Source organism: Klebsiella sp. (assembly GCF_027492335.1).
Taxonomy (GTDB): Bacteria; Pseudomonadota; Gammaproteobacteria; order Enterobacterales; family Enterobacteriaceae; genus Klebsiella; species Klebsiella huaxiensis.
This window is the reverse complement of record NZ_JAPUEW010000079.1, coordinates 1-56,786: the sequence shown is the minus strand read 5'-3', so window position 1 is coordinate 56,786 and position 56,786 is coordinate 1. Positions and strand designations below refer to the sequence as shown.

Annotated in this window: 57 protein-coding genes (1 of these 57 running past the window's edge); 41 read left to right on the top strand and 16 right to left on the bottom strand. The window is 53.1% G+C overall.

What is annotated here, in order from left to right; all coding sequences use genetic code 11:
• Together yrfG and QVF11_RS23555 are read right to left on the bottom strand one after the other, a co-directional pair.
• Positions 1-460: the 5' portion of a GMP/IMP nucleotidase gene (yrfG, locus tag QVF11_RS23560; RefSeq protein ID WP_112214778.1), read on the bottom strand. The gene continues 224 nt to the left of window position 1, outside the view; the window shows 460 of its 684 coding nt (coding positions 1-460); the start codon lies at positions 458-460; its stop codon lies off the left edge, out of view.
• A gap of 61 nt (positions 461-521) precedes the next feature.
• On the bottom strand, positions 522-2,651 hold the full coding sequence (locus QVF11_RS23555) for an intracellular growth attenuator family protein (protein WP_142513326.1): 2,130 nt from the start codon (positions 2,649-2,651) through the stop codon (positions 522-524).
• Positions 2,652-2,981: 330 nt separating this feature from the next.
• Between QVF11_RS23555 and nudE the strand changes: the two genes are divergently transcribed.
• Positions 2,982-3,542 (top strand): ADP compounds hydrolase NudE, encoded by a 561-nt coding sequence (nudE, locus tag QVF11_RS23550; RefSeq protein WP_110275067.1) that lies wholly within the window; start codon positions 2,982-2,984, stop codon positions 3,540-3,542.
• A gap of 56 nt (positions 3,543-3,598) precedes the next feature.
• Here the strand turns inward: nudE and mrcA are convergent, their stop codons facing one another.
• Complete coding sequence (mrcA, locus tag QVF11_RS23545) at positions 3,599-6,157, bottom strand: peptidoglycan glycosyltransferase/peptidoglycan DD-transpeptidase MrcA (protein ID WP_287859649.1); 2,559 nt, start codon at positions 6,155-6,157, stop codon at positions 3,599-3,601.
• A gap of 117 nt (positions 6,158-6,274) precedes the next feature.
• Here mrcA and QVF11_RS23540 point away from each other — a divergent pair, with 117 nt between their 5' ends.
• The 20 genes from QVF11_RS23540 (at position 6,275) to QVF11_RS23445 (ending at position 23,823) form a co-directional block, all read left to right on the top strand.
• Positions 6,275-7,060, top strand: coding sequence for a type IV pilus biogenesis protein PilM (locus tag QVF11_RS23540; protein WP_287859647.1), 786 nt, complete (start codon positions 6,275-6,277; stop codon positions 7,058-7,060).
• Between the two features lie 2 nt (positions 7,061-7,062).
• The gene (locus QVF11_RS23535) at positions 7,063-7,602 is read left to right on the top strand and encodes a PilN domain-containing protein (protein ID WP_112214774.1); all 540 of its coding nucleotides are present in this window, start codon (positions 7,063-7,065) and stop codon (positions 7,600-7,602) included.
• The gene (locus tag QVF11_RS23530) at positions 7,586-8,023 is read left to right on the top strand and encodes a HofO family protein (protein ID WP_287859643.1); all 438 of its coding nucleotides are present in this window, start codon (positions 7,586-7,588) and stop codon (positions 8,021-8,023) included. The genes QVF11_RS23535 and QVF11_RS23530 overlap by 17 nt, the downstream gene beginning before the upstream one ends.
• Complete coding sequence (locus tag QVF11_RS23525) at positions 8,013-8,420, top strand: HofP DNA utilization family protein (RefSeq protein WP_142513322.1); 408 nt, start codon at positions 8,013-8,015, stop codon at positions 8,418-8,420. Before QVF11_RS23530 ends, QVF11_RS23525 begins: the two co-directional genes overlap by 11 nt.
• On the top strand, positions 8,329-9,570 hold the full coding sequence (gene hofQ, locus QVF11_RS23520; RefSeq protein ID WP_287859641.1) for a DNA uptake porin HofQ: 1,242 nt from the start codon (positions 8,329-8,331) through the stop codon (positions 9,568-9,570). The genes QVF11_RS23525 and hofQ overlap by 92 nt, the downstream gene beginning before the upstream one ends.
• Before the next feature lie 270 nt (positions 9,571-9,840).
• A complete protein-coding gene (gene aroK, locus QVF11_RS23515; RefSeq protein ID WP_004106441.1) occupies positions 9,841-10,362 on the top strand; it encodes a shikimate kinase AroK in 522 nt (173 codons plus the stop codon).
• A 54-nt stretch (positions 10,363-10,416) separates the two neighbouring features.
• On the top strand, positions 10,417-11,511 hold the full coding sequence (gene aroB, locus QVF11_RS23510) for a 3-dehydroquinate synthase (protein WP_112214770.1): 1,095 nt from the start codon (positions 10,417-10,419) through the stop codon (positions 11,509-11,511).
• Between the two features lie 84 nt (positions 11,512-11,595).
• Positions 11,596-12,906: a cell division protein DamX gene (damX, locus tag QVF11_RS23505; RefSeq protein WP_287859636.1), complete on the top strand. Its 1,311-nt coding sequence runs from the start codon at positions 11,596-11,598 to the stop codon at positions 12,904-12,906.
• A gap of 78 nt (positions 12,907-12,984) precedes the next feature.
• Positions 12,985-13,812 (top strand): adenine-specific DNA-methyltransferase, encoded by an 828-nt coding sequence (gene dam / locus QVF11_RS23500; protein ID WP_112214768.1) that lies wholly within the window; start codon positions 12,985-12,987, stop codon positions 13,810-13,812.
• A 17-nt stretch (positions 13,813-13,829) separates the two neighbouring features.
• Positions 13,830-14,507: a ribulose-phosphate 3-epimerase gene (gene rpe, locus QVF11_RS23495; RefSeq protein ID WP_110274962.1), complete on the top strand. Its 678-nt coding sequence runs from the start codon at positions 13,830-13,832 to the stop codon at positions 14,505-14,507.
• Positions 14,500-15,249 (top strand): phosphoglycolate phosphatase, encoded by a 750-nt coding sequence (gene gph / locus QVF11_RS23490; protein WP_287859632.1) that lies wholly within the window; start codon positions 14,500-14,502, stop codon positions 15,247-15,249. Before rpe ends, gph begins: the two co-directional genes overlap by 8 nt.
• 3 nt (positions 15,250-15,252) lie before the next feature.
• Entirely contained in the window at positions 15,253-16,257 is a 1,005-nt protein-coding gene (gene trpS, locus QVF11_RS23485; RefSeq protein WP_287859629.1) for a tryptophan--tRNA ligase, read from the top strand.
• A gap of 150 nt (positions 16,258-16,407) precedes the next feature.
• Positions 16,408-17,313 carry a GntR family transcriptional regulator YhfZ gene (gene yhfZ / locus QVF11_RS23480; protein ID WP_287859627.1) on the top strand — a complete coding sequence of 302 codons (906 nt, stop codon included), beginning with the start codon at positions 16,408-16,410 and terminating at the stop codon, positions 17,311-17,313.
• Positions 17,314-17,329: 16 nt separating this feature from the next.
• Positions 17,330-17,692, top strand: coding sequence for a PRD domain-containing protein (locus QVF11_RS23475; RefSeq protein WP_142513317.1), 363 nt, complete (start codon positions 17,330-17,332; stop codon positions 17,690-17,692).
• 83 nt (positions 17,693-17,775) lie between these two features.
• The gene (locus QVF11_RS23470; protein ID WP_287859625.1) at positions 17,776-18,939 is read left to right on the top strand and encodes a YhfX family PLP-dependent enzyme; all 1,164 of its coding nucleotides are present in this window, start codon (positions 17,776-17,778) and stop codon (positions 18,937-18,939) included.
• Entirely contained in the window at positions 18,939-20,162 is a 1,224-nt protein-coding gene (locus QVF11_RS23465; protein ID WP_142513315.1) for a phosphopentomutase, read from the top strand. The genes QVF11_RS23470 and QVF11_RS23465 overlap by 1 nt, the downstream gene beginning before the upstream one ends.
• The gene (locus QVF11_RS23460) at positions 20,159-21,037 is read left to right on the top strand and encodes a phosphotriesterase-related protein (RefSeq protein ID WP_287859622.1); all 879 of its coding nucleotides are present in this window, start codon (positions 20,159-20,161) and stop codon (positions 21,035-21,037) included. Before QVF11_RS23465 ends, QVF11_RS23460 begins: the two co-directional genes overlap by 4 nt.
• Before the next feature lie 10 nt (positions 21,038-21,047).
• Positions 21,048-21,401 carry a DUF2620 domain-containing protein gene (locus tag QVF11_RS23455; RefSeq protein WP_110274970.1) on the top strand — a complete coding sequence of 118 codons (354 nt, stop codon included), beginning with the start codon at positions 21,048-21,050 and terminating at the stop codon, positions 21,399-21,401.
• A gap of 12 nt (positions 21,402-21,413) precedes the next feature.
• Positions 21,414-22,718 carry a YhfT family protein gene (locus tag QVF11_RS23450; protein WP_287859619.1) on the top strand — a complete coding sequence of 435 codons (1,305 nt, stop codon included), beginning with the start codon at positions 21,414-21,416 and terminating at the stop codon, positions 22,716-22,718.
• 16 nt (positions 22,719-22,734) lie between these two features.
• Positions 22,735-23,823: an aminotransferase class I/II-fold pyridoxal phosphate-dependent enzyme gene (locus QVF11_RS23445; RefSeq protein WP_287859617.1), complete on the top strand. Its 1,089-nt coding sequence runs from the start codon at positions 22,735-22,737 to the stop codon at positions 23,821-23,823.
• 39 nt (positions 23,824-23,862) lie between these two features.
• On the opposite strand, the gene cysG is transcribed toward QVF11_RS23445, so the two are convergent.
• From cysG to nirB, 4 genes are all read right to left on the bottom strand, one after another.
• Positions 23,863-25,236 (bottom strand): siroheme synthase CysG, encoded by a 1,374-nt coding sequence (gene cysG, locus QVF11_RS23440; RefSeq protein ID WP_112214758.1) that lies wholly within the window; start codon positions 25,234-25,236, stop codon positions 23,863-23,865.
• Between the two features lie 11 nt (positions 25,237-25,247).
• Entirely contained in the window at positions 25,248-26,057 is an 810-nt protein-coding gene (nirC, locus tag QVF11_RS23435) for a nitrite transporter NirC (protein WP_287859614.1), read from the bottom strand.
• 68 nt (positions 26,058-26,125) lie between these two features.
• Positions 26,126-26,452: a nitrite reductase small subunit NirD gene (nirD, locus tag QVF11_RS23430; protein WP_112214756.1), complete on the bottom strand. Its 327-nt coding sequence runs from the start codon at positions 26,450-26,452 to the stop codon at positions 26,126-26,128.
• On the bottom strand, positions 26,449-28,992 hold the full coding sequence (gene nirB, locus QVF11_RS23425; protein ID WP_287859611.1) for an NADPH-nitrite reductase large subunit: 2,544 nt from the start codon (positions 28,990-28,992) through the stop codon (positions 26,449-26,451). Before nirB ends, nirD begins: the two co-directional genes overlap by 4 nt.
• A 241-nt stretch (positions 28,993-29,233) precedes the next feature.
• Here nirB and QVF11_RS23420 point away from each other — a divergent pair, with 241 nt between their 5' ends.
• Positions 29,234-30,556, top strand: coding sequence for a cytosine deaminase (locus tag QVF11_RS23420; protein ID WP_287859608.1), 1,323 nt, complete (start codon positions 29,234-29,236; stop codon positions 30,554-30,556).
• 5 nt (positions 30,557-30,561) lie between these two features.
• On the opposite strand, the gene tsgA is transcribed toward QVF11_RS23420, so the two are convergent.
• Positions 30,562-31,737: an MFS transporter TsgA gene (gene tsgA, locus QVF11_RS23415; protein WP_142513309.1), complete on the bottom strand. Its 1,176-nt coding sequence runs from the start codon at positions 31,735-31,737 to the stop codon at positions 30,562-30,564.
• A gap of 277 nt (positions 31,738-32,014) precedes the next feature.
• Here tsgA and ppiA point away from each other — a divergent pair, with 277 nt between their 5' ends.
• From ppiA to argD, 3 genes are all read left to right on the top strand, one after another.
• Positions 32,015-32,584: a peptidylprolyl isomerase A gene (gene ppiA, locus QVF11_RS23410; RefSeq protein ID WP_142513308.1), complete on the top strand. Its 570-nt coding sequence runs from the start codon at positions 32,015-32,017 to the stop codon at positions 32,582-32,584.
• Positions 32,585-32,699: 115 nt separating this feature from the next.
• A complete protein-coding gene (gene pabA / locus QVF11_RS23405) occupies positions 32,700-33,263 on the top strand; it encodes an aminodeoxychorismate synthase component 2 (RefSeq protein WP_112214750.1) in 564 nt (187 codons plus the stop codon).
• Positions 33,264-33,353: 90 nt separating this feature from the next.
• Positions 33,354-34,574, top strand: a complete 1,221-nt coding sequence (gene argD / locus QVF11_RS23400; protein ID WP_142513307.1) for a bifunctional acetylornithine/succinyldiaminopimelate transaminase — start codon at positions 33,354-33,356, stop codon at positions 34,572-34,574.
• Here the strand turns inward: argD and QVF11_RS23395 are convergent.
• The gene (locus QVF11_RS23395; protein WP_112214748.1) at positions 34,564-36,642 is read right to left on the bottom strand and encodes a YccS/YhfK family putative transporter; all 2,079 of its coding nucleotides are present in this window, start codon (positions 36,640-36,642) and stop codon (positions 34,564-34,566) included. The two genes, argD and QVF11_RS23395, sit on opposite strands and share 11 nt — an antisense overlap.
• Before the next feature lie 51 nt (positions 36,643-36,693).
• Positions 36,694-37,326: a cAMP-activated global transcriptional regulator CRP gene (gene crp, locus QVF11_RS23390; protein WP_000242758.1), complete on the bottom strand. Its 633-nt coding sequence runs from the start codon at positions 37,324-37,326 to the stop codon at positions 36,694-36,696.
• Positions 37,327-37,630: 304 nt separating this feature from the next.
• On the opposite strand from crp, the gene QVF11_RS23385 reads away from it, so the two are divergent.
• A complete protein-coding gene (locus tag QVF11_RS23385) occupies positions 37,631-38,035 on the top strand; it encodes an OsmC family protein (protein ID WP_004106401.1) in 405 nt (134 codons plus the stop codon).
• A 55-nt stretch (positions 38,036-38,090) separates the two neighbouring features.
• Here the strand turns inward: QVF11_RS23385 and QVF11_RS23380 are convergent, their stop codons facing one another.
• From QVF11_RS23380 to QVF11_RS23365, 4 genes are all read right to left on the bottom strand, one after another.
• On the bottom strand, positions 38,091-38,960 hold the full coding sequence (locus QVF11_RS23380) for a phosphoribulokinase (protein WP_110274982.1): 870 nt from the start codon (positions 38,958-38,960) through the stop codon (positions 38,091-38,093).
• 36 nt (positions 38,961-38,996) lie between these two features.
• On the bottom strand, positions 38,997-39,215 hold the full coding sequence (locus QVF11_RS23375) for a YheU family protein (protein WP_110274983.1): 219 nt from the start codon (positions 39,213-39,215) through the stop codon (positions 38,997-38,999).
• Positions 39,212-40,210: a hydrolase gene (locus tag QVF11_RS23370; RefSeq protein ID WP_167492847.1), complete on the bottom strand. Its 999-nt coding sequence runs from the start codon at positions 40,208-40,210 to the stop codon at positions 39,212-39,214. Before QVF11_RS23370 ends, QVF11_RS23375 begins: the two co-directional genes overlap by 4 nt.
• Positions 40,211-40,314: 104 nt before the next feature.
• Positions 40,315-41,034 (bottom strand): NUDIX domain-containing protein, encoded by a 720-nt coding sequence (locus QVF11_RS23365; RefSeq protein WP_112214746.1) that lies wholly within the window; start codon positions 41,032-41,034, stop codon positions 40,315-40,317.
• A gap of 189 nt (positions 41,035-41,223) precedes the next feature.
• Between QVF11_RS23365 and prs the strand changes: the two genes are divergently transcribed.
• Together prs and QVF11_RS23355 are read left to right on the top strand one after the other, a co-directional pair.
• Positions 41,224-42,084: a ribose-phosphate diphosphokinase gene (gene prs, locus QVF11_RS23360; protein ID WP_287859584.1), complete on the top strand. Its 861-nt coding sequence runs from the start codon at positions 41,224-41,226 to the stop codon at positions 42,082-42,084.
• Between the two features lie 13 nt (positions 42,085-42,097).
• The gene (locus QVF11_RS23355; RefSeq protein WP_287859582.1) at positions 42,098-43,588 is read left to right on the top strand and encodes a nicotinate phosphoribosyltransferase; all 1,491 of its coding nucleotides are present in this window, start codon (positions 42,098-42,100) and stop codon (positions 43,586-43,588) included.
• 64 nt (positions 43,589-43,652) lie between these two features.
• Here QVF11_RS23355 and QVF11_RS23350 read toward each other — a convergent pair whose 3' ends face one another.
• Positions 43,653-45,557: an ABC transporter ATP-binding protein gene (locus QVF11_RS23350; protein WP_112214743.1), complete on the bottom strand. Its 1,905-nt coding sequence runs from the start codon at positions 45,555-45,557 to the stop codon at positions 43,653-43,655.
• 175 nt (positions 45,558-45,732) lie between these two features.
• On the opposite strand from QVF11_RS23350, the gene kefG reads away from it, so the two are divergent.
• The 4 genes from kefG (at position 45,733) to slyD (ending at position 48,980) form a co-directional block, all read left to right on the top strand.
• Positions 45,733-46,293 (top strand): glutathione-regulated potassium-efflux system ancillary protein KefG, encoded by a 561-nt coding sequence (gene kefG / locus QVF11_RS23345; protein ID WP_287859579.1) that lies wholly within the window; start codon positions 45,733-45,735, stop codon positions 46,291-46,293.
• Positions 46,280-48,085, top strand: a complete 1,806-nt coding sequence (kefB, locus tag QVF11_RS23340; RefSeq protein WP_287859576.1) for a glutathione-regulated potassium-efflux system protein KefB — start codon at positions 46,280-46,282, stop codon at positions 48,083-48,085. The genes kefG and kefB overlap by 14 nt, the downstream gene beginning before the upstream one ends.
• A gap of 12 nt (positions 48,086-48,097) precedes the next feature.
• The gene (locus tag QVF11_RS23335) at positions 48,098-48,298 is read left to right on the top strand and encodes a YheV family putative zinc ribbon protein (RefSeq protein ID WP_110274993.1); all 201 of its coding nucleotides are present in this window, start codon (positions 48,098-48,100) and stop codon (positions 48,296-48,298) included.
• 94 nt (positions 48,299-48,392) lie between these two features.
• Entirely contained in the window at positions 48,393-48,980 is a 588-nt protein-coding gene (slyD, locus tag QVF11_RS23330; RefSeq protein WP_110274995.1) for a peptidylprolyl isomerase, read from the top strand.
• A 59-nt stretch (positions 48,981-49,039) separates the two neighbouring features.
• Here the strand turns inward: slyD and QVF11_RS23325 are convergent, their stop codons facing one another.
• Positions 49,040-49,258, bottom strand: a complete 219-nt coding sequence (locus QVF11_RS23325) for a protein SlyX (protein WP_112214740.1) — start codon at positions 49,256-49,258, stop codon at positions 49,040-49,042.
• Between the two features lie 222 nt (positions 49,259-49,480).
• On the opposite strand from QVF11_RS23325, the gene fkpA reads away from it, so the two are divergent.
• From fkpA to tuf, 9 genes are all read left to right on the top strand, one after another.
• Positions 49,481-50,299, top strand: a complete 819-nt coding sequence (fkpA, locus tag QVF11_RS23320) for an FKBP-type peptidyl-prolyl cis-trans isomerase (protein WP_110274999.1) — start codon at positions 49,481-49,483, stop codon at positions 50,297-50,299.
• Positions 50,300-50,464: 165 nt separating this feature from the next.
• Positions 50,465-51,187: a helix-turn-helix transcriptional regulator gene (locus QVF11_RS23315; protein ID WP_110275001.1), complete on the top strand. Its 723-nt coding sequence runs from the start codon at positions 50,465-50,467 to the stop codon at positions 51,185-51,187.
• On the top strand, positions 51,187-51,573 hold the full coding sequence (gene tusD / locus QVF11_RS23310; protein WP_112214739.1) for a sulfurtransferase complex subunit TusD: 387 nt from the start codon (positions 51,187-51,189) through the stop codon (positions 51,571-51,573). The genes QVF11_RS23315 and tusD overlap by 1 nt, the downstream gene beginning before the upstream one ends.
• Complete coding sequence (tusC, locus tag QVF11_RS23305; protein WP_112214738.1) at positions 51,573-51,932, top strand: sulfurtransferase complex subunit TusC; 360 nt, start codon at positions 51,573-51,575, stop codon at positions 51,930-51,932. Before tusD ends, tusC begins: the two co-directional genes overlap by 1 nt.
• A 7-nt stretch (positions 51,933-51,939) precedes the next feature.
• Positions 51,940-52,227 carry a sulfurtransferase complex subunit TusB gene (gene tusB / locus QVF11_RS23300; protein ID WP_112214737.1) on the top strand — a complete coding sequence of 96 codons (288 nt, stop codon included), beginning with the start codon at positions 51,940-51,942 and terminating at the stop codon, positions 52,225-52,227.
• 124 nt (positions 52,228-52,351) lie between these two features.
• Positions 52,352-52,726 carry a 30S ribosomal protein S12 gene (gene rpsL / locus QVF11_RS23295; protein ID WP_110275007.1) on the top strand — a complete coding sequence of 125 codons (375 nt, stop codon included), beginning with the start codon at positions 52,352-52,354 and terminating at the stop codon, positions 52,724-52,726.
• Positions 52,727-52,821: 95 nt separating this feature from the next.
• A complete protein-coding gene (gene rpsG, locus QVF11_RS23290) occupies positions 52,822-53,292 on the top strand; it encodes a 30S ribosomal protein S7 (protein ID WP_004106370.1) in 471 nt (156 codons plus the stop codon).
• Between the two features lie 96 nt (positions 53,293-53,388).
• Positions 53,389-55,503: an elongation factor G gene (gene fusA / locus QVF11_RS23285; RefSeq protein ID WP_112214736.1), complete on the top strand. Its 2,115-nt coding sequence runs from the start codon at positions 53,389-53,391 to the stop codon at positions 55,501-55,503.
• 70 nt (positions 55,504-55,573) lie between these two features.
• Positions 55,574-56,758: an elongation factor Tu gene (gene tuf / locus QVF11_RS23280; protein WP_004097636.1), complete on the top strand. Its 1,185-nt coding sequence runs from the start codon at positions 55,574-55,576 to the stop codon at positions 56,756-56,758.
• Positions 56,759-56,786 lie beyond the last annotated feature (28 nt).

Genomic DNA, 56,786 nt, shown 5'->3' with positions numbered 1-56,786 from the left:
ACCGCTGATCTTCTTTCGGATAACCAAATGTGTGGGTGGAAAGTAATAAATCAAGGTGCGCATCCAGCCCGGTGTGCTTCAGCTTTACCGCCAGATTATGTGGATGGGCGTTAGTCAGCAAAATACGGCGTTTGCCGCTGGCTTTAAGCGCATCAAGGAACGGAACGGTATCATCACGCAGTGCGGCTCGTGGCCCCTGCTCGCTGGTCATCGCACAAATATCCAAACCCAGGCGCTCGCTCCAGTAGTCCAGGCAGTACCAGTTTAGCGTATGTTGCACAGCGTGATATTCCTGGTACATCGCCTCTCTGGCTTCCTGCAGGTTGAGGCCTTGCGTCGCCCCCCAGGTTTCCGGAACCAGTTTTTGCCAGAAATAGTTGTCGAAGGCGAGGTCGAGCAGCGTGCCGTCCATATCCAGCAGAACGGTATCAACCTCCTGCCAGGCGATATCAAAGTGCATGGTAAGTCTCCAACGAGGGGGGAATTGCGCGACAGGGTATCACACCGCGTCGCGCAGAGAATTAATCTTGCGGGTCTGGAGAGGAAAGTAGAACCGGATTCAGGCAGCTTTCGTAATACTTCTGGATCTCTTCCTGACGCTGACGGTGACGCTGGTAGCGACGAATTGCCTGGATACCGTGATACCCCATACAGCCCAGCATCACCAGCAGCAGTAAAGTTGTTCCCAGATAACGCCACAGACCGGTGCGGTCGGGAATACGGTGCAGGTTGATATGCTGCGTGCCGTTGGCATCGGTATAAAGATTTGTGACGATTCCTTCCGCATGAAACGATGTATGCATCAGCATTCCCGCCAGTCGCTGCAGTTCGTTCCACTGTTGGTGAGCGGGGTAATCGTATAGTCCGGTCGTCGGCCATGGCTGATTCACCAGGTCGCTGCCTTCATCGCTGGCAATTAAAAAACCACCAGGGGCCGGACTGTTTAGCGCTTGGGCCGCACGTGACGTTTCACGGCTGACAAACGGCGCGGTGGAGGTGGTGACCAGATTCTCCAGTGATTCTGCGCTTACCGGGCGTAGCAGCACGTTGACGCCATCCAGCTTGCCCGTATTGGCGCGTTTGGTCAGAGTTTCCCAGTTGCGCGTGTTGCCAAGGTTAACCAGCGCATTTTTCAGGCGAACGCAGTCGTCTTTCGCTGAACACAGGTCACTTGTTTTTATGACGATATCGCCAAAGTCGTCGAGCAGTACCATCCCGGATTTCTGAATAGCGGAACGCAGCGCCGGGCTAACGCGAGATTCATCATTCGACTCGGGATGGAGCTGGCGTTGAACGGTTTGCATCAGTGCGCTGGCCTTACTGACGATGTCGGATTCCGGCAGCGGCAGGGGAGGCGCATCATTCCAGATGATTTGCGAACAGTCGAAGGGCATAAACGGCGAGTTCTCTTTTGCCGTCCAGGTTCCTGGCGTGTGGATATTACACATGCCGGTTCCTTTCAGGCGCAGCGTATCGCCGATGCGGACCTGCGACTTATCCAGTTGGGCAACCGTTGTGGCTTCGATAGTTTGCGCACCTTTCAGCCACGACAGGGTGAACTTAAAGGGCATATTCAGCGGCACGCTTGCCCACAGCATCACTACCACCAGCAGCGCTCCTGCGGCAATAATCGCACTACGTAGCCAGTACTGAAGCGGGAAGTTTTTAACTTCATCATGCAGCGACAGGAAACGCCCCTGGCGAACGACGTGACGGCTGAGGTAGATGTCTACATCCGTTTGTTGGCCGAGATCCTGCGTAATCCACGGTTGCCAGTGGCGCGGATAGATCAGGTCGATAATACCGAGGGAGATATTGTTGATATGTTCCTGGTTATTTTCGCCAAATAATCCCCAGCGCTTGGGCATGCCGCGCAGGCAGTGAATTTCTCGTAGCGACATTTTGCGCGGCGGAGCGTAGATACCCCAGACACCAGCGAGTAGCAACAGTAAACCACCGCCTAATAGCCACGGGGAAAACACATCGGGGCTTATCAGGCTGCAATAAAACAGCAGGAAAGCAGCAACGATCAGAACGGCTTCACGAAGGCCGTCGGGGCGGCTGAGCGCATGTTCTTCCGATGTTTCCGGACGAATGCTTAGCAGTTCAATCTGCTCGCTCTCTTCCCCACGAATCGATGCCTGGGTTGCGGAGGTGCGTTCGAGAGCAAACCCGAGAGATTCTTGCGGATAGTCGCTTAGCGTTTGGCCATTAAGGGCAATGACCAGGGGCAGGCTATCGGTTGGAATTAATTCAACGCTGTTTTCATCATTGATATGTTGTTCCCAGAACGGAGGAAGATGAATTTCCACTGAATCAAGGAAGTAGCGCCATTTATTCAGGTCGTCAGTGTTGATGCCATAGCGAGTAATTGCGCGAGTAACGGTAAAAACGGTGTCACTCTGTTCGTTCAACGCGATATTTACCGGTGCAATACTGGCACCTGAGGCTGGCAATTGCTGATTGCGGCTGAGGCCTTCGAGGTATTTTTCTACGGCGCTACGCTCTTCATCAGAAAGCTTGCGCGTCGCGGCGTCACTGAAGGCATGCAACAGAGGAAGGCGGCGGCGTCTGGCATGCGATCGATACCACCAGCCTATAAGCAACGCGCAGATTAGCAGAGCTGTCAAAAAAATCAGAAAGGTGCCCATGCCCATCCCATCATAGTTATTCTTTTCTTACTGGTATCGTTGGTTGCCATTCACACTTAAGTAAACCAGGTGTACGCAATCGGCATCTGTCATGTAAAAACGGGAAAAATCATTGTGTAGCACAGCAGCATACAACCTTATCAAAAACGTTAAAATCCAGGAATCGGTAAATTCTCAAATACCATTCAACCTATTGACTTTTTGGTCTTTGTATCAATTACATCTAAAACTATAAAGTTGCAACTATGTAAATTAGTGGCGAATTGAATTGCCGAAACCGTGCTGCGTGTCGCACAATGACCTCTGTAATCACAGCATAGACCGATGACAATGAGCAAATCATTACAAAAACCCACCATTCTCAATGTTGAAACGGTAGCGCGTTCGCGACTTTTTAACGTTGAAAGCGTGGACCTTGAGTTCAGCAACGGCGTTCGCCGGGTGTATGAACGGATGCGGCCCTCTACTCGTGAAGCCGTGATGATTGTGCCGATTGTCGATGACCATATTATATTGATTCGCGAGTACGCTGTTGGGACCGAGTCCTATGAATTAGGCTTTTCGAAAGGCCTGATTGACCCGGGTGAAAGCGTGCTCGAGGCTGCCAACCGTGAGCTGAAAGAAGAGGTCGGTTTTGGCGCGCAAAAGCTGACGTTTTTGAAAAAGTTGAGCATGGCCCCATCTTATTTCTCCAGCAAGATGAATATTCTGGTGGCGGAAGACCTTTATCCGGAATCACTACCGGGTGATGAGCCAGAGCCGCTACCGCAGGTTCGCTGGCCGCTATCGCAGCTAATGGCGCTGCTTGATGAAGAGGACTTTCATGAGGCTCGTAACGTCAGTGCGCTGTTCCTGTTGCGCGAATGGTTGCAGGAGCAGGGCCGACTGTAGCCAGTCGCGAAATAAAGTATTAAGCAAAGAAAAAGCGCCCGCAGGCGCTTTTTTTGTCAGAACAGTTCGTGGGTTTCGCCGCCGCCATCGGTGATGGTGGTGCCGACTTCATGAACCGCCTGCTGGGTGGGCTGGGTGCCTTCGATAAAGTACTCAGCGCGGCTGTTACCTCCGCTGGCCAACTGGCCGGTGCTGCGGTCGATATTCACCGTGATGATGCCCGGCGGCGGCGTTAACGGCTCCTCCGGTACGCCTTCCAGAACCTTTTTCATAAAATCATCCCAGGCCGGCTGGGCGCTTTTGGCTCCACCCTCGTAGCCAGAAATCTGATCTTTGATTGCGCCTGAGGCGGTTGTACGACCCAGATCGCGGCGGTGGTCATCAAAGCCAATCCATACCGACGTCACCACGCCAGGGCCATAGCCGGAGAACCACGCATCTTTCGAGCTGTTGGTGGTCCCTGTCTTACCGCCGATATCGTGACGTTGCAGGTCGCGACCCGCACGCCAGCCGGTACCCATCCAGCCGGGTTCGCCGAAAATATTGGTGTTAAGGGCGCTCTTGATCAGGAAGGCCAACGGCGTATTGATCACGTGCGGCGCATACTCAGGAGCGCCACTCTGCGCGACCAGTGACTGGTTGGCCTGCTCAAGCTGTGGCTGCGGCGGAACGCTGGCGTTTTGCGGTTCCTGGGAGGTGGCAACGTCCTCGACGTCTTTATTTTCCAGCACGTCTGATTTTGGCGTATCACCGTAAATCACTGGCGAATTGCACTGCGGGCAGGCAATTTTCGGTCGTTCTTCGAAAATGACGCCGCCCTGATCGTTCTCAATTTTACTGATGAAATACGGGCTAACCAGGAAACCTCCGTTCGCCATCACCGAATAACCGCGAGCGACCTGTAACGGTGTGAAAGACGCTGAACCCAGCGCCAGTGATTCGGTTCGCACGATGTTCTGTGCCGGGAAGCCGAAGCGCTGGAGGTACTCTGAGGCGTAGTCCACGCCCATGGCACGCATGGCGCGAACCATGACGACGTTCTTCGATTGACCCAGCCCCTGGCGTAAACGGATAGGACCAGCATATTGCGGAGGTGAGTTTTTCGGCCGCCAGTCAGAGCCAGAACCCGCATCCCAACGGGAAATAGGCACATCATTAAGCATGCTCGCCAGCGTTAAGCCTTTATCCATCGCTGCAGTATAGAGGAACGGCTTAATGTTAGAACCGACCTGGCGTAAGGCCTGAGTCGCACGGTTGAACTTACTTTGGTTGAAATCAAAACCACCGACCAGCGCAATAATCGCGCCGTTTTGCGGGTTGATGGATACCAGCGCCGAGTTCACATCCGGTACCTGAGACAGCCACCAGTCGCTGCCGACCTGGCGGACCCAAATTTGTTGCCCGGTTTGCAGGACATCGGTCACTTTGCGCGGTGTAGCGCCTTGCTGAGTATCAGAAACAAACCGACGCGCCCAGCGAACCCCTGACATATTCAGCGATACCGACGTTCCGTTGCTCAACAGAGCAACGGCCTCCTGCGGATTTGCCGAAGTGATTACCGCCGGGGAGAGAGGGCCAGAGCCCGGTATCTTTTTCAGCGCAGCAATGATTTTCTGGTTATCCCATGGCGTTTCACCCACTTTCCACAATACGCTGGCCGGGCCGCGATAGCCGTGGCGCATATCGTAATCCAGAACGTTGTTACGTACCGCCTGTTGGGCAGACTGCTGGTTTTTCCGGGTGATGGTGGTGTAGACACGATAACCATCTTCATAAGCCAGTTCGCCATAGCGATTGACCATTTCCTGACGCACCATTTCGCTGAGGTAGGGGGCTGAGAAGGCGATTTCCGGCGCATGATAGCGTGCGTCGATAGCCTGGCTGCGCGCCTGATCGTACTGCGACTGCGTGATGTAGCCTTCACTCAGCATACGCGACAGAACGACGTTACGGCGGGCGGTGGCGCGGTCCATGGAGTAGAGCGGGTTAAAGGTTGAAGGAGCTTTCGGCAAGCCCGCAATCACTGCCATCTCGCTCAGAGTGAGCTGATCGACGGATTTACCAAAATAAACCTGCGCGGCTGCGCCGACGCCATAGGCGCGGTAGCCGAGATAGATTTTATTCAGGTACAGCTCAAGAATTTCGTCTTTATTGAGCAACTGTTCGATGCGGATTGCGAGAAAGACCTCTTTGACCTTACGTATCAGCGTCTTTTCTGGACTCAGGAAGAAGTTACGCGCCAGCTGCTGAGTGATGGTGCTGGCACCCTGTGAGGCGTGACCGGAGAACATGGCGACGCTGGCGGCGCGGAAAATACCGACCGGATCAACGCCATGATGCTCATAAAATCGGCTGTCTTCAGTGGCGATAAACGCTTTTATTAGCTCAGGTGGTATTTGCTGCAAGGTGACAGGGATACGGCGTTTCTCGCCATATTGCGCAATCAGCTCGCCATCCGCACTGTAAACCTGCATCGGGATTTGCAGACGCACATCCTTCAGGGTCGCGACGTCAGGAAGCTGCGGCTCTATATATTTATAGAGACCAAAAATCGAGCCTGCTCCCAGCAGTACGCAACAGACTGCAAGGATGAAAAGATACTTTACGAACTTCACCGGAGATTTCTCATTTAGTTTTACTTGGGCAGTTTATAAACAAACGCGCAGTAGTATAAAGGCAAGCCTGGTGCATTGATATAGCGAACCATATTGGCGGATAAGGAGATCGTAGGCATGGCTTTTAGAAACTGGCGCATAGGAATGCATATTCAGCAGGACCGTATTGCCATCGTAGCGCTGTTGTTTGAACGCTCCCGCTGGGCACTGCGGCGCTGGTGGATTATTCCCCTGACGCCCGGCACCGTGCGTCAGGGAGTGGTTGTCGACGTTGAGGCGCTGGCCCGACAGTTGCAAAGCTGGCGGCGCGAGCTGCCAATGCAGCATCAGGTTTGTATTGCGCTCCCGGCGGCGCGCACGTTGCAAAAGCGTTTGCCGCGTCCTCAGGTCTCGTTAAGAGAAAGCGAACAGGCAACATGGATCAGCAGCGCGATGGCGCAGCAGTTGGAAATGCCAGCTTCCTCATTATGTGTTGATTATTCGGCTACCGGAACGGGTGATGGCTGGCAGGTAACGGCGGCGCAGCGCTTAGACGTTGACGCGCTGCGTCGCCTTGCGGAGCGACTCAAGTTAAGCGTCGCCGGAATTGTTCCGGATGCCAGCGTACTCAGCGCCTTTTTTCCCTGGCTACCGGCTGAAACTCATGGACTGGCATGGCGAGATGAATCGACCTGGCTGTGGGCTACCGCAGATAACTGGGGATGGAATTTATGCAGCGAAACCCCTTCTTTTCTCCGGCTGGTTTCACAGGTTAACGCCGGTGAGTTTCGCCTCTGTACTTCCGAATCGTTCGACGGGCAAAGCTTTGATGCCTGGAGCGTAATACATCGTCTGCAGCCTCCGCTTCCGCCCTGTGGCGATAGCTTTACGGTTGCGCTGGGCCTTGCGTTGGGTGCGCGTTAACGATGAGCCAGATTGTTAACTTTCTTCCCTGGCGTGAAACCCGTCGACGGCAGCGTCTGCGTTCGGGAGGATTATTACTCGTCGGGTTCCTGCTTGTTCTGCTTATGGCGTGGTTCGCATCACGAATGAACAGCCGGGTCAGTCACTCGCTTGAGGCGGAGAGAGCGAGTGCCGAAAGCCAGCTTTATAACGCGTTCCAGCAGCGTGAGCGTGTTATGCGTCAACGATTACAGCAGTACAAACGGCTCCGTCAGCGCCAGCAGCGCCGAGAGATAACCGCAGCATGGCAGCCAAGATTGCTGGAGGTCGCTGCCCGCTTACCGGAGCAGGCCTGGCTCACCCGTCTGGAATATCGACAAAATGCGCTCACGCTTGGCGGGCTGACGTTAAACCTGAAAGCATTAACAACCCTGGAAAAAGCGCTGGAAGGCATTAGCGGCTTTCATCCGGCCAAAGCGGGTGAAACCCATCGAGATAGCGAAGGGCGCTGGTTGTTTAGCTTTTCTATGGCGGGAGAGCGCACAGATGCGGGTGAACACTGAGAGCTGGCTAACGGACGGCAAAATTCTGTTCGTGCTGTCCATCGTTTTAGCTCTCATCGTAGGGGCTTTTATGTGGCTACAAACCTCGCCGCCAAAAATACACTCTGGCGGCTCGCTGCGAATACAAGAACAATGGCGAAAACTGTTGCCGCTACAGGCTGCGCTGAACAGTACCAGAACGGACGAAGCGAAAACCGAAACCTTTACGCCGCTTGATCTGCCAGTCGTCGGAGCGGTACTTGTATCCTGGCGGCCAGTTGGGCGGGGTGGTGAGATGCTGCTGGAGGTTAACTGGCAATCGGTACCCGCGCTGTTTTCCTGGCTGGCACGTTGCGGGATGCAGGCTACGGCATTTTCACTGCACCCGGAAAAGCAGACCCTGCAGCTGACCCTGCAGCTGGAGGCGCAAGATGCAGAGTAAGTGGTGGAGTTTACTTTTGCTGCCGCTCCCGCTGATGGCTGGAGGACGCGATCCATTCCAGCCTGCGGTTGATGGCTGTCGAACGGCACAATTGAGCCAATGGCGCTACGGTGGAGCTATCAGCGATCCGCAATTGCATATTGGCATTTTGCAGGACAGCGCCGGGAAGTGGCGTCGAGTAAGAGTGGATGAAACGTTGCCGACAAACTGGCGAATCACGCTCCTGACGGCGCAGAGAATTGAAATAACTACGGGACCAGGATGTGAACCCGCCCAGTGGGCCTGGCAGCGTGAAGGAATAAAAAATGATGCGATGGATAAGCCTGCTGTTTCTGCTGTTGCCACTGATGGTAATGGCGGCAAAAAAAGATCAACCCGTGTCGCTGGTCGTCGATGACGCACCGGTAGCTCAAGTATTACAAACTCTGGCGGAACTTAAACAGAAAAACCTGGTAGTGGCACCGGGCGTCAGCGGTACGGTATCGCTACATCTAAAAAATGTCCCCTGGCAACAAGCGCTGCGTTCCGTAATCGATAGTGCCGGGCTGACGTTAACCCAACAAGGTACGGTGCTGTATGTTCACACCCTTGCCTGGCAAAATGCGCGACAGGTGCAGCTTGAAGCGGAAAGAGATAAACGTTTACAGAATCTCCCTCTACAGGATCACAGTGTGGCCTTGCGTTATGCTGATGCGGGGGATCTCGCTAAAGCCGGAGAGAAATTGCTGAGCGCTCGCGGACATCTCACCGTCGATACACGAACCAATCGTCTGCTAATTCGTGATGATGTCCAGCATATCCCTGTCTTGAAAGCATGGGCGCTGGAGATGGACTTGCCTGTCGGTCAGGTAGAGCTGGCGGCGCATATTGTCTCAATGAGCGAAACCAGCCTGCGCGAGCTGGGGGTGAAGTGGAACCTGGCCGAAGCCAGCAGTCCGCCAGGATCGGGTAAATTCACCACCTTAAGCAGCAACCTGGCGGTCGGCGATGCCAGTACGCGAGTGGGATTCAATATCGGGCGTATTAACGGGCGGCTATTAGAACTGGAGCTTTCCGCTCTTGAGAAAAAGCAGCAGGTACAAATTATCGCCAGTCCACGACTGCTGGCTTCACATATGCAGCCCGCTAGCATCAAACAGGGGAGTGAGATTCCTTATCAGGTTTCTAGTGGTGAAAGCGGTGCAACTTCCGTTGAGTTTAAAGAGGCAGTGTTGGGGATGGAGGTTACGCCGACGGTGCTACAGCAAAATCGGGTGCGTTTAAAACTCAGAATTAGCGAAAACACGCCAGGACAAATTCTTAAACAGGAAAATGGCGAAGCGCTGGCTATCGATAAACAGGAAATTGAAACACAGGTCGAAGTGAAAAGCGGTGAGACCCTGGCCTTGGGAGGAATTTTTTCGCAAAAAAATAAATCTTCTCGCGATGGTATTCCCCTACTTAGCGACATCCCATGGCTTGGGCAATTATTTCGCCGTGACGGCAAAGATAACGAACGACGTGAACTGGTTGTCTTCATTACTCCACGTATACTGGCAGTGAATTAAGCGGTTTTTTCATGCTAAACACATTTCAGGTGTTTGACGTGAGGACGGATTTAGCATACAAGGGGTACCGATTTGAGAGTCGGGTACGACATCAATCCTCCCTTATATTGTCCGGTGATTTATTCTGTTGCCAAACCAGCCGGAGTATTGAGATAATTTTCAGTCTGACTCTCGCTCTATTGCATATGAGGTTTCAGTTCATGTCCTGCTGCGTTGGATCTTTGCGAAGCGGGTTTATCATTAACGAATAGTCTTAGTAGTACCAAAAAAATGGCAGAGAAACGCAATATCTTTCTGGTTGGGCCTATGGGTGCCGGCAAAAGCACTATTGGGCGCCAGTTAGCCCAACAGCTCAACATGGAATTTTACGATTCTGATCAAGAAATTGAGAAACGCACTGGCGCTGATGTGGGTTGGGTCTTTGATGTAGAAGGCGAAGACGGCTTCCGCGATCGTGAAGAAAAAATCATCAATGAGTTGACGGAAAAACAGGGAATTGTGCTGGCGACTGGCGGCGGCTCTGTAAAATCCCGTGAAACGCGTAACCGTCTCTCCGCCCGCGGCGTGGTGGTCTACCTGGAAACAACTATCGAAAAGCAGCTTGCCCGTACACAGCGCGATAAAAAGCGTCCTTTATTACAAGTTGATGCGCCGCCTCGCGAAGTTCTTGAAGCGTTGGCAGATGAACGCAATCCGCTGTATGAAGAGATTGCTGATGTCACTATCCGCACCGACGATCAAAGCGCAAAAGTGGTAGCAAACCAGATTATTCATATGCTGGAAAGCAACTGATTCTGGCTTAATAAAGTGCGTCAGAGTAAAAGCAACTGAGGTGGACGTCGCGTTATGGAGAGGCTTACTGTAACCCTCGGGGAACGTAGTTACCCGATTACCATCGCGGCTGGTTTGTTTAACGATCCAGCTTCCTTCCAGCCACTGCAATCAGGCGACCAGGTTATGCTGGTCACCAATGAAACGCTGGCGCCGCTTTATCTGGATACCGTTCGTTCCGTACTGGAGCAAGCGGGAGTAAAAGTCGACAGCGTGATTCTTCCCGACGGTGAGCAGTATAAAAGCCTGGCGGTGATGGATACTGTTTTTACCGCTCTGTTGCAAAAACCACACGGCCGCGACACGACGTTAGTGGCGCTCGGCGGTGGGGTGATCGGTGATTTAACTGGATTTGCCGCGGCCAGCTATCAGCGTGGCGTGCGATTTATCCAGGTCCCTACTACGCTGTTGTCGCAGGTTGATTCCTCCGTTGGCGGCAAAACGGCTGTAAACCATCCTCTCGGTAAAAATATGATTGGCGCCTTCTGGCAGCCAGTTTCTGTCGTTGTCGATCTCAACTGTCTCAAGACACTACCGACGCGCGAACTGTCCTCCGGTCTGGCTGAAGTCATAAAGTACGGCATTATCCTCGATGGCGAATTCTTCGATTGGCTGGAAAACAACATTGATGCGCTGATGGCGCTGGATGAAAAAGCGATGGCGTACTGTATCCGTCGTTGTTGTGAGCTGAAAGCTGAAGTAGTCGCGGCCGACGAGCGCGAAACCGGGTTACGTGCTTTACTCAATCTTGGACATACTTTTGGTCATGCGATCGAAGCTGAAATGGGCTACGGTAACTGGCTGCATGGTGAAGCTGTGGCTGCCGGTATGGTGATGGCGGCGCATGTGTCCGAGCGTTTAGGGCAGTTCAGTGCACAGGATACGCAGCGAGTTATTCGTTTGTTGCAGCGTGCTGGTTTACCGGTGCATGGGCCGCTGGAGATGGCGGCAGACGCCTATTTGCCTCACATGATGCGTGATAAAAAGGTACTGGCTGGCGAGATGCGGCTGGTGCTACCGCTCGCAATAGGGAAAAGCGAGATACGTGGCGGAGTGCCGCATGATGTTGTTCTTGACGCAATTGCTGATACCCAGCAGGCGCAACAATAAGAAGGTCTGGCCGCGTTCGCGCGGCGTTATCATTTCAGGTGACATGCAATAGTCGTGAGCATAAGCCTTTTAGTGGGGTGTTAAATGGATGAATTAAAACCAGAAGACGATATGAAAGCCGATCGCAACGATCGTCGTGCTGGTCGTTCCCGTCAGTCTTCTGAGCGCGATGCCGATCCGCAAATCAATTTTGATGATGTCGATCTTGATGATGCTGACGATGGTCGCCCGACGCGCGGTAGCAAAGCACGCCGTGAGCGCGATGAAGAACAATATGAAGAACAATATGAAGATGACGTAGAGTCTGACGAAGACGATGCCGAAGAGCGTCAGGTTGAACGTCGTCCGCGTAAACGTAAGAAGGCGCCGGCCAAACCTGCTTCCCGTCAGTACATCATGATGGGTGTAGGGATCCTCGTCCTTCTCCTGCTGATTGTTGGCGTCGGATCTGCGCTGAAATCACCTTCCTCTTCATCTGGTGAGCAAACGGCTTCCGGTGAGAAGAGCGTTAGCTTATCCGGCGATCAGGATAATAATGCCCAGCCGACAGCTCAGGATTCATCAGCGACGAATAATTCACAGCCGCAGGATGTCTCTTTGCCGCCAATTGCCTCTAACCCGACTCAGGGTCAAGCAACTGCTGAGCCGCAGGGACAGCAACGTGTTGAAGTTCAGGGTGACCTGAACAATGCGCTGACTCAGCAGCAGGGCCAGATTGATAGTGCCGTGGCGAATTCCACTCTGCCAACTGAACCAGCTACCGTTGCTCCGCTTCGTAATGGTGCTGCCCCGCGCCAGGCGACAACGGAACGTCAGACGGCGGCGACACCGACACCGCGTCCAGCTGAGCGTAAGCATACGGTTATCGAACCAAAACCGCAGGCCACCGCGAAAACGACTGCCGAGCCTAAACCGACTCCAGTCCAGCCGAAGCGTGTAGAAAGCGTTGCGACTACGGCTCCGGCGAAAGCGACACCAGCTCAGCCGACGAAACCTGTTGCAACTGCACAGACTAAACCTGCGCAGCCAACGGCTACTACTACCACGCCTGCCGCGACTGCTACGGCAACCGCAGCTCCGGCAGCGACTGCTGCTGCGAGTAAAAGCACTGGTGATGTTGGCTCTATGAAGTCCGCGCCATCTGGGCACTACACGTTGCAGCTCAGCAGCTCCTCTAACTACAACAACCTCAACAGTTGGGCGAAGAAAGAGAAGTTGGAAAAATATGTTGTCTATGAGACTACGCGTAACGGCCAACCCTGGTATGTTCTGGTGAGCGGTATTTATGCTTCGAAAGATGAAGCTAAACGCGCTGTTGCGACTCTGCCGGCAGATGTACAGGCGAAAAACCCGTGGGCAAAACCGCTGCATCAGGTCCAGTCTGACCTGAAATAATGCTGCTGTGTAGTCTGAAGCGCTGGATGCTGTCGGAGCTTTCTCCACAGCCGGAGAATGTGTAATTAGTTAGGCAGCATGAAAAAGAATCGCGCTTTTCTGAAATGGGCAGGGGGGAAATACCCCCTGCTTGATGATATTAAAAAGCATTTGCCGCAGGGCGATTGCTTGATTGAGCCCTTTGTGGGCGCCGGGTCGGTATTTCTTAATACCGACTTTTCTCGTTATATCCTTGCTGATATCAATAGTGATTTGATTAGTCTGTATAACATAGTCAAACTGCAAACCGATGAGTACGTTACGGCGGCGCGTGAGATGTTCACGCCAGAAAATAACGCCGCTGAACGTTACTACCAGTTCCGTGATGAGTTCAACCAAAGCCAGGAACCGCTGCGTCGCGCGGTGCTGTTCCTTTATCTGAACCGTCATGGCTACAATGGTCTGTGTCGTTACAACCTGCGCGGTGAGTTTAATGTGCCGTTTGGCCGCTATAAAAAGCCCTACTTTCCAGAGGCCGAGTTGCACCACTTCGCTGAGAAAGCACAGCATGCAGAGTTTCATTGTGAATCTTATGAAGACTGTATGAAGCGAGCTGATAACAGCTCTGTTGTTTATTGCGATCCACCCTATGCGCCGCTGTCGTCAACGGCGAATTTTACGGCCTATCATACGAATAGCTTTAGCCAGGAACAGCAGGAGTTGCTGGCAAAAAAGGCGGAATCGCTGGTGAAAAAGCGTATTCCTGTGCTTATCTCAAACCATCGCACGCCGCTCACTCAGGAGTGGTATAAAAATGCCGCTGAGATGCATATTGTGAAGGTTCGACGCAGCATCAGCAGTAACGGTGGTACACGTAAGAAGGTGGACGAGCTTCTGGCTCTGTACCGTCCGCCCAAGACCAAATAAATTTCAAGGAGATGCGGATGAAGCAGTATTTGATTGCCCCTTCGATTCTGTCGGCTGATTTTGCCCGTTTGGGTGAAGATACCGCCAACGTGTTGGCCGCAGGTGCAGATGTTGTGCACTTTGACGTAATGGACAACCACTATGTGCCGAATCTGACCATCGGTCCAATGGTACTGAAATCGCTGCGAAATTACGGTATCACCGCGCCGATTGATGTGCATTTGATGGTCAAGCCTGTTGACCGCATCATCCCTGATTTTGCTGCTGCGGGCGCTAGCATCATTACTTTCCACCCGGAAGCTTCTGAGCACGTCGATCGTACTTTACAACTCATTAAAGAGAATGGCTGTAAAGCCGGACTGGTGTTTAACCCAGCCACGTCCCTGAGCTATCTCGATTACGTAATGGATAAACTGGACGTCATTCTGCTGATGTCGGTGAACCCAGGCTTTGGCGGCCAGTCTTTTATACCGCACACCCTTGATAAACTGCGTGAAGTCCGTCGTCGCATTGATGAATCTGGCTACGATATTCGTCTGGAAGTTGATGGCGGCGTGAAAGTGAACAATATTGCTGAGATTGCCGCGGCCGGTGCGGATATGTTTGTTGCCGGGTCGGCGATTTTCGATCAGCCGGACTATAAAAAAGTGGTTGATCAAATGCGCAGCGAATTAGCGAAGGTTAGCCATGGATAAGTTGCAAACCATTCGCGGCGTAGCGTTTGACCTTGACGGCACGCTGGTGGACAGCGCGCCGGGTCTGACTGCTGCCGTCGATAACGCACTTTATGCCCTGGAGCTGCCGATGGCCGGGGAAGCACGTGTCATCACCTGGATTGGCAACGGAGCTGATGTTCTGATGGAGCGTGCTCTGACCTGGGCTCGCCAGGAACGCGCAACGCTGCGCGCCTCGCAGGGCAAACCTTCTGTTGATCATGACGATATCCCCCAGGCTGAGCAGTTGACGGTTTTGCGTAAGCTGTTCGATCGCTACTATGCAGAAGTGGCCGAAGAGGGGAGCTTTTTGTTCCCGGCGGTTGCCGATACGCTCGGCGCGCTGCACACAAAGGGCCTGCCGTTAGCGCTGGTAACCAACAAGCCAACGCCGTTTGTCGCGCCTATTCTGGATGCGCTGGACATCGGCAAATATTTTACCGTCGTGATTGGCGGTGATGATGTAAAAAACAAGAAACCACACCCGGATCCGCTGCTTCTGGTCGCGAAAAAACTGGGGCTGACGCCTGCTGAGCTGCTGTTCGTTGGTGACTCACGCAATGATATCCAGGCTGCGAAAGCCGCAGGCTGCTACTCAATCGGTCTGACATATGGCTACAACTATGGCGAGTCCATTTCGCTGAGTGAGCCGGATTATATCTTTGACCAATTTAATGAACTCTTGCCCGCTTTCGGGCTACCGTACAGTGAAACTCAGGAATAGAAAATGACTAAGCCCATCGTTTTTAGTGGCGCACAGCCCTCAGGTGAATTGACCATTGGCAACTACATGGGTGCGCTGCGTCAATGGGTAAACATGCAGGACGATTACCACTGCATTTACTGCATCGTTGACCAGCATGCGATTACCGTCCGCCAGGATCCACAACAGCTGCGTAAGGCGACGCTGGATACGCTCGCGCTATACCTGGCCTGTGGTATTGACCCGAAGAAAAGCACCATTTTTGTTCAGTCCCACGTGCCAGAGCATGCGCAACTGGGCTGGGCGCTGAACTGCTACACCTATTTCGGCGAACTGAGCCGTATGACTCAGTTCAAAGACAAGTCATCACGCTACGCCGAAAACATTAACGCCGGCCTGTTTGACTACCCGGTGTTGATGGCTGCCGACATCCTGCTGTATCAGACCAATCAGGTTCCGGTCGGTGAAGACCAGAAACAGCATCTGGAACTGAGCCGCGATATTGCCCAGCGCTTCAACGCTATTTATGGCGATGTGTTTAAAGTCCCTAAGCCGTTTATTCCGAAATCTGGCGCACGCGTGATGTCGCTGCTGGAGCCGACCAAAAAGATGTCCAAGTCAGACGATAACCGTAACAACGTGATCGGCCTGCTGGAAGACCCGAAATCGGTAGTGAAGAAGATCAAACGTGCGGTGACTGATTCCGACGAGCCACCAGTTGTGCGCTACGACATCCAGGACAAAGCGGGTGTTTCCAACCTGCTGGATATCCTCTCTGGCGTGACGGGGCAGAGCATCCCTGAGCTGGAGCAGCACTTTGAAGGCAAAATGTACGGCCACCTGAAAGGCGAAGTCGCCGATGCGGTATCCGGTATGCTGACCGAACTGCAGGAACGCTATAACCGTTTTCGCGGCGATGAAGCTTTCCTGAATCAGGTGATGAAAGAGGGGGCGGAGAAAGCCAGCGCTCGCGCTTCTGTTACCCTGAAAGCGGTCTACGAAGCGATTGGTTTCGTCGCTAAGCCTTAATCTATCTGATGGTTGCCGTCATATTCAAAGCCGGGTGCAATGCATCCGGCTTTTTAATTTGTGATAGCTGTCGTGATTTGATTATTTGCTCCTTGTTAATTATCTTCAGTTTAGTGAAGATATAAATATTCAATTTAGTGAAGATTATAGATGCGTCGGACATTCATTAAAAAAGAGGGCATGGCACTAACGACCCTGGCTCGTTATTTGCTGGGCGAGCAGTGCGGTAATCGCCTGAAAACGATTGATGAGTTAGCGGGTGAATGCGGCTCTTCCGTTGGGCTGACTCAGGCGGCGCTAAAAACGCTGGAGTCTTCCGGGGCCATTCGTATTGAACGCCGCGGGCGCAACGGAAGTTACTTGGTTGAGATGGATAACAAGGCCCTATTGGCGCATATCGATATCACCAACGTCGTTTGCGCAATGCCTCTGCCCTATACGCGATTGTATGAGGGGCTGGCGAGTGGACTGAAAGCGCAGTTTGAAGGTATTCCTTTTTACTATGCGCATATGCGTGGCGCGGACATTCGTGTGGAGTGCTTACTTAACGGCGTTTACGACATGGCGGTGGTTTCGCGCCTCGCGGCAGAAAGTTATTTAACGCAGAGCGGGCTGCGGATGGTAATGGCCCTTGGGCCGCACACCTATGTCGGTGAGCACCAGCTGATTTGCCGGAAAGGTGAAATTGCCAGCGTTCGGCGGATTGGTCTGGATAACCGCTCGCCGGACCAGAAAATCATGACCGAAATTTATTTTGCCGATCGCGATGTGGAACGCGTTTATCTCTCTTACCACGAGAGCCTGAGCCGTATTGCAAAGGGTGAGATTGATGCCGTTATCTGGAACGTCGCGGCTGGTGATGAGCTGACGATGCTGGGGTTGGAAGCCCTGCCGCTAAGGGGCGATCCGCGTTTTTTGCTGGCGACGGAGGCTGTGGTGCTGGCGAGGAGCGATGACTACCCGATTCAGCATCTGCTGCGTGCGGTTGTAGATAAACAGGCGCTATTAGCTCATCAACAACGGGTGGTGAGTGGAGAGCAAGAGCCAAGCTATTAACATTAAGGCAGTGACTATGGAAAACAGGCTCAACTTGCTGTGTGAGGCAGGGATTATCGACCAGGATATTTGTCGCGGAATGATGCAGGTCGTCCACCAACTGGACGAGAAGTGGCATCTTCCCGTCTTTAGCGAGCAGGGGGAAATCGCAATTACTCATATGGCAAATGCGCTGATGCGCAGCCGCCGCGGTGAGGTTATTGAGCCGTTGGATGAGGAGTTTATGGCGGAGATAACCAGTTCGGCGCATTGGGATGAGATTCATCAATTGCATCAGGCGCTGTTACAGGAATTTGACGTCACTCTACATGCTAATGAAACAGGCTATTTGCTGGCTAACTGGTATGGGTTGTGGGGAGCGGCGCAGCAGGCCGTGTGAAGAATATTGGGAATTGGCGCTATGCGACTTAAATATTCAAAAAAATGAATATTTAAAAAAGGAATAAAAGCAGAGGCAACTAAATGTTTATTAAAGCATTACAACGGCAGAACCCGGCGCTGATTGCGGCGGCGCTTCGCTTCTGGCAGCAAGGGCGTATCGCCCCGGATAGCTGGGTTATTGATGTCGATCAGGTGCTGGAAAATGGCAAGCTGCTGCTGAAGACCGCGCAGCAATATGGAATCAGCCTGTACTTGATGACCAAGCAGATTGGTCGAAATCCGTGGCTGGCAGAAAAGCTGTTGGCGCTGGGGTATCAGGGCATTGTTGTTGTGGATTACAAAGAGAGTCGGGTGATGCGCCGTGCCGGTTTGCCTGTTTCCCATCAGGGCCATCTGGTGCAGATTCCTTCCGCGCAGGTGGCGGGAGCGGTGGAGCAGGGCACCGAAGTGATCACCCTGTTCTCTCTGGAGAAAGCGCGTGAAGTCTCGGCGGCAGCGGAAGCAAGCGGTCGGACGCAGGCGGTCATGCTTAAGGTTTATGGCGAGAGCGATTTCCTCTATCCGGGACAGGAGAGCGGATTCGCGTTGGCTGAACTGGACAACGTGGTGGCTCATCTTCAAAGCCTGCCGGGCATTGAACTGACCGGGCTCACCCACTTCCCTTGCCTGCTGTGGGATGACGAACAGGAAAAAATTCTGCCCACGCCGAATTTGCGCTCTCTGCTCGCCGCGAGAGACAAGCTCGAAAGTCTCGGCGTGACGGTTCAGCAACTGAATGCGCCTTCGGCAACCAGTTGCAGTTCTCTGCCGCTACTGGCGGAGTTTGGCGTCACCCACGCTGAGCCGGGGCATGCGCTGACCGGTACCATCCCCGCCAACCAGCAGGGAGATCAACCGGAGCGTGTTGCCATGCTGTGGCTGAGTGAAATTTCCCACCATTTTGCTGGGCAAAGCTATTGCTACGGCGGCGGCTATTATCGGCGTGGTCATGCTAAGCATGCGCTGGTATTCACTCCGGCCAGCGAAAACGCCCAACTGACGCAGCTTAACGCGGTAGATGACAGCAGCATTGATTACTACCTGCCGCTGGAAGGTGAGTTCCCGATCGGCAGCGCAGCAATCTTCTGTTTCCGCACACAGATTTTCGTTACCCGTAGCGACGTGGTGTTGGTTGCGGGTATGCAAAGCGGTAACCCTGAAATCGTTGCTCGCTACGACAGCCTTGGCAACGTACTGGAGGACTAATGGCGCGATTTGTGGTGTTGGTGATAGACAGCTTTGGCGTCGGCGCAATGGCCGATGTTCCCGAAGTGAGGCCGCAGGATATCGGTGCGAATACCTGTGGACATATCTTGCAGCGTTTTCCCGCGCTGCGTCTGCCGACGCTGGAAAAACTGGGCCTGATAAACGCCCTCGGTTTTGCCCCAGGTGTGATGCAGCCTTCTGAAGATGCCGTATGGGGAACCGCAGAACTTGAGCATGAGGGTGGCGATACCTTTATGGGACATCAGGAGATTTTAGGGACTAAACCCCGGACTCCACTACGGATGCCGTTTAATGATGTCATCGATAAAGTTGAAGCCGCGCTGCTTGCCGCCGGACATCAAACAGAGCGCCACGGCAAAGGTCCGTTTTGGCTATTGGTGGACGGTGCGGTGGCGGTTGGCGATAACCTCGAAGCCGATTTGGGGCAGGTTTACAACATTACCGGCAACCTGAGTGAAAAAAGCTTTGCTGAGGTGAAGGCCATCGGCCGGACGGTACGTGAACAGGCCTCAGTGGGACGCGTTATTGCCTTTGGCGGTATCACCAGTACGCAGAACATCTTTGATGCTGTGGAAGAAAAAGAGGGCGGCTATATCGGCATCAACGCGCCGCGCTCGGGAGCCTATAAGCAGGGATTTCAGGTTGTGCATATGGGCTACGGCGTCGATGAACAGGTGCAGGTTCCTGCCCAGCTGTTTGCGGTTGACGTACCGACGGTACTCGTTGGCAAGGTCGCTGATATCGTTAGCAATCCCCATGGCATCAGCTGGGAAAATCTGGTCGATAGCCAGCAGATTATGGAGATCACCCGGGCGGAGTTTAACCGCCGGGAGACGGCATTTATCTGCACCAATATCCAGGAAACCGATCTGGCGGGTCATGCTGAAGATGTGAAGCGCTATGTCGACAGGCTGGAACTGGTCGATGAGCAGCTAGCCCTGCTGATGGCGGATATGCGCCCGGATGATTGCCTGGTGGTGATGGCCGACCACGGTAACGATCCGACGATAGGCCATAGCAAACATACGCGTGAGAAGGTACCTCTGCTGGTGTGGTCACCAGGACAATCCTCTGCGCAGCTCGGGACCCGGCGCACCTTGTCGGATGTCGGGGCCACCGTTTGCGACTTTTTCGGTGCACATGCCCCGGAGAATGGACACTCTTTCCTTTCGCTTTTACTGCCCGCAAGGAATACACAATGATGATTGATAGCTCTGGTTATACCTATGCACATGAGCATTTGCACATCGATTTGTCCGGCTTTAAAGGCAACATCGATTGCCGCTTGGATCAATACGAACTGATTCGTAACGAGATGCGCGATTTAATGCACCTCGGCGTGCGCAATATTGTTGAGATGACCAATCGCTACATGGGGCGCAACCCGTCCTTTATGTTGGATCTGATGCGCGATACCGGCATCAACGTGATTGCCTGCACCGGCTATTATCAGCACGCTTTCTTTCCTGAGCACGTTGCTACCCGTTCAGCACAGGAACTGGCGCAGGAGATGATCGATGAGATCGAAATTGGTATTGACGGTACGCTGCTCAAAGCCGGGATTATTGCCGAAATCGGCTCCAGTGAAGGGGTCATTACCGATCTGGAGGCCAAAGTGTTTAGCGCCGCGGCGCTGGCGCATAACGCGACCGGACGACCTATCTCAACGCACACCTCGTTCAGCACCATGGGGCTGGAACAGCTTGCACTGCTGAAACAGCACGGCGTCGATCTCTCCCGCGTGGTTATTGGCCATTGCGACCTGAAAGATAACCTTGATGATATTTTGCGCATGATCGATCTCGGTGCTTACGTTCAGTTCGACACAATTGGCAAAAACAATTATTACCCCGACGCAAAACGCATCGCTATGCTGCTCGCCCTGCGTGAAAGGGGGCGTTTGGATCACGTCATGCTGTCGATGGATATCACCCGCCGTTCCCACTTAAAGGCCAATGGTGGCAACGGTTACGACTATCTGTTGACTACCTTTGTCCCTCAGCTTTACCAGGCCGGTTTCAGCCAGGCCGATGTGGATCTGATGTTACGTACTAACCCTACTCAATTTTTCCTGTAAGGACATAGAGATGAAAAAGATTGGTGTTGCTGGCTTACAGCGCGAGCTGATTAAAAAAACGATTGAAAATACGGCGCCGGGGTGTTTCGAGGTGTTCATCTACAACGACATGGAAGCGGCTATGAAGGTGAAAAACGGCCAGCTGGATTACTACATTGGCGCGTGTAACACCGGTGCTGGCGCGGCACTTTCCATTGCGATCGCCATTATCGGGTTCAACAAAAGTTGCACTATTGCTAAGCCGGGCATTAAGGCGAAAGAGGATCAGATTGCAAAAATGGTGGCGGAAGGAAGAGTCGCGTTTGGCCTTTCTGTTGAACATATTGAGCATGCGATCCCGTTACTGATCAACCATTTAAAATAAAAAGGCACTGTTATGGCGCTTTATATTCAACTCATTGTGGTGGCTTGTCTGACGGGGATGACGTCGTTACTGGCGCACCGGTCAGCTGCGGTTTTTCATGATGGTATTCGCCCGATCCTTCCGCAGTTGATTGAAGGCAACATGCATCGTCGGGAAGCGGGAAGTATCGCATTTGGTTTAAGTATTGGCTTTGTCGCCTCGGTTGGGATCTCGTTCACGTTGAAAACCGGGCTGCTGAATGCCTGGCTGCTGTTTCTGCCTACGGACATCCTTGGTGTACTGGCAGCGAATAGTCTTTTGGCTTTCGGCCTGGGGGCGGTTTGGGGGATTCTGATCCTTACCTGCCTGCTGCCGGTTAATCATCTGCTGACGGCGCTACCGGTTGATGTATTGGGGTCGCTGGGCGAATTGAGTTCGCCGGTAGTATCCGCTTTTGCACTGTTCCCATTGGTGGCCATTTTCTACCAGTTCGGTTGGAAAAGCAGCCTGCTGGCGGCTGTTGTTGTTCTGATTACGCGCGTACTGATCGTCCGCTACTTCCCGCATCTCAACCCTGAGTCGATTGAGATTTTCGTTGGTATGGTGATGCTGTTGGGGATTGCGATTACTCAGGATCTGCGTAATCGCGGCAGCGAGGATCACGACGCCAGCGGGATGTCGGTGTTTGAAGAGCGCACGTCGCGGATTATCAAAAACCTGCCGTATATCGCTATTGTGGGCGCACTGATCGCGGCGGTCGCCAGCATGAAAATTTTTGCCGGTAGCGAAGTGTCCATCTTTACTCTGGAAAAAGCGTATTCGGCGGGCGTGACGCCGGAGCAGTCGCAAACGCTGATTCATCAGGCGGCGCTGGCAGAGTTTATGCGTGGTTTGGGCTTCGTACCGATGATCGCCACCACCGCGCTGGCTACCGGGGTTTATGCGGTAGCCGGTTTTACCTTCGTCTATGCGGTAGGCTATCTGGCGCCGAATCCGTGGATTGCTGCGCTGCTGGGAGCGATTGTGATTTCAGCTGAAGTTCTGCTGCTGCGTTCCATTGGTAAATGGCTGGGTCGTTTCCCCTCCGTGCGCAATGCGTCAGATAACATCCGTAATGCGATGAATATGCTGATGGAGATGGCGCTGCTGGTCGGTTCTATTTTTGCCGCTATCAAAATGGCGGGCTATACCGGCTTCACCATCACCGCTGCGCTCTATTTCCTCAATGAATCGCTGGGTCGTCCGGTGCAGAAGATGGCCGCGCCGGTTGTGGCGGTGATGATTACCGGTATTGTGCTCAATATTCTGTTCTGGCTCGGATTATTTATTCCGGCATAACGCGGGGAGTGAGTGAATGAAGACCTTTCCGCTGGAAAGTCTGTCGCTGGTTGAAGCCCAACATAAGCAGTTCGCGCTAGTGGATGCTATCTGTTGCCATTTTCCTGGGGCCGATTTCCTGCGCGGCGGTGACTTTGGTCTGGCGTCGGGGCTGAATCAGCCCCGCGTCACGCAGCGCGTCGAAGCAGTGCTGGCTGATGCGTTCCATGCCGAGGCCGCCGTGTTGGTGCAGGGAGCAGGGACCGGGGCGATTCGTGCGGCGATAGCGGCATTAGTGAAGCCCGGCGGTACGCTGTTAATCCATGATGCGCCGGTCTATCCGACGACCTCGGTGATTATTGAGCAGATGGGACTAAAGCCAATTCGCGTGGACTTTAACGATCTGGCGGCGCTCTCAGAGACGGTGGCTCAGCATCGACCCGATGCGGCGCTGGTGCAGCATACGCGCCAGCGCCCTGAAGATAGCTATCAGTTGGCAGAGGTGCTCTCTGTGCTTAATGAGCAGCATGTTCCGACGCTGACCGACGATAACTACGCGGTGATGAAGGTGGCGAATATCGGCTGCGAATGCGGTGCGACGCTGGCGACATTTTCCTGCTTTAAGCTGTTTGGTCCGGAAGGCGTTGGTGCGGTAGTGGGTCGTGCTGACGCCGTTGCCCGCATTCGCGCCAGCATGTATTCCGGCGGCAGCCAGATTCAGGGGGCGCAGGCGCTGGAAGTACTGCGAGGGCTGGTGTTCGCTCCAGTGATGCACGCAGTGCAGGCGGGGGTGACGGAGCGGCTTCTGCTGCAGTTGAATCAGGGTGCGATTCCGCAGGTTAAACAGGCGATTATCGCCAACGCGCAGTCCCGGGTCCTGCTGGTTGAGTTTCATCAGCCGATTGCGGAGCAGGTATTGGCTAATGCGCAGCGGCTTGGCGCGCTGCCGTATCCGGTCGGTGCGGAATCAAAATATGAGATCCCGCCGCTTTTTTACCGCCTTTCAGGCACGTTTCGCGAGGCGAACCCCGGCATCGAGCGCTATGCAATTCGTATTAACCCGAATCGCAGCGGAGAAGAAACGGTGTTGAGGATATTGCAGGAAAGCTGTGAGGGCGTGAAGTAACTCGCATCCCGGCGAAATGACTCGCCGGGATCGAAGTCATTAATGGTTGGAGAACCAGTTTAGCTTATCGCGCAGACCGACTACGCGACCCACAATAATCAGTGCCGGGCTGGCCATCTGCTGAGCCAGCAAATCCAATTGCTCTAACGTGCCGGTAACGACCTTCTGGGTTACCGCCGTGCCGTTCTCAACGATAGCCGCAGGCATATCCGCCGCCATACCGTGAGCAATCAATTTTTCCCTGATGGCAGGAGCCTGATTCAGGCCCATATAAAACACCAGGGTTTGTTTTTCTACCGCCAGATTTTCCCAGTCCAGTTCGCCGCCGGTCTTAAGGTGACCGGTGACCAGACGCACGCCCTGGGCAAAATCGCGATGGGTTAGCGGGATACCGGAATAGGCGGAACAGCCAGAGGCTGCGGTGATACCTGGGACGACTGAGAAAGGAATGCCGGCGCTGCACAAAGTTTCCAGTTCTTCACCGCCGCGGCCAAAGATAAACGGATCGCCGCCTTTCAGGCGAACGACGCGTTTTCCGCCCTGGGCTTCGCGCAATAGAATCTGATTAATCTCTTCCTGCGGTACGCAATGGTAGCCCGAGCGTTTGCCGACGAAGACCCGATCGGCGTCGCGGCGCACCAGGTTCATTATATCGTCGGAAACCAGACGATCATAAACTACTACATCGGCCTGCTGGATCTGCTGTAATCCTTTGAGGGTTAGCAGCCCCGCATCGCCAGGGCCCGCGCCAACCAGCACTACTTCACCGCGATGATCCAGCGGCTCGGTCAGTAGCTGTTCCGTGGTATCTGCAACCGCCTGACGGTCTTCATTCGCCAGCGATTGCGCCAGCCTGTCGCTAACGAACAGCTTCTCCCAGAAACGGCGACGCTCGCTCACGGTCGCAAACTGTTTCTTCACTCGTGAACGTAATTGCCCGGCGTACTGAGCCAACTGACCTAAATGAAGCGGCAGAACTGACTCCAGTTTTTCACGTAGCAGACGCGCCAGCACCGGTGAGGTGCCGCCTGAAGAGACGGCAACCATCAATGGTGAGCGGTCGATAATCGACGGCATAATAAAGCTGGCCTGCTGAGGTGCGTCGACCACGTTGCAAAATATTCGCCTTGCTTCTGATGATTCACTGACCTGCTGATTCACCTGTTCGTTGTCAGTAGCAGCAATCGCCAACCAACAGTTATCCAGCAGAGCAGGGTTAAACTCGCCTTTTACCAGGGTGAGCATGTTCGAATCGGCCCACACCTGGAACTGGGGCACAAAATCCAGCGCGTTGACCGTTAATCTGGCTCCCGCGTCGAGTAACAGGCGAGCTTTACGTTCGGCAACATCACCGCCGCCGACTAACAAACAGTCGCGATCGCGTAATTGGCAAAATATAGGCAAATGGTCCACGACATTACCTCTTAATTATTGGCAGCAGCCTCTGATTGTTTAATTTTTTCCGGAGCGGGGCGCTCCGATTTCGGCGTAGCATACCAATAACCCAATCCCATAAATACGACACCGGACAAAGTATTGCCGAGTGTTACCCATAACAGATTGTGGCCAATTCCCGCAAGGGTATAGGCATCGCTGTGATGGCCGAACCATGAGAGGGCGAATAGCGTCATGTTGGCGATGGAGTGCTCATAGCCGGAAGCGATAAACGCCAGCAGACACCACCAGATGGCGATAAATTTTGCTGAGCCTTCAGTACGGATCGCCATCCAGATTGCCAGGCACACCAGCCAGTTACATAGCGCGCCTTTGAAAAACAGCGCCATCGCAGATTGGCTGGTTTTGGCCAGCGCGACGGTATGGACGAGGCTGGTATCGACCGGTAGCAGACTACCGCTACCCCAGCTATACAGCAGCGCCACGAAAATAGAACCGAGCAGGTTGCCCATCCAGGTTTGCGGCAAAATCGCCCACATCTGCCCCTGGCTGATGGTGCCCGCTTTAACACCCAAAGTCAGGAACATAGTGTGGCCGGTAAACAGTTCAGAACCGGCGATAATCACCAGGGTTAAGGCGATACCAAAAGTGGCGCCCATCACCAGAGGGCGAACGGAAGGGTCGAGCAGATTGCCGAGAGTGAAAATAAGAATAATGCCAAGGCCGACATAAGCGCCTGCCATCATGGAGCTGACCCAGAAGCTCAGCGGATTGTTTGCCGAGAGGCGTGCGATGCGCGCAGCGTTAGCCGCGCACTTGTTTATTGTGTCCGTAAACATAGGTTTCCTTGAGATATAAAGATAAAAAAATTCAAAAAAAGGGAGGCGTTGCGCCTCCCGTTAATCTATTAACCGCGTAGCTGCACGACGCCGTCTTTCACTCGGGCTTCATAGTGCGCCACCGAATGGCTTTCATCTTCCAGACACAGGCCATCACGCAGGCGGAAACGCTGCTTTTTCAGCGGGCTGGCAACCCACAGCTCGCCCTGATGCTCGGCAATCAGTCCACGGGACAGGACACTGGACTCAAAGAACGGGTCGATGTTGCTGATCGCAAAAACCTGGTCACCGTGATAAGGGCGGAAAATTGCCACTTGTTTATCACCTAACAGCGCGCAGACGCCGGTTTCCGGCACAATGTCATCGAGTTTGCAGATATTTTTCCACTGGCTCATGCGTTTTCCTCCACCAGAGTTACCGGGATGCGTTCGTACGGCGTAGCCGGGCGATGCTGTTCACGTTCAGGAACCACCTGGACGTTCGGATCGCGCTTGTCGCTGTTGATGAAGTGCTTGAAGCGAACCTGGGCGGCTGGTGTGTTGACGGTTTCCGTCCACTCGCATATCACCGCTTCACGCAGGCGGGCCATCTCTTCTTCCAAATGCTCGTTCAGGCCCAGCTTGTCGTCGATGATGACCGATTTCAGGTATTCAATGCCGCCTTCCATGTTATCTAACCACGGCGCGGTACGGGTCAGTTTATCGGCCGTACGGATGTAGAACATCATGAAGCGGTCGAGGTATTTCATCAGCGTTTCACGGTCCAGATCCGCTGCCAGCAGATCTGCATGGCGCGGTTTCATCCCGCCATTACCGCAGACGTACAGGTTCCAGCCTTTTTCTGTCGCGATGATGCCGACGTCTTTACCCTGGGCTTCCGCACATTCACGGGTACATCCGGAAACGCCAAACTTCATTTTGTGCGGGGTGCGGATGCCTTTATAGAGGTTTTCCAGCTCGACGCCGAAGCCGACGCTATCGCCCACGCCGTAGCGGCACCAGGTGCTGCCCACGCAGGTTTTCGCCATACGCAGCGCTTTGGCATACGCGTGACCCGTTTCGAAGCCTGCGTCGATCAGTTGACGCCAGATCTCTGGTAGATCGTCTTTTTGCGCGCCGAACAGGCCAATACGTTGAGAACCGGTGATCTTGGTGTACAGATTAAATTCACGGGCGATACGACCGACGGCCACCAGGCCTTCCGGCGTGATTTCGCCACCGGCAGAGCGAGGGATAACAGAGTAGGTACCGTCTTTCTGGATATTAGCCAGGAAGTTGTCGTTGGTATCCTGCAGCGGGGTATGCTGCGGTTTGAGAATATATTCGTTCCAGCAGGAGGCCAGCAGGGAGCCAACGGTTGGCTTACACACTTCGCAGCCGTAGCCTTTGCCGTGTTTCGCCAACAGCTCTTCAAAAGTTTTGATGCCTTCCACGCGGATGAGGTGGAACAGTTCCTGGCGAGAGTACGCGAAGTGCTCGCACAGGTTGTTGTTCACTTCGATGCCTTGTTTCGCCAGCTCGGCGTTGAGCACCTGGGTTACCAGCGGAATACAGCCGCCGCAGCCGGTACCGGCTTTGGTTTCCGCTTTCAGCGCCGCCACAGTGTGGCAGCCTTTGTTGATGGCAGCGACCAGCATGCCTTTAGTGACGTCGAAGCAGGAGCAGATCTGCGCGCTGTCCGGCAGTTTATCCACGCCGATGGACGGCTTACCGCTGCCCGCGTGGGCTGGCAGGATCAGTGAGTCCGGGTTTTCCGGCAGCTCGATGGCGTTCAGCACCAGCTGAAGCAGATTGCCGTAGTCGCTGGTATCGCCCACCAGTACCGCACCGAGCAGCGTTTTGTTATCTGGGCTGACGATCAGACGTTTGTAGACTTCTTTGCTTTCGTCAAGATAAACGTAGCTACGTGCACCCGGCGTGCGACCATGGGCATCGCCGATACCACCAACGTCAACGCCCAGCAGCTTCAGCTTGGCGCTCAGGTCCGCACCTTCAAAGGCGTTTTCCGTTTCGAGGATATGATCAGCGGTCACCTGTGCCATTTTATAGCCTGGAGCAACCAGACCATAAACGCGATTGTTCCAGCTGGCACATTCGCCGATAGCGTAGATATCCGGATCGGACGTCTGGCAACGGTCGTTAATTACGATACCGCCGCGCTGGGCGACTTCCAGACCGCATTGGGTGGCTAGCTTGTCGCGCGGGCGAATACCGGTTGAGAAAACGATAAAATCGACTTCCAGTTCGCTACCGTCAGCAAAACGCATGGTTTTACGCGCTTCGGTGCCTTTCTGGACGATCTCTTTGGTGTTTTTGCTGGTGTGCACGCGCACGCCCATGCTTTCAATTTTGCGGCGTAACTGCTCGCCGCCCATCTGATCGAGCTGTTCAGCCATCAGCATCGGGGCAAATTCAATCACGTGGGTTTCAACGCCGAGGTTTTTCAACGCACCCGCAGCTTCCAAACCCAACAGGCCGCCGCCGACTACCGCGCCGCGTTTGCTACGACGGGCACAGGACTCAATGGCGTTGAGATCTTCAATAGTGCGATAGACAAAACAGTCCTGGGTTTCGGAACCTTTAATCGGTGGGATCCACGGATAGGAGCCGGTCGCCATGATCAGCTTGTCATAGAATACGGTACGGCCCGCGCTGGAGTGGATAACCTTCTCCTGGCGGTTGATGGTGATGGCGCGTTCGCCAATCAGCACCTTAACGCCGTGCTTCTCGTAAAAACCTTCTCGTACCAAAGAGAGCTCTTCAGCGGTATGGTGGGAGAAGTAGGAGGAGAGGTGTACGCGGTCGTAGGCGATACGGGGTTCTTCACAGAAGACGGTAATATCAAAATTGGCAGCGTCGGATTTATCAAGAAGATCCTCAATAAAGCGATGGCCGACCATACCATTACCAATAATAGCGAGTCTGACTTTGCTCATATTTGCCTCGATTTCTTTTATATTACCGCCTACCTTAACGATTCAGCCAAGACACTTATTGATGCAAATCAATTACACCTTTACCTACTACTTAAGTGGTATATTTTTGATTTGTCAGCATTTTTATAAGTATTGGAAAACACTAACTTTTCCTTTTTGCTTTTTTTGTGTACAAAATCAGCAGAAGAAATCGGCACAAGGTTGAGTGAATCTTTAGCAATGTTTAACGAGGGTCATTGGTATGACAGCAGCGTCGCTTTGGTTGATTGAGAACGTTCGCCTGCCCGATCGCGAAGGTCTTTGGCAGATAGCGATAGACAAGGGGCGCTTCGGGGATATAACCCCAATGGGCGAGGCGCGCAATGAGAGTTATGAGGTGCTGAATGCGCGCGGCGGATTGGCTATTCCCCCTTTTATTGAACCGCATATCCACCTCGATACCACCCAAACCGCCGGGGAGCCTAACTGGAATCAGTCCGGGACTCTGTTTGAAGGCATTGAGCGCTGGGCGGAGCGTAAGGCTTTACTGAGCCATGAAGATGTTAAAGCTCGCGCATGGAAGACGCTGAAATGGCAAATTGCTAACGGCATCCAGTTTGTGCGTACCCACGTCGATGTTTCTGACCCCACGCTCACCGCACTTAAAGCGATGCTGGAGGTGAAAAAGGAGGTTGCGCCATGGGTAGATTTGCAGATTGTTGCCTTCCCACAAGAGGGGATTCTCTCCTACCCCAATGGAGAGGCTCTGCTGGAAGAGGCGCTGCGTCTGGGGGCTGATGTCGTGGGCGCGATTCCTCATTTTGAATTCACGCGTGAATATGGTGTGGAATCTCTGCATATCGCTTTCCGCCTGGCGAAAAAATACCAACGCCCCCTGGATATCCACTGCGATGAAATCGACGATGAACAGTCAAGATTCGTTGAAACCGTGGCGGCCCTGGCGTTAAAAGAGGGGATTGGGCCGCAGGTGACCGCCAGCCATACCACCGCTATGCACTCCTACAACGGCGCTTACACATCACGACTTTTCCGTTTACTCAAGCTGTCCGGCATTAACTTCGTCGCTAATCCGTTGGTTAATATCCACCTCCAGGGACGTTTTGATGACTATCCGAAGCGCCGTGGTATTACCCGCGTGAAGGAGTTGATGGCGGCGGGAATTAACGTCTGTTTTGGTCATGATGATGTGTTTGACCCGTGGTATCCGCTGGGTACCGGCAACATGCTGCAGGTGCTGCATATGGGGCTGCACGTTTGCCAGATGATGGGATATCAGCAAATTAACGATGGGCTGAAACTGGTGACGGAAAACAGCGCACGCACGTTTGGCCTGAGCGATTACGGTATTGTGCCCGGAAATCCGGCGAATCTGGTGATTCTGCCTGCGGAGAATGGTTTTGAAGCCGTGCGCTGCCAGGTGCCAGTTCGTTGGTCAATTCGTCAGGGGAGAGTCATCGCCACGACGCAATTAGCGCAGACCTGGGTGCAGACGGACAAGGGAGGGGAAGAGCTATTCTTTACCAAAAACAGCCCCTTTGTCGGAACAAAGGGGTCTGAGGCTTAGTGAGATTACGCTGCTGCGTTGTTCTGGCGGTGGCGGGAAACAAAGCCGAGGATCACGCACATCACAAATACTATGGCATAGAGGCCGTTAGCAGTATGCAACGCTGCCAGCGGGCCGCTGGCGGCAACGATTGGACCGGTAACCACAAAGGTCAACATGGTGCCGACGGTACCGCAGGTGAGAATGAAGTTCACCAGCTTTGGCGATGATACTCTGGTCTGCTGCGAGCCTAGCGTAATAATGGAGGTGTAGATTGCGCTTGAGAAGAAGCCGAGGGTCAGGATAAACCACGGCATATGCTCCGGCGAACCGTTAATAAACAGATACATCAGGACCGTCGCCGCGCCTGCCAGCACGGTAAGAATACGTTGCAGGTCAAAGAAGCGCAGGATAAAGCTGAATGACCACATGCCAATCATGTACGACATCCAGAAATCACTCACCAGTTTGCCCCCATCACCCAGGCTCATGCCCAGACTTTTGGCGTATTCCGGCACCCAGGAGATAAAGCCCAACTGGCCGAGGATGTAACAGAGTGCGGCAATGGAGAGAAACAGCACGCCGATACCCCATTTCTCTTTTGCTACCGGCTGGCTGTCCAGCGGCGCTTTTTTACCTAGTACCGGGAATTCACAGCCGAAAGTCAGTACGAAAATAGCCACATAAACCAGACCGATGCAGGCGTACACCCAGTACCACTCGATGCTTCGTGCCAGCAGGTATGCGGCAAGCATCGGGAAAATCATTCCCGCCATGCTGAAGAAGGAGTCGGTAAAAAGCAGGCGCGCGCCGCGCTGACGACCTTCATACATATGGGTGATCAGGAAGGTACCAATCGACATGGTGATCCCGCTGACCAGCCCAAGTACGAACATTGAGGCAGAGAACAGCGCCAGGCTGTGGCTAAACATCAAACCGGCGACGGCCAGCACCATCAAGATAAAGCCAAAGCGCAGTTGGGTTTTCAGCGGAACGATTTCCATCAGCCAGGCATTCAGGAAGATAGAAATCAGGATACCGGCGTTGAGGAAAGTAAAGGTGTTGCTCATACTGGAAACGGGCAGATGGAAATAATCTGCGATGTTTCCCATCACCATCCCGGTGACAATCACCAACGCGCCGGTCAGGGCGTAGGAGAAAAAGCTGATCCATGTGAGCTTGATGCGGTTGCTGTTAGTCATGACTGGCCTGTGAATAGAAATGTATAGCGCGTTGAATCTGCGCCGGGCGGACAGATTTTATTCGTTTGCGTGATGTAATTAAATGTTTATTCTGAAATGTATATCTTTTTGCATGAATAAATGTGATTGAAATCACATTTAATTATTCAGTGGATTAATGATTGCATCGTAACAAGTGTTTCAGCTAAGTAAAATTAGGTAAAAGGCTGGCCCAAGATGCAAAGGCTCTTTAGAATCAAGGCACTCGCTTTTTATTCTGCTCCGTTAAGGAATTTCCATGCTCAAATCAACTCTCGTGGCGGTGGCTGCCGTTTTCGCCTTTTCAGCATTTTCCCCAGCCATGGCGGCGAAGGGCGACCCTCATGTGTTGCTGACCACCTCTGCGGGCAATATTGAGCTTGAGCTGAATAGCCAGAAGGCACCCATTTCGGTGGATAACTTCCTGAAGTACGTCAACAGTGGTTTCTATAACAACACCACCTTTCACCGCGTGATCCCGGGCTTTATGGTGCAGGGCGGCGGCTTTAACGAGCAGATGCAGCAAAAGCAGCCTAACCCGCCGATTAAAAACGAAGCCGACAACGGTCTGCGTAATACCCGTGGAACCATCGCCATGGCGCGCACTGCCGATCAGGACAGCGCGACCAGCCAGTTCTTTATCAACATTGCGGATAACGCCTTCCTCGACCACGGCCAGCGCGATTTTGGCTATGCGGTCTTCGGCAAGGTCGTGAAAGGTATGGACGTTGCGGATAAGATTTCTCAGGTACAGACCCATAACGTTGGGCCTTATCAAAATGTTCCGTCTAAACCGATTGTTATTCTGTCGGCGAAAGTGCTGCCGTAAAATATATATCCCGCGCGGGCACCAAGCCCGCGCTGCTTTCTCCCGCCAGATAAAGTAATAAGCGAAACCCGAGAATCTGCGTAGAATACCCCGGTTTGTAACTTCCGGAGCCGCCATGATCCTGCTTATCGACAACTATGATTCTTTCACCTGGAATTTGTATCAGTACTTCTGCGAGCTGGGAGCGGAAGTCCTTGTCAGGCGTAATGATGAGTTGACGTTGGAGGAGATTATCGCGCTGGCGCCGGAGAAAATCGTTATTTCGCCGGGCCCCTGTACCCCTGATGAATCAGGGATTTCGCTGGCGGTGATTCGCCACTTTTCCGGCAAGACTCCGCTCCTGGGCGTTTGCCTCGGCCATCAGGCTATCGCGCAGGTTTTCGGCGCGACCATCGTGCGGGCTGCCAAAGTGATGCATGGCAAAACGTCCCCTGTCATTCACAATGGACAAGGGGTGTTTGCTGGGTTGAATAATCCACTCATCGTTACTCGCTACCACTCCTTATTAATCGATCCCCCAACGCTAGGGGAATGCTTTGAGATCACCGCCCGCAGCGAAGAGGGCGAGATCATGGGGATTCGCCATCGCGAGTTTGATCTCGAAGGCGTGCAGTTTCACCCGGAGAGCATTCTTAGCGAGCAGGGGCATCAACTGCTGGCAAATTTCCTCCACCGTTGATTTGTAGTTGCCATTGATTGATTTTTTATGCATATTTTGTGATTAGATTATCATAATCATTGCTGCATAACGAAGAAGGATGGGCATGACATGGCAACTGAACAACCGGCAATCACCCGCGCCACATTCGATGAGGTCATTTTGCCGATTTATGCACCGGCAGAATTTATTCCGGTGAAGGGTAAGGGTAGCCGCGTATGGGATCAGCAGGGCAAAGAGTACGTTGATTTCGCAGGCGGTATTGCCGTGACCGCGCTCGGTCATTGCCATCCGGCGCTGGTGGCGGCACTGCATGAGCAGGGCGAAACCCTGTGGCATACCAGTAATGTTTTTACCAACGAACCGGCCCTGCGCCTGGGGCGTAAGCTGGTCGATGCGACTTTTGCCGATCGGGTGGTGTTTATGAACTCCGGGACAGAAGCTAACGAAACCGCGTTCAAGCTGGCACGTCATTACACCGTGACTCGCCATAGCCCGTATAAAACCAAAATCATCGCCTTCCACAATGCGTTCCATGGTCGTTCGCTGTTCACCGTCTCCGTAGGCGGTCAGCCGAAATACTCTGATGGCTTTGGCCCGAAACCGGCTGATATCGTTCACGTGCCGTTTAACGATTTGCACGCGGTGAAAGCCGTCATGGACGATCATACCTGCGCGGTAGTGGTAGAGCCGATTCAGGGCGAGGGGGGCGTGACTGCGGCGACGCCTGAATTCCTGCAAGGGTTGCGTGAACTGTGCGATCAGCACCAGGCACTGTTAGTGTTTGATGAAGTGCAGTGCGGTATGGGGCGTACGGGCTCGCTGTTCGCTTATATGCACTACGGCGTGAGGCCGGATATTCTGACCAGCGCTAAGGCGCTTGGCGGTGGCTTCCCGATTAGCGCGATGCTAACCACTCATGAAATTGCCAGCGCTTTCCACGCGGGTTCTCACGGCTCAACCTATGGAGGTAATCCGCTGGCCTGCGCGGTGGGCGGGGCGGCGTTTGATCTGATTAACACGCCAGAAGTATTGGATGGTGTGAGTGCGAAGCGTGAGCTGTTTGTTAAACATCTCCAGCAGATTGACGCGCAGTTCGATTTGTTTAGCGATATCCGCGGAATGGGGTTGCTAATCGGTGCTGAGCTTAAGCCGCAGCATCAGGGCCGGGCGCGCGACTTCCTTTATGCTGCCGCAGACGCTGGCGTGATGGTGCTCAACGCCGGGCCTGACGTCATGCGCTTTGTGCCGTCGCTGGTGATTGACGATAGCGATATTGCCGAAGGAATGGCGCGCTTTGCCCAGGCCGTTGAGCGTGTGCTTAGCGCTTAGTGGTGCGTAGCCAGATGCCATGATGCGGACGCTGACGCCATGCCACCGACGAAATGGTGTGCATGGTGTTCAGGTGACCCAGAATGCGCTGCAGATGCTGTTCCATGGTGCTGAGCGGGCCGCGAGGGACTTCCGCATCCTGGGCCTCCATAATATTCACATCCCCAGCGCTCCCCGGACCATCTGAATCCAGCCGTTGCTGACAGCGCTGTAGCGCAATCTCACAGGACTCCAGATAACGCTGAGCCAGATCCGGCGTCAGCATATTGTGCTCGCGCGCCAGGGTGGTCATCGCATTGATGTGTTCAACAATGAACTGGCTATGGGTTACCCACAGCTTCATATCCTCCAGATAGTGCGAATTAAAGCCCGGTTCCTGCATCGCCTGATTGAGTGAGTTAAACAGCGCATTGTGCGCCTGATTAACGCGCATTCGCTGATAGGCCAGCGCCGGAGCCTGATGGTCGTCGCTAAGAATGAGCCGGATCGCTTCCTGATCGGCTTCCAGCGCGTCGTGGGCATTTTTGCGTAGCAGACCGCTTTGCCACTGCGGCCATAGCCAAACCATCCCACCAAAAGCGATCAGACAGCCAATAAGCGTGTCGATTAATCTGGCGATGATAAACTGCTCACCGTTTAGCGTGAGTAATTGAAGGGTATAAACCGCCGTGACGGTAAAACCAACCATTGCCCAGCCGTAGTTCTTACGAATAATCAGGTAGCTTAGCAGCGTGATGAAGAGCATGGCGGTCAGCGTATAGCCTTCAGGCACGTGGAAGTGTAGCGTCAGCCCGGCGATAACCAGTCCGGCAATCGTTCCAGCCGCCCGGTGAACAATGCGCACTCGCGTCGCGCCGTAGCCGTTTTGCGTCACGAAAAGCACCGTCATCAGGATCCAGTAGGGTTTCGGCAGATGCAATGCGCTGCCCATCAGGCTGGCGGCGCTCAGCATTACGCTGATGCGCGCGGCGTTGCGTAACGCCGGAGATTTAAACGACAGGTAGCTTCTCAGCGCTGGCAGCAGGGGTAAACGTCGGGTTTTATCCGCCATCAAGTTACGCGTGTACAGAGGACGCTGGGTACGCAGAACCCGGGCTATACGGCTGAAGTGCCAGGCGCAGAACTGGCCGACCGGGTTATCCGGATGTTGCCAGGCAATTTTTTCCAGCGCGCCGATCTGTTTATCCATCTGAAAGCGCTGTGGGTAACGATGGTAGAGAAGATCGTCCGCCAACTCACGCAGGCGGGCGGCAACGGTTTGCGCATTCCAGCGAATCACTGCTTCTGCGTGACTGCGTTCCACCAGTTTCTGCACTTCTTCCGGCTGATGCAGGCTAACGGAGATATGCTCCTGTAAATCCAACCCCACCTGAAAAGCGCGCAACAGACGTTTGTGGTCGTTGCGTTGATTGGCCGCCAGCATATGCATCTGCTGGTAACACTGGGTAATCAGATCAACCACTTTCTGCTGGCGGTTAAGTAGCGGCGGCAGCGAGGTGGCCGGGTCCGTATGCTGGGTCAGCAGGCTGTATTTGGCCTCGCAATAGTTAGCCAGTTCGCGGTAGAGCAGGCTCAGCGACTCGCGCAGCGGTTGTTCGCGCCATAGCCAAAACCAGAACCAGTTAAAGACGCCATACCATAATGTGCCGAGCGCGTAGATTAGCAGTGGTTCCCAGATTGGCATGTTGCCCGCGAGACTTAGTGTAAAAATCGCTGCGATAAGCGAGGCGGGGAGGAGTCTTGCGTGCAGTGAACTGATTTCGGCAGTAACGCCGAGGATGAGCGCCAGGCCAGTGAGAATAAGCGGTAGAGGGATCTCGCGTTGCAGCAGGAGCTGGACAATCAGGCTACAGCCAGCAAACAGGCAGCCGCCAATAATCAGGCGTTTAAAGAAGCGCTTATGTGGTGTGTCCAGACCGGCAATGTTGCAACAGGCTGGTACCAGGGAAAAAAGTAAGCCCTGCTGTAAATGTCCGAGAATAAGTCCAACTGCGACCGGCAGACACAACACCAGCGTTTGCCGCAGTGCGTAGTTGACTTCCGGGTGGTAAATCAGCCTGCGCCACATGAGGGGGAAACAAAAACGGCGTATTGCCATGCAATACGCCGTTTTGCCGACTTAACGGGTACCGTAGACGACGATAGTTTTGCCGTGCGCGGAGATCAGGTTTTGATCTTCCAGCATTTTCAGGATACGGCCAACGGTTTCGCGGGAGCATCCAACGATCTGACCGATTTCCTGACGGGTAATTTTAATTTGCATGCCGTCCGGGTGGGTCATCGCATCAGGCTGTTTTGCCAGGTTCAGCAGCGTCTGAGCGATACGGCCGGTAACGTCAAGGAAGGCGAGGTTACCGACTTTCTCTGACGTAACCTGCAGGCGACGTGCCATTTGCGAAGAGAGACGCATCAGGATGTCCGGGTTAACCTGGATTAGCTGACGGAATTTTTTGTAGGAGATTTCGGCCACTTCACATGCGGTTTTCGCACGTACCCATGCACTACGTTCCTGACCTTCTTCAAACAGGCCTAATTCACCGATGAAATCGCCCTGGTTGAGGTAAGAGAGGATCATCTCTTTACCTTCTTCATCCTTGATGAGTACAGCCACGGAGCCTTTAACGATGTAGTACAACGTTTCTGCTTTCTCACCCTGGTGGATCAGCGTGCTTTTTGAGGGGTACTTATGAATGTGGCAATGAGACAAGAACCATTCAAGGGTAGGGTCTGTTTGCGGTTTGCCAAGCACCATGCGCGGTTATCCTCTGTTATAAGCTATCTCCGGGCGCCGACACTACACGGCATCCGGGCATGCAATCGTATTAAATCCCTATACCTGGGAATCTGGCTGAAAATTTTCTGCAGCCTGTAATGTGAACTCCTCTGCATACATGCAGTACATCAATGTATTACTGTAGCATCCCGATTGTTTTAGCATAGCTTTCGCCGCGTGTCTCCTGGTGTCTCGCTTCAGCATGACCTAGGTCGCCTTCCGTTGCGAGAATTGTTATGTGCGCGTAATCTGTCAGGAAAATTACAGCCCTGGAGTTAAATTTATGCAAGCGCGAGTGAAATGGGTTGAAGGGTTAACCTTCATTGGTGAGTCGGCTTCTGGTCACCAGATTCTGATGGACGGTAATTCCGGGGATAAAGCGCCAAGCCCGATGGAAATGGTACTGATGGCGGCGGGCGGATGCAGTGCAATTGACGTGGTTTCTATCCTGCAGAAGGGGCGCCATAACGTCACTAACTGCGAAGTTAAGCTGACTTCTGAGCGTCGCGAGGAAGCACCGCGTCTGTTTACCCATATTAATCTGCATTTTATCGTGACTGGTAAGGAGCTGAAAGATGCTGCCGTTTCTCGCGCAGTTGACCTATCGGCGGAAAAATATTGCTCGGTGGCGCTGATGCTGGAGAAAGCAGTAAACATAACTCACTCTTATGAAGTGATCGAGGGATAAGCCGAACTGCGCGAACTCGTCGCCCCGGCATGCGCTGCGCTACCGGGGTTTTTTGTTAGTTGATTTTCCTGCCTTCCATTAGCCGCTCGACCAATGGTGCCATGATAAGCTCCATGGCCAGCCCCATTTTCCCTCCCGGTACCACTAGCGTGTTCATATGCGAGATAAACGAGCCCTGAAGCATCGCCAGTAGCCAGGGGAAATCGATATTCTGTAAGTTGCGAAAATGGATAACGACAAAGCTTTCATCCAGCGATGGGATTGCTTTGGCTGCAAATGGATTGGACGTATCCACCGTAGGTACGCGCTGGAAGTTGAGGTGAGTGCGTGAAAACTGCGGGGTGATGAAGTTGATGTAATCTTCCATCGAGCGAACGACGGAATCCATCACCGCTTCACGAGAGTGGCCGCGTTCGCTGGTATCGCGGATAAGCTTCTGGATCCACTCCAGGTTAACGATCGGCACAACCCCGACCAGCAGGTCAACATGGTCAGCGACGTTGTGCTGGGGCGTGACAACTCCGCCGTGCAGGCCTTCATAAAACAGCACGTCAGTGGGTTCGGGCAGAGACTGCCAGGGAGTGAAGGTGCCAGGAACCTGATTCCACGGCACGGCTTCATCATAGGTGTGTAAATACTTGCGTGACTGACCTGTACCGTTCAGCCCGTATTCTCTGAAAGTCTGCTCCAGCAGGCCGAAATCGTTAGCCTCGGGACCGAAGTAGCTGATGTGTTTGCCCTGATCTCGCGCTTTGCGGATCGCCATGTCCATTTCCGGGCGGGTGTAGCGGTGAAAGCTATCGCCTTCCACTTCGGCGGCGTGGAGATTTAGCTGGGCGAAGATTTTGCGAAAGGCGAGGCTGGTGGTCGTGGTTCCCGCGCCGCTAGAGCCCGTGACGGCAATCACCGGATGTTTGGCAGACATAACAACTCCCAGGGTAAACGATAGTGTGATGCCGCCTTAGCCGTGAAACTGCTTGCGGGGCATAATATTGACCGTCTCGTGCAGCTCTGACCACACCAGCGCGGCTTCTCCGCTTTTCAGCTGTTGTTTGACATCGGCGACTTTATCCGCCAGAGAACGTTCATGTTCACCATAATCGGTGCCTTCGCGTAATACAAAACTTTCAATCAGGTTATCCAGCGTTTCGGGATCGAGATCCTGCCAGGGAATAATCATATTTGCCCTCCTAACCAGCGAGTTAGCCAATCCGGGATTCGCTGTTCTAACCACATTTCCGGCTTACGCAGCGTACCACCGACAAAACCAACATGGCCGCCATGTTCTGTAAGTTGATACTCGACATTTGCTGGTAGCTGTTCTTGTGGCGGGATGGAGTGGTGATCCATAAAAGGATCGTCCTTCGCATGAATAATCAGCGTTGGTTTAGTGATGTCGCTTAAGCGCGGCATCGCACTACACTGGCGATAGTAGTCTAGCGCATCGGCAAAACCGTGGATCCTGGCGGTGATGCTATCGTCAAATTCGCGGATGCGGCGCATACCTTTTAGCTGGCGTAAATCAACCGGCAAAGAGCCCGGATAAGCTTTCAGCTTACGCGCGGCATTCGCCTTCAGCAGATTGAGCAGATAACGCTGATAAACGCGGGAAAACCCCTTATCCATATGAGAACTACAGGCTTCCAGCATAAACGGCGCTGAGACGATAACGGCAGCATCGACAGGAACATCGTCACCTTCTTTCGCCAACAGGCAGCCCAGCATATTGCCCCCGAGCGAGTAACCCACCGCTGCAGTTGGCACGTCGCCGTATTCGCGCTGAAGCCAACGTAAAAACCAGGAGCCGTCTTCCGTTTCGCCTGAATGGTAGATACGGTTATTTCGGTTGGGTTCGCCGCTACAGCCGCGAAAATGCATCACCACACCCAGCCAGCCGCGCTGCATGGCCGCGTGGACGAGTCCGTGAGCATAAGGGCTGTGCAGACTGCCCTCAAGACCATGAAACACCACCAATCGCGGTTTATGACGAGCCTGAGATGGTTCTTCGCTCCACGCCAGATCGACAAAGTCGCCATCCGGTAATTCAAGGCGCTGCCAGTGTGGAGTGAAACGTAGTTTGCGACGGATTAGCCGCGGCAACATGGTTTGCAAATGACGATTGCCAACGCCGCGCATCGGGTGAAACTGCTGCGAGTCGTCTTCGGGGGGCGTCATTTCTGTGGGAGTGATATCAACCATAGCACCAGAGCAATTAATAATCTTTATACATACTATACCGCGCATGAAGTGTGCAGGTTAGCCAATATGTGGTCTTGTGGCTAATCGGTAAGCAGATTGCGTGAGAAAAGATGAATATCCACCCCAGGTTTTCGCCGCCACAGGCGGGCCTTTCTTGTGCCTGTCGCCATGCTTTCACCTGTCTCTTCAAACATCCCTGACGCTTCAAAACGGCGAATCAGGCTTTTACGTTGTATGGACTGACCGAGGATTACCTCCGTCGCTTCCTGTAGTTGGCCATGGGTGAAGGTCTCCGGCAAGCAGTATACGGGCAGTAAAGAATACATGGTTTTTTGCCTTAAGCGATGCAAGGCGGCGGTGATGATTTTCTGGTGATCGAACGCCAGGGAATAGTCGACAAGCCTGGCAATTGGCACCCAACGGGCATCGCTGACGCTGGCGATATGTGGTTCGCAGTCTGCCCAGGCAATCAGGGCAAACCAGGTGACCGTCAGGCTCCAGCCGCGCGGGTCGCGATCGGGCCCGGAAAAAGTGTCCAGCTGTTCCAACCATGAAGGGGAAACCCCGGTTTTCTCAGTGAGCTTACGCATCGCGGTGGCGCGGGTGGAGTCATCGCGCGCCATATCAATAAAGCCGCCGGGCAATCCCCAATACCCTTTCTGCGGGTGGTTTGCCCGCTCTACCAGCAGGACGCACAGCTCTTGTTGATGGAGCGTGAATAACACGCTATCCACCGTCACCAGAGGGGAGGGAAAGCGGCTGGCATCATATTGATTCAGATAGTCGGCTTCGGTGTTCATAGGCTACTCGCGATGATTTGGAACGCCATCAGTGTACCAGCCCGACACTGAGCAGCAAGGCTGCGTTTTTTATTATTATTTATCAGTAAATTACCTTTTCATGGAAATAATGCATTTTTATGCTTGCTTAATATGTGTCTTAGGGACATTATTAATTGTGTCGACGGGACATAATTGAGGGGGAGAGTGATGAGTATGAAATTGACGTTAACCCTGGATAACCAGACTTACATTATCGCCAACGGTGTTTTTCCTGATGGCGCTGTCTGGCTGAAGGTGACTAATCCGTTGCCATCCTCTGCCAGCCTGATGTGCATTCGCGCTGTGGCGATGCAGGATATGAACGACTTTATGTTGCTTGCGCAACTGGTGGACGCGGTCCGTCACCAGACCGATGTGCTGGTCAGCCATCTCGAATTACCCTGGCTACCGTGGGCGCGTCAGGACCGACATATGGTTGCTGGTGACAGTTTTGCGCTGAGAGTCTTCGCTACTCAACTCAACACGCTGAAGTTCGATAAGGTGAAAGTGCTTGATCCGCACAGCGACGCTGCGGCGGCGGCAATAGATAACTTTGTGGCGATTCCACAGGAGAGGTGCCTGTTGCAGAGTACGACTCTATGCCATCGGTTTCAGCAAAAGACGCTAATGCTGGTGGCGCCAGATGCGGGGGCGCTGAAGAAAATTGATGCCGTAGCCAGAGCAACAGGCGTCTCGGAGTACGCCATTCTGAGCAAAAAGCGTGATGTGGCAAGCGGCAACCTGACAGGCTTTGCACTGGTTGCGGGTGATGTCAGGGGCAGGGATCTGCTGATTGTTGACGATTTATGCGACGCTGGCGGCACCTTTATCGGTTCGGCGCAGGTGTTGCGCGATGCTGGTGCCCGCAGCGTCAGCTTGTATGTGACGCACGGCATTTTTTCAAAAGGCGTTGAACATCTGCTGAACAACGGCGTTGATGCCATCTATACCACCACTTCTTTGGCTGCTCCAACGCTGGCACATCCGCAGCTCGAACTTATCGACATTGACGCGATCTACTGCGTTTAAGGGAGAAATTATCATGAAAATTAACCCTATTCTGGCTATTGATGGCTACAAAGTTTCTCACCGTGCGCAATATCCTCAGGGTACAACGCGGGTCTATTCTAACTTCACTCCGCGCAGCGATCGTTTTTTCCAGTCGCCGTTGGCAGATGGCAAGCTAGTGTTTTTCGGTCTGCAGGGTTTTTTGCAGTGGTTCCTTGTTGATCAGTTCAACGAGGCATTTTTTGCTCGTCCGGAAGATGAAGTGGTGAACGAATATAAGCAGGTCATGGATGGTTATCTTGGTCGCGATACGGTCCCGGTGGATCATATTCGCGACCTACATCGTCTGGGCTATCTGCCGCTGCACATTAAATCGCTGGATGAAGGCACAAAAGTGCCGATGAAGGTGCCGGTATTGACCATTATTAATACGAAAGCAGAATTCTTCTGGTTGGTGAATTACCTGGAAACGGTGCTTTCGGCAGAGCTTTGGAAGGCATCCACCAATGCCACTATTGCCCATCACTATCGCAAAATCTGCGAACGCTGGGCGGAAAAGACCTGTAGCGATCTGACCCATCTCGATTTTCAGTGTCACGATTTTTCATTTCGCGGTATGGCCGGATTGCAGGATGCCGCCCAGGCGGGGTGTGGGCATTTGTTAAGCTTCAAGGGGACAGATAGCATTCCGGCACTGCTCTATGCCCGCGATTACTATACCGAAAGTGAAGGCTATTTTATCGGCGCCAGCATACCAGCGACTGAGCATAGTGTGATGTGTATGGGGGAGCGTGAGCATGAGATAGAAACCTTCCGTCGTCTGATTGCCGATATTTATCCGCAGGGATTTGTTTCTATCGTCTCCGATACCTGGGACTACTGGCGTGTATTGAGCGAATTTACCCGTGAACTCAAGGGGATCATTATGCAACGTCAGGGACGTGTTGTGTTCCGCCCGGATAGTGGTGATCCGGTTGAGATCCTGTGCGGTACTGCTGCTAGCGATGATGTACGTACTGAACGAAGTGTAGAAGAGAAAGGCTCTGTCGAGGTGCTGTGGGAGATTTTTGGCGGCACAATAAATGATAAAGGCTACAAGGTATTGGATCCCCATGTGGGCCTGATTTACGGTGATTCCATTACTCTCGCCAGAGCCGATGAGATCATGCGTCGCCTGGAAGCGAAAGGTTTCGCCAGTTCTAATGTGGTGTTCGGTGTGGGCTCCTTTACCTACCAGTACAATACGCGCGATACCTTTGGTTTTGCGATGAAAGCGACCTGGGGGGAAGTCAGTGGCGAAGGGCGCATGATTTTCAAAGAGCCAAAAACGGACAATGGCCTGAAACGTTCGGCACGTGGTCTTTTACGGGTTGAGCGCGATGCTCTGGGAGCGCTGCAACTGCATGATGAACAAACCCTGGAACAGGAACTGCAGGGAGAGCTAAAAACTCGCTTCCTCGATGGCAAAGTGTTCCGCCGCGAACATCTTGAACAGATACGTTCCCGGTTGGCGGCGCAGCGTTAAACCTCGGTGAGAGGTATTAAAAAAGGCGGGTTATCCCGCCTTTTGTGCCGTTAGCTATCAGACATTAGCCTTCCTGCAGCATTTGCTCCAGCTGTTCTTGGGCATCCAGCCAGGCCATTTCACACTCTTCAAGCCCGGACTTTGCATTGGCTTGTTGCTGTAAACACTCGGTAAGCTCTGCTTTGCGGCTTTGGTCGTATAAGCCGCTGTCGCCCAGCTTCTCTTCCGCCTGCGTTAGCCTGGCGTTCAGTTTCTCCATCTCCTTTTCCAGGCGAGCAATCTCTTTACGCAGCGGCTGAGTTTGCGTGCGCAGCTCGGCTTCCTTGCGTTTTTGATCTTTACGCGCCTGAGCGCTATTGGCACTCTCTTTTGATTCTTCTGACGCCTGACTTTCCTGCTTTTGCGAGTCGCTTAGCCATTGCTGGTAATCTTCCAGATCGCCGTCAAAAGGTTCGACTTTACTATCGTGTACCAGATAGAGGTCATCAGTGGTGGAGCGAATCAGATGGCGGTCGTGCGAGACCACCACCAGTGCGCCTTCAAAATCAATCAGCGCTTCGGTTAAGGCCTGGCGCATATCGAGATCGAGGTGGTTAGTCGGTTCATCAAGCAGCAGCAGGTTTGGCCGCTGCCAGACGATTAACGCCAGCACCAGGCGCGCCTTTTCACCGCCGGAGAAACGCTGTGTCTCTTCATTGACCTTGTCGCTTTGAAAACCAAAGCCGCCGAGATAGTCGCGCAGTTTCTGTTCCAGCACCTGAGGAGCCAGACGGGCCAGATGCTGCAGCGGGGATTCGTCAGCGCGCAGGAACTCAAGCTGATGCTGAGCGAAGTAGCCAAGTTTGATTCCCTTCGCCAGACCAATCTCACCGCGTAGCGGCTGTAATTCACCGGCCAGCAGTTTTATCAACGTCGATTTACCGGCACCGTTGCGCCCCAGCAGACCGATGCGTGAACCCGGAACCAGGTTCAGCTTGATTGAGTCGAGAATCACTCGCTCGCCATAACCGGCACTGACCTTTTCCATCTTCAGTAGCGGGTTGGGCAGGCTTTCCGGTGCACGGAAGCTAAAATGGAACGGGTTATCGACGTGGGCCGGTGCGATAAGCTCCATGCGCTCAAGCATCTTGATACGACTCTGCGCCTGCTTAGCTTTGGTAGCCTGCGCACGGAAGCGATCGATATAGCTTTGTAAATGAGCGACGCGCAATTGCTGGCTTTCGTATGTTGCTTGTTGCTGTGACAAGCGGGTGGCGCGCTGTATCTCAAATGAGCTGTAGTTGCCCGTATACTCGAACATTGACTGCTGCTCGATATGAATAATCTTGTCGATGATGGGGTCAAGGAAATCGCGATCGTGAGAGATCAAAATCAGGGTGCCAGCATAGCCTTTGAGCCACTTTTCCAGCCAGATGACCGCATCAAGGTCAAGGTGGTTGGTTGGTTCATCAAGTAACAGCAGGTCAGAGCGACAAATTAGCGCCTGTGCCAGATTCAGGCGCATACGCCAGCCGCCGGAAAAGTCGCTTACCGGCTGCTCCAGCTGTTCATTACTGAAACCCAGACCATGCAACAGACTGGCCGCGCGCGAACGTATGGTCCAGGCGTCGACAGCGTCGAGTTTACCGTGCACCGTCGCGATGGCGTGACCGTCATTGCGTTCATTGGCCTGGTTTAAATCGGCCTCAAGTTGGCGAAATTCGCGGTCGCCATCAATGACATAATCAATGGCTGGTTGCGGTAACGCTGGGGTTTCCTGGTTAACCCACGCCAGCTGCCAGTTGCCAGGAAAAGTCATAGTGCCACCATCGGCGCTAATCTCGTTTTTCAAAAGCGAAAGCAGGGTGGATTTACCGCAGCCGTTTTTGCCCACCAGACCGACTTTTTGCCCAGGGTTGATGGTGGCGGTTGCGTTATCCAGCAGGACGCGTACGCCGCGACGAATTTGTAACGAGGAGAAAACAATCATAAGGCGCCGTATGTTCTGATTATGTTAATTTGTCATTATGATAATGTAGTGTGGAGCGAATCGCTCAACCGGGCCGCAATGGTAGCCCAAAATGAAGACGATACACAAAGTCATTCTGGTTGCGTCGGGACGCAGCCGCTGCACAGGCCGCCAGAAGACGTTCGGGAGGGGAAAGATGTCTCAGACAGCGAAGGTTTTGCTGCTGTATGCCCACCCAGAATCTCAGGATTCCGTGGCCAACCGGGTTTTGCTTGAACCGGCCTTACAGTTGTCGAATGTCACCGTGCACGATCTCTACGCGCACTATCCAGATTTTTTTATCGATATTGCCTGGGAGCAGGAGTTACTGCGTCAGCATGAGGTGATTGTTTTCCAGCATCCGCTATATACCTGGAGTTGCCCGGCATTGCTGAAAGAGTGGCTGGACAGGGTATTAAGCCGCGGCTTTGCCAGCGGAACCGGGGGAAACCAACTGGCGGGAAAGTACTGGCGAAGTGTGATTACCACTGGTGAGCCGGAGAGCGCCTATCGGCGGGATGCCCATCGCTATCCGATGAACGACATCCTGCGTCCTTTTGAACTGACCGCTGGTATGTGCAGAATGCACTGGATGAGCCCTATTATCGTCTACTGGGCGCGGCGGCAATCCCCCAACGACTTGAAAAGCCACGCGCGCGCCTATCGCGACTGGTTGGCTAATCCTATAACAGCAGGAGGTTCAAATGGCGGGAGCTGATCTGCTGCTGGCGGGGGTGTTGTTTCTGTTTGCCGCCGTGGTTGCGGTACCGTTGGCGGCGAGGCTGGGGATTGGTGCCGTGCTGGGGTATCTGCTGGCCGGTATTGCCATTGGCCCGTGGGGTTTAGGCTTCATTAGCGATGTCGATGAAATCCTTCACTTCTCAGAATTAGGCGTCGTTTTCCTGATGTTTATCATCGGGCTGGAGCTGAATCCGGCCAAGCTCTGGCGGTTAAGAAGCTCAATTTTCGGTGTAGGCGCCGCGCAGGTCGCCCTGAGTGCGCTCATTCTTGGCGGTTTGCTCATGCTTAGCGACTTCTCATGGCAGGCCGCAGTGGTTGGTGGAATTGGATTGGCGATGTCTTCAACCGCCATGGCGCTACAGCTCATGCGTGAGAAAGGGATGAGCCGCAGCGAATCCGGACAGTTAGGTTTCTCCGTATTGCTGTTCCAGGATCTGGCAGTTATTCCTGCCCTTGCGCTGGTTCCTCTACTTGCTGGCTCGGGTGATGACCATTTTGATTGGGCCACTGTGGGGATAAAGGTCCTGGCCTTCGGTGGGATGCTGGTCGGTGGGCGCTACCTGTTGCGACCGGTTTTCCGTTTTATCGCCGGTTCCGGTGTGCGAGAGGTTTTTACCGCTGCGACCCTGCTGTTGGTACTCGGATCGGCGCTATTTATGGATGCGCTCGGCTTATCGATGGCTCTGGGGACGTTTATTGCGGGCGTACTGCTGGCAGAGAGCGAGTATCGTCATGAGCTGGAAATCGCCATTGAGCCGTTTAAAGGTTTGCTGCTCGGATTGTTCTTTATCTCCGTTGGCATGGCGCTGAATCTTGGGGTGCTGTACACCCATTTGCTATGGGTTATTGCCAGCGTCGCAATACTGGTCGCGGTGAAAGGAGGTGTCCTGTATCTGCTGGCGCGAGTTTACGGCTTACGTAGCTCGGAGCGCATGCAGTTTGCCGGTGTGCTGAGTCAGGGAGGGGAATTCGCCTTTGTGCTGTTCTCAATGCCCGCTTCGCTTCGTCTGTTTCAAAACGATCAGATGGCGCTGCTGTTGGTCACGGTGACATTGTCGATGATGACCACGCCGCTGCTGATGACGCTAATCGATAAAGTGCTTTCGCGGCGGTTTAATCAGCCTGAAGAAGAGGATGAGGCTCCGTGGGTCGAGGATGATAAACCGCAGGTTATTATCGTCGGCTTTGGGCGCTTCGGGCAGGTGATCGGCCGCCTGCTGATGGCGAATAAAATGCGCATTACGGTGCTGGAGCGCGATATCAGTGCGGTAAACCTGATGCGTAAATACGGCTATAAAGTTTATTTTGGCGATGCGACGCAGCTCGAACTTCTGCGTGCAGCGGGGGCTGAGGACGCACAATCGATAGTGATCACCTGCAACGAGCCGGAAGATACCATGAAGCTGGTAGAGATGTGTCAACAACACTTTCCACATCTTCATATTCTGGCGCGAGCTCGGGGACGCGTTGAGGCGCATGAGCTTTTGCAGGCTGGAGTGGCGCAATTTTCGCGCGAGACGTTCTCCAGTGCGCTGGAGTTGGGACGTAAAGCGCTTATCTCGATAGGTATGCATCCACACCAGGCACAGCGTGCGCAACTGCACTTCCGTCGTCTCGATATGCGAATGCTGCGTGAGTTAATGCCGGTGCATACTGATACCCTGCAGATATCCCGCGTGCGTGAAGCCAGGCGCGAGCTGGAAGAGATCTTTCAGCGAGAGATGCAAAAAGAGAGCAGGCAGTTAGACGGCTGGGACGAGTTTGAATAAAAGGTAAATAATATGGCGGTGCGTAAACGTTTTATTGCCGGTGCGAAATGTCCGGCGTGCCAGGCTCTGGATTCGCTGGCAATGTGGCGTGAAAATAATGTCGATATTGTTGAATGCGTTAAGTGCGGCCACCAGATGCGTGAGGCTGATAAGGAAGTTCGCGATCATGTTCGCAAAGAGGAGCAAGTGATAGGCATTTTTCATCCGGACTAGCGTTATCTATCGGCTTTTTTTAAGCTAGAGGGTACACGGCTGCAGAATTCCGCTACAATCTGCGCCACTATTCTTCCCTTGCTCAGGAGATATCATGAAAGTAGCAAAAGACCTGGTGGTCAGCCTGGCCTATCAGGTACGTACAGAAGACGGTGTATTGGTTGATGAGTCTCCGGCAAGCGCGCCGCTGGACTACCTGCATGGTCACGGCTCTCTGATTTCCGGCCTGGAAAATGCGCTGGATGGTCATGTAGTGGGCGACAAGTTTGATGTAGAAGTCGGCGCTAACGACGCGTACGGACAGTACGATGAAAACCTGGTTCAGCGCGTTCCTAAAGACGTTTTCATGGGTGTTGATGAACTGCAGGTAGGCATGCGCTTCCTGGCAGAAACCGACCAGGGCCCGGTACCGGTTGAAATCACTGAAGTAGGTGATGAACACGTTGTTGTTGACGGTAACCACATGTTGGCTGGCCAGAATCTGAAGTTCAATGTTGAAGTTATCGCGATTCGCGAAGCAACGGCTGAAGAGCTGGAGCACGGTCATGTCCATGGCGCGAATGGACACGATCATGACCATGACCACGATCATGACGGTTGCTGCGGCGGCCACGGTCACGGCCATGACCACGAACATGGTAAAGGTGGTTGCGGCGGTAATGGCGGTTGTGGTTGCCACTAATTCCATCGCATTAGCGTTCTGGAATAAAAAAAGCGGGGAAGCCCGCTTTTTTTACGTCATTAGTAATGAGGCGGAGGCGTTTCTTCCGCCTGTGAGGCGATATGCGATGGTTGAGTTGCTTTTAGCTTTTCTACCATTAAGCGTAAATGTTCACGCATCCTGGCCATTTCGATCTCGTGAGCGGTGACGGTCTTGTTGAGGTCTTCAATAGTGATTTCCTGGAACGCTAACCTGCTCTCCAGTTCCGCAAGGCGAGTCTCTAAAGTGCGATCGTGCATGAGTAACCTCTTCTGTCCTATTCTGCGGTCGGATTCTACTGAAGTTTCAGCATCCGCGCAGCATCGTTGCGTGTGGCAGGAAACTAATTAATACAAAAATAGTCCTAAATGAGTCGATATTCAGGAACGTCTGTATGTAGATTTGTTCTGCAACGTTCTATAGTACGTTTTTTGCTTTTTACGATAACCCTGGGGTGAGATGCCCCGGCCCTGGAGAAATGGATGAAATCACTGTTTAAAGTAACGCTGCTGGCGACCACAATGGCCGTCGCCCTGAATGCACCGCTGACCTTTGCTGCTGATACCGCAGCGAAAGCGGCACCTGCAACGGAAAGCAAATCGGCATTCAAAAATGACGATCAGAAATCTGCTTATGCGCTGGGTGCATCACTGGGACGTTACATGGAAAACTCCCTGAAAGAACAAGAAAAACTGGGCATCAAATTGGATAAAGACCAGCTGATCGCCGGTGTTCAGGATGCTTTTGCCAATAAGAGCAAACTGTCCGATCAGGAGATCGAACAGACTCTGCAGACGTTTGAAACCCGCGTAAAAACTGCCGCTCAGCAGAAAATGGAAAAAGACGCATCTGAGAACGATGCTAAAGGTAAAGCTTACCGCGACACCTTTGCTAAAGAGAAAGGTGTGAAAACCTCTAAATCCGGCCTGCTGTATAAAGTTGAGAAAGCCGGTACTGGCGATGCGCCTAAAGATAGCGATACTGTCGTCGTAAACTACAAAGGTACGCTGATCGATGGTAAAGAGTTTGATAACTCCTACACCCGTGGCGAGCCGCTCTCTTTCCGTCTGGACGGCGTTATCCCAGGCTGGACAGAAGGTCTGAAAAATATTAAGAAAGGCGGAAAAATTCAACTGGTTATCCCGCCGGACCTGGCTTACGGAAAAACGGGCGTTCCGGGAATTCCGGCGAACTCCACGCTGGTCTTTGATGTAGAGTTGCTGGATATCAAACCGGCACCAAAGGCTGATGCCAAACCTGAAGCTGCGGCAGAAGCACCGGCCGCTGACGCCAAGAAGTAATCTGGTTTAAGCCGCCGCCTTCACAGGCGGCGGTTTTTTATTGAGGGCAAATATAATTAAAACTGGCAAGAACCTCAGACGCTGTATTACTTTAGATAGATTAATAATGATGATGAGCCTGCCCTGACAATAACGACAGGCTCCTGAAAAGGAGTGCTTTTTTTCATGTCCAGGTCGCTTTTAACCAACGAGACCAGCGAGCTTGATTTGCTGGATCAACGTCCTTTTGACCAGACCGACTTTGATATCCTCAAATCCTATGAAGCGGTGGTGGACGGGTTAGCGATGCTCATCGGTTCCCACTGTGAAATCGTACTGCATTCGTTGCAGGACTTAAAATGTTCCGCTATCCGTATCGCCAACGGTGAACATACTGGCCGTCAAATCGGCTCGCCAATCACTGACCTTGCGCTGCGTATGCTGCACGATATGACCGGGGCCGATAGCAGCGTTTCCAAATGCTATTTTACTCGCGCCAAAAGCGGCGTGCTGATGAAGTCGGTCACGATTGCAATTCGCAACCGTGAACATAGGGTCATTGGCCTGCTGTGCATCAACATGAACCTCGATGTGCCGTTCTCGCAAATAATGAGCACCTTTATTCCGCCTGAAACGACGGAAGTGAACTCGCAGGTCAACTTTGCCTCATCGGTAGACGATCTGGTTGCGCAGACGCTTGAGTTCACTATCGAAGAGGTGAATGCCGATCGTAACGTTTCTAACAATGCCAAAAACCGCCAGATAGTCCTGAATCTTTATGAAAAAGGCATCTTTGACATCAAAGATGCCATCAACCAGGTTGCCGATAGGTTGAATATCTCTAAACACACGGTGTATCTCTACATTCGTCAGTTTAAAAGCGGAGATTTCCAAGGGCTGGATAAGTAATGCGCTTTGCGATTACGGTGACGGGGCCTGCTTACGGTACGCAGTTGGCCAGCAGCGCATTGCAGTTTGCCCTGGCTGTTTTGCAGGAAGGCCATGAACTGGTCAGCATCTTTTTCTATCGTGAAGGTGTTTATAACGCAAACCAGCTATCAGCACCGGCTAGCGATGAGTTTGATCTGGTTCGTGCATGGCAATCGTTACATGACGATCACGCTGTTTCCTTGCATATCTGCGTGGCCGCGGCTTTGCGTCGAGGAGTTGTGGATCAACAGGAAGCACAACAGCTGGGATTACCAGCCTGTAATTTACAGCCTGGATTTACGCTGAGCGGATTAGGTGCGCTGGCGGAAGCCGCGTTAACCTGCGACCGGATGGTACAGTTCTGATGAAACGCGTAGCTTTTGTTTTTTCCTCTACCCCTCACGGCTCAGCATCCGGCAGAGAAGGGTTGGATGCACTGCTTGCAACATCCGCTCTGACGGAGGAAATCGGTGTATTCTTCATCGGAGATGGCGTGTTCCAGTTACTTCCAGGGCAGCGGCCCGCAGCGGTGTTGGCACGCGACTATATCTCTACCTTCAAACTTTTATCGCTCTACGATATTGAGCAATGCTGGGTCTGTGCGGCCTCTGCACGTGAACGCGGCCTGAACTCTTCGACGCCATGGATCGTAGATGCCGAGTGGCTGGAGCCAGAGGCTTTACGAACCCAGCTTGACGATTTTAACGTGATACTGCGTTTTTGAGGTTCGCATGCTCCACACATTAAGCACATCACCCTGGCATGCTGATACTGCGACAATGCTTCGTTTGACAAAAGAAGGAGACGATCTCCTGCTGATGTCTGATGGCGTAGTCGCAGCAGTTGCCGGAAGTCGCTTCCTTGAAATTCTGCAATCTGCCCCCATAACCATTCATGTTCTGCAAGAAGATATCGAAGCCCGTGGGCTGGGTGGTCAAATTGCGGACGGTGTCGTCAGGCTTAGCTATACTGATTTCGTCAGACTTACAGTCAAACACCCTGGGCAATTAGCCTGGTAATGGCGGGATCGTTGTATATTTCTTGACACCTTTTCAGCACCGCCCTAGAATTCTGCGTCCTCATATTATATGAGGCGATTTATTACATGTTTACGAAGCAAAAGCTAAAACCAGGAGCTATTTAATGGCAACAATTAACCAGCTGGTACGCAAACCACGCGCACGCAAAGTTGCAAAGAGCAACGTGCCTGCGCTGGAAGCCTGCCCGCAGAAACGTGGCGTATGTACTCGTGTATATACTACCACTCCTAAAAAACCGAACTCCGCACTGCGTAAAGTATGTCGTGTTCGTTTGACTAACGGTTTTGAAGTTTCTTCATATATCGGTGGTGAAGGCCACAACCTGCAGGAGCACTCCGTGATCCTGATCCGTGGCGGTCGTGTTAAAGACCTTCCGGGTGTTCGTTACCACACCGTTCGTGGTGCGCTTGACTGCTCCGGCGTTAAAGACCGTAAGCAAGCTCGCTCCAAGTATGGCGTGAAGCGTCCTAAGGCTTAATGGTTCTCCGTTAAGTAAGGCCAAACGTTTTATATTAATGTCAAACTAAACTCTTAGAGTTTTGGACAATCCTGAATTAACAACGGAGTATTTCCATGCCACGTCGTCGCGTCATTGGTCAGCGTAAAATCCTGCCGGATCCTAAGTTCGGATCAGAACTGCTGGCTAAATTTGTCAATATCCTGATGGTAGATGGTAAAAAATCTACTGCAGAAGCAATCGTATACAGCGCGCTGGAGACCCTGGCTCAGCGCTCTGGTAAAAATGAACTGGAAGCTTTCGAAGTCGCTCTCGACAACGTGCGCCCGACTGTAGAAGTTAAGTCTCGCCGCGTTGGTGGTTCTACTTATCAGGTTCCAGTTGAAGTCCGTCCGGTTCGTCGTAATGCTCTGGCAATGCGTTGGATCGTTGAAGCTGCTCGTAAACGTGGTGATAAATCCATGGCTCTGCGTCTGGCGAACGAACTTTCTGATGCTGCAGACAACAAAGGTACTGCAGTTAAGAAACGTGAAGACGTTCACCGTATGGCAGAAGCCAACAAGGCGTTCGCACACTACCGTTGGTAATCCCTTCGGAGTCTTAGTCACCAGGCGGGCGCTTCAGGTAAGTCGCCCGTTTTGGATAACTTAACTGAACGCCTAAAGAAATAAACGAGGAATCAAATGGCTCGTACAACACCCATCGCACGCTACCGTAACATCGGTATCAGTGCGCACATCGACGCCGGTAAAACTACTACTACCGAACGTATTCTGTTCTACACCGGTGTAAACCACAAAATCGGTGAAGTTCATGACGGCGCTGCCACCATGGACTGGATGGAACAGGAGCAGGAGCGTGGTATTACTATCACCTCCGCAGCGACTACTGCATTCTGGTCAGGTATGGCTAAGCAGTATGAACCGCATCGCGTAAACATCATCGACACCCCGGGGCACGTTGACTTCACCATCGAAGTAGAACGTTCCATGCGTGTGCTTGATGGTGCAGTAATGGTTTACTGCGCAGTTGGTGGTGTTCAGCCTCAGTCTGAAACCGTATGGCGTCAGGCAAACAAATATAAAGTTCCGCGCATTGCGTTCGTTAACAAAATGGACCGTATGGGTGCGAACTTCCTGAAAGTTGTTGGTCAGATCAAAACCCGTCTGGGCGCGAACCCTGTTCCGCTGCAGCTGGCGATTGGCGCTGAAGAAGCGTTCACCGGTGTTGTTGACCTGGTGAAAATGAAAGCCATCAACTGGAACGAAGAAGACGCAGGTGTAACCTTCACTTACGAAGATATTCCAGCTGACATGCAGGACCTGGCCGAAGAATGGCACCAGAACCTGATCGAGTCCGCTGCTGAAGCTTCTGAAGAGCTGATGGAGAAATACCTGGGTGGTGAAGAACTGACTGAAGAAGAGATTAAAACTGCTCTCCGTCAGCGCGTTCTGAACAACGAAATCATCCTGGTAACCTGTGGTTCTGCGTTCAAGAACAAAGGTGTTCAGGCGATGCTGGATGCGGTAATTGACTACCTGCCATCCCCGGTTGACGTACCTGCGATCAACGGTATCCTGGACGATGGTAAAGATACTCCGGCTGAGCGTCACGCTAGCGATGATGAGCCGTTTGCTGCTCTGGCATTCAAAATCGCTACCGACCCGTTCGTGGGTAACCTGACCTTCTTCCGCGTGTACTCTGGTGTGGTTAACTCTGGTGATACCATCCTGAACTCCGTGAAAGCTGCACGTGAGCGTTTCGGTCGTATCGTACAGATGCACGCTAACAAACGTGAAGAGATCAAAGAAGTTCGCGCGGGCGATATCGCTGCTGCTATCGGTCTGAAAGACGTAACTACGGGTGACACTCTGTGCGATCCTAATGCGCCGATCATTCTGGAGCGTATGGAATTCCCTGAGCCGGTAATCTCTATCGCTGTTGAACCGAAAACCAAAGCTGACCAGGAAAAAATGGGTCTGGCTCTGGGCCGTCTGGCTAAAGAAGACCCGTCTTTCCGCGTATGGACTGACGAAGAATCTAACCAGACCATCATCGCCGGTATGGGTGAGCTGCACCTCGACATCATCGTTGACCGTATGAAGCGTGAATTCAACGTTGAAGCGAACGTCGGTAAACCTCAGGTTGCTTACCGCGAAGCGATTCGCGCTAAAGTTACCGATATCGAAGGTAAACACGCTAAACAGTCTGGTGGTCGCGGTCAGTACGGTCACGTCGTTATCGACATGTACCCACTGGAGCCGGGCTCTAACCCGAAAGGTTATGAGTTCATCAACGACATCAAAGGTGGTGTAATTCCTGGTGAATACATCCCGGCCGTTGATAAAGGCATCCAGGAGCAGCTGAAAGCAGGTCCTCTGGCTGGTTACCCGGTAGTTGACCTGGGCGTGCGTCTGCACTTCGGTTCTTACCACGACGTTGACTCCTCCGAACTGGCGTTTAAACTGGCCGCTTCTATTGCCTTTAAAGATGGCTTTAAGAAAGCGAAACCAGTTCTGCTTGAGCCGATCATGAAGGTTGAAGTAGAAACTCCGGAAGAGAATACTGGTGACGTTATCGGTGACCTTAGCCGTCGTCGCGGTATGCTGCGCGGTCAGGAATCCAACGTGACTGGCGTTGTGATCCACGCTGAAGTTCCGCTGTCTGAAATGTTCGGATATGCAACTCAGCTGCGTTCTCTGACCAAAGGTCGTGCTTCTTACTCTATGGAGTTCCTGAAGTATGATGATGCGCCGAACAACGTTGCTCAGGCCGTAATCGAAGCCCGTGGTAAATAAGCCGCAGGGTTAAAACCAAAGTCCCGTGCTCTCTCCAGAAGGGGAGAGCACTATAGTAAGGAATATAGCCGTGTCTAAAGAAAAATTTGAACGTACAAAACCGCACGTCAACGTCGGTACTATCGGCCACGTTGACCATGGTAAAACTACTCTGACCGCTGCAATCACTACCGTTCTGGCTAAAACCTACGGCGGTTCTGCTCGCGCATTCGACCAGATCGATAACGCGCCGGAAGAAAAAGCTCGTGGTATCACCATCAACACTTCTCACGTTGAATATGACACCCCGACTCGCCACTACGCGCACGTAGACTGCCCGGGCCACGCCGACTATGTTAAAAACATGATCACCGGTGCTGCGCAGATGGACGGCGCGATCCTGGTTGTTGCTGCGACTGACGGCCCGATGCCGCAGACCCGTGAGCACATCCTGCTGGGTCGTCAGGTAGGCGTTCCGTACATCATCGTGTTCCTGAACAAATGCGACATGGTTGATGACGAAGAGCTGCTGGAACTGGTTGAAATGGAAGTTCGTGAACTTCTGTCTCAGTACGATTTCCCGGGCGACGACACTCCGATCGTTCGTGGTTCTGCTCTGAAAGCGCTGGAAGGTGACGCAGACTGGGAAGCGAAAATCATCGAACTGGCTGGCTACCTGGATTCCTACATCCCGGAACCAGAGCGTGCGATTGACAAGCCGTTCCTGCTGCCGATCGAAGACGTATTCTCCATCTCCGGTCGTGGTACCGTTGTTACCGGTCGTGTAGAGCGCGGTATCATCAAAGTTGGCGAAGAAGTTGAAATCGTTGGTATCAAAGAGACTGCGAAGTCTACCTGTACCGGCGTTGAAATGTTCCGCAAACTGCTGGACGAAGGCCGTGCTGGTGAGAACGTAGGTGTTCTGCTGCGTGGTATCAAACGTGAAGAAATCGAACGTGGTCAGGTACTGGCTAAGCCGGGTTCAATCAAGCCGCACACCAAGTTCGAATCTGAAGTGTACATTCTGTCCAAAGACGAAGGCGGCCGTCATACTCCGTTCTTCAAAGGCTACCGTCCGCAGTTCTACTTCCGTACAACTGACGTGACTGGCACCATCGAACTGCCGGAAGGCGTAGAGATGGTAATGCCGGGCGACAACATCAAAATGGTTGTTACCCTGATCCACCCGATCGCAATGGACGACGGTCTGCGTTTCGCAATCCGTGAAGGCGGCCGTACTGTTGGCGCTGGCGTTGTTGCTAAAGTTCTGGGCTAATTATTAGTTCTGAATTAGAAAAGGGCGC

Coding starts and splice junctions, on each gene's coding strand:
- QVF11_RS23555 (WP_142513326.1), bottom strand. CDS start 2,651: ATGGGCACCTTTCTGATTTTTTTGACAGCTCTGCTAATCTGCGCGTTG.
- nudE (WP_110275067.1), top strand. CDS start 2,982: ATGAGCAAATCATTACAAAAACCCACCATTCTCAATGTTGAAACGGTA.
- QVF11_RS23540 (WP_287859647.1), top strand. CDS start 6,275: ATGGCTTTTAGAAACTGGCGCATAGGAATGCATATTCAGCAGGACCGT.
- QVF11_RS23535 (WP_112214774.1), top strand. CDS start 7,063: ATGAGCCAGATTGTTAACTTTCTTCCCTGGCGTGAAACCCGTCGACGG.
- QVF11_RS23530 (WP_287859643.1), top strand. CDS start 7,586: ATGCGGGTGAACACTGAGAGCTGGCTAACGGACGGCAAAATTCTGTTC.
- QVF11_RS23525 (WP_142513322.1), top strand. CDS start 8,013: ATGCAGAGTAAGTGGTGGAGTTTACTTTTGCTGCCGCTCCCGCTGATG.
- hofQ (WP_287859641.1), top strand. CDS start 8,329: ATGATGCGATGGATAAGCCTGCTGTTTCTGCTGTTGCCACTGATGGTA.
- aroK (WP_004106441.1), top strand. CDS start 9,841: ATGGCAGAGAAACGCAATATCTTTCTGGTTGGGCCTATGGGTGCCGGC.
- aroB (WP_112214770.1), top strand. CDS start 10,417: ATGGAGAGGCTTACTGTAACCCTCGGGGAACGTAGTTACCCGATTACC.
- damX (WP_287859636.1), top strand. CDS start 11,596: ATGGATGAATTAAAACCAGAAGACGATATGAAAGCCGATCGCAACGAT.
- dam (WP_112214768.1), top strand. CDS start 12,985: ATGAAAAAGAATCGCGCTTTTCTGAAATGGGCAGGGGGGAAATACCCC.
- rpe (WP_110274962.1), top strand. CDS start 13,830: ATGAAGCAGTATTTGATTGCCCCTTCGATTCTGTCGGCTGATTTTGCC.
- gph (WP_287859632.1), top strand. CDS start 14,500: ATGGATAAGTTGCAAACCATTCGCGGCGTAGCGTTTGACCTTGACGGC.
- trpS (WP_287859629.1), top strand. CDS start 15,253: ATGACTAAGCCCATCGTTTTTAGTGGCGCACAGCCCTCAGGTGAATTG.
- yhfZ (WP_287859627.1), top strand. CDS start 16,408: ATGCGTCGGACATTCATTAAAAAAGAGGGCATGGCACTAACGACCCTG.
- QVF11_RS23475 (WP_142513317.1), top strand. CDS start 17,330: ATGGAAAACAGGCTCAACTTGCTGTGTGAGGCAGGGATTATCGACCAG.
- QVF11_RS23470 (WP_287859625.1), top strand. CDS start 17,776: ATGTTTATTAAAGCATTACAACGGCAGAACCCGGCGCTGATTGCGGCG.
- QVF11_RS23465 (WP_142513315.1), top strand. CDS start 18,939: ATGGCGCGATTTGTGGTGTTGGTGATAGACAGCTTTGGCGTCGGCGCA.
- QVF11_RS23460 (WP_287859622.1), top strand. CDS start 20,159: ATGATGATTGATAGCTCTGGTTATACCTATGCACATGAGCATTTGCAC.
- QVF11_RS23455 (WP_110274970.1), top strand. CDS start 21,048: ATGAAAAAGATTGGTGTTGCTGGCTTACAGCGCGAGCTGATTAAAAAA.
- QVF11_RS23450 (WP_287859619.1), top strand. CDS start 21,414: ATGGCGCTTTATATTCAACTCATTGTGGTGGCTTGTCTGACGGGGATG.
- QVF11_RS23445 (WP_287859617.1), top strand. CDS start 22,735: ATGAAGACCTTTCCGCTGGAAAGTCTGTCGCTGGTTGAAGCCCAACAT.
- nirC (WP_287859614.1), bottom strand. CDS start 26,057: ATGTTTACGGACACAATAAACAAGTGCGCGGCTAACGCTGCGCGCATC.
- nirD (WP_112214756.1), bottom strand. CDS start 26,452: ATGAGCCAGTGGAAAAATATCTGCAAACTCGATGACATTGTGCCGGAA.
- nirB (WP_287859611.1), bottom strand. CDS start 28,992: ATGAGCAAAGTCAGACTCGCTATTATTGGTAATGGTATGGTCGGCCAT.
- QVF11_RS23420 (WP_287859608.1), top strand. CDS start 29,234: ATGACAGCAGCGTCGCTTTGGTTGATTGAGAACGTTCGCCTGCCCGAT.
- tsgA (WP_142513309.1), bottom strand. CDS start 31,737: ATGACTAACAGCAACCGCATCAAGCTCACATGGATCAGCTTTTTCTCC.
- ppiA (WP_142513308.1), top strand. CDS start 32,015: ATGCTCAAATCAACTCTCGTGGCGGTGGCTGCCGTTTTCGCCTTTTCA.
- pabA (WP_112214750.1), top strand. CDS start 32,700: ATGATCCTGCTTATCGACAACTATGATTCTTTCACCTGGAATTTGTAT.
- argD (WP_142513307.1), top strand. CDS start 33,354: ATGGCAACTGAACAACCGGCAATCACCCGCGCCACATTCGATGAGGTC.
- QVF11_RS23395 (WP_112214748.1), bottom strand. CDS start 36,642: ATGTGGCGCAGGCTGATTTACCACCCGGAAGTCAACTACGCACTGCGG.
- crp (WP_000242758.1), bottom strand. CDS start 37,326: ATGGTGCTTGGCAAACCGCAAACAGACCCTACCCTTGAATGGTTCTTG.
- QVF11_RS23385 (WP_004106401.1), top strand. CDS start 37,631: ATGCAAGCGCGAGTGAAATGGGTTGAAGGGTTAACCTTCATTGGTGAG.
- QVF11_RS23380 (WP_110274982.1), bottom strand. CDS start 38,960: ATGTCTGCCAAACATCCGGTGATTGCCGTCACGGGCTCTAGCGGCGCG.
- QVF11_RS23375 (WP_110274983.1), bottom strand. CDS start 39,215: ATGATTATTCCCTGGCAGGATCTCGATCCCGAAACGCTGGATAACCTG.
- QVF11_RS23370 (WP_167492847.1), bottom strand. CDS start 40,210: ATGACGCCCCCCGAAGACGACTCGCAGCAGTTTCACCCGATGCGCGGC.
- QVF11_RS23365 (WP_112214746.1), bottom strand. CDS start 41,034: ATGAACACCGAAGCCGACTATCTGAATCAATATGATGCCAGCCGCTTT.
- prs (WP_287859584.1), top strand. CDS start 41,224: ATGAGTATGAAATTGACGTTAACCCTGGATAACCAGACTTACATTATC.
- QVF11_RS23355 (WP_287859582.1), top strand. CDS start 42,098: ATGAAAATTAACCCTATTCTGGCTATTGATGGCTACAAAGTTTCTCAC.
- QVF11_RS23350 (WP_112214743.1), bottom strand. CDS start 45,557: ATGATTGTTTTCTCCTCGTTACAAATTCGTCGCGGCGTACGCGTCCTG.
- kefG (WP_287859579.1), top strand. CDS start 45,733: ATGTCTCAGACAGCGAAGGTTTTGCTGCTGTATGCCCACCCAGAATCT.
- kefB (WP_287859576.1), top strand. CDS start 46,280: ATGGCGGGAGCTGATCTGCTGCTGGCGGGGGTGTTGTTTCTGTTTGCC.
- QVF11_RS23335 (WP_110274993.1), top strand. CDS start 48,098: ATGGCGGTGCGTAAACGTTTTATTGCCGGTGCGAAATGTCCGGCGTGC.
- slyD (WP_110274995.1), top strand. CDS start 48,393: ATGAAAGTAGCAAAAGACCTGGTGGTCAGCCTGGCCTATCAGGTACGT.
- QVF11_RS23325 (WP_112214740.1), bottom strand. CDS start 49,258: ATGCACGATCGCACTTTAGAGACTCGCCTTGCGGAACTGGAGAGCAGG.
- fkpA (WP_110274999.1), top strand. CDS start 49,481: ATGAAATCACTGTTTAAAGTAACGCTGCTGGCGACCACAATGGCCGTC.
- QVF11_RS23315 (WP_110275001.1), top strand. CDS start 50,465: ATGTCCAGGTCGCTTTTAACCAACGAGACCAGCGAGCTTGATTTGCTG.
- tusD (WP_112214739.1), top strand. CDS start 51,187: ATGCGCTTTGCGATTACGGTGACGGGGCCTGCTTACGGTACGCAGTTG.
- tusC (WP_112214738.1), top strand. CDS start 51,573: ATGAAACGCGTAGCTTTTGTTTTTTCCTCTACCCCTCACGGCTCAGCA.
- tusB (WP_112214737.1), top strand. CDS start 51,940: ATGCTCCACACATTAAGCACATCACCCTGGCATGCTGATACTGCGACA.
- rpsL (WP_110275007.1), top strand. CDS start 52,352: ATGGCAACAATTAACCAGCTGGTACGCAAACCACGCGCACGCAAAGTT.
- rpsG (WP_004106370.1), top strand. CDS start 52,822: ATGCCACGTCGTCGCGTCATTGGTCAGCGTAAAATCCTGCCGGATCCT.
- fusA (WP_112214736.1), top strand. CDS start 53,389: ATGGCTCGTACAACACCCATCGCACGCTACCGTAACATCGGTATCAGT.